This window comes from Halobaculum sp. XH14 (assembly GCF_032116555.1).
Taxonomy (GTDB): Archaea; Halobacteriota; Halobacteria; order Halobacteriales; family Haloferacaceae; genus Halorarum; species Halorarum halobium.
Map to the genome: position 1 here is coordinate 615,850 of NZ_CP134949.1, position 54,942 is coordinate 670,791.

Here is a 54,942-nt window from a genome sequence, read left to right on the forward strand (position 1 = left end):
TCTCCTGTGGCGTCTGTGAGTTCTGCCGCGACGGCGAGGAGTCGCTGTGTGTCCGCTACAGCATCATCGGCGAGCACCAGCGCGGCGTCCACTCCGAGCGGACCGTCGTGCCCGAGGACAACCTCGTCCCCGTTCCCGACCACGTCGACTGGGAAATCGCCGGCTCCGCGTCGCTCGTGTTCCAGACCGCCTGGCGGATGCTGCTCCACCGCGGCGGGCTCGAACCAGGCGAGAAGGTCCTGGTGCTCGGCGCCTCGGGCGGCGTCGGCCACGCTGCCGTCCAGATCGCCGACCACGCCGGGGCCGAGGTGTACGCGACCGCCTCCACCGACGAGAAACTCGCCTACGCCGAGGACTGCGGCGCGGAGCACGTCATCAACTACGAGGCCGAGGACTTCGCCGCGGAGATCCGCGAGCACACCGGCCGCCGCGGCGTCGACATGGTCGTCGACCACGTCGGGGCGGCGACGTGGCGCGACTCGCTGAAGTCGCTGGCGAAGGGCGGCCGCGTCGTCACCTGCGGGGCGACCACCGGCGGCAATCCGGAGACGGACATCAACCGCATCTTCTGGAACCAGCTGTCGGTCATCGGCTCGACGATGGCGACGCCGGGCGAGGTCGACGACGTGCTCGAACTCGTCTGGGACGGCACGTTCGAACCACGCATCCGCGAGGTGCTGCCGATGTCCGAGGCCGCACGGGCCCACGAGCTGCTCGAAAACCGTGAGGGCTTTGGCAAGGTGGTCGTAAGACCGGACAGTGAGCTCTGAGCGCGCGAGGACCGGACGCGCCGTCGGCGACGGCGCGGGAGCCGGGAACGGCGAGGAGGGGACCGGGGACGACGAGTTCGCGGTCGACGCCGACGGCGGCTACGTCCACCGCCCGGACGGCCCCCCGGAGTCCCCCGACGGGGTCGGCTGGACGCTCGTCGCCGTCGTCGTCCTCGCGTTCCTCGTGATCCCGGGCGTGATCTACCTCCGGCCCGCGACGCCGGGCGAGTTCGGTTTCGGCTTCCTCGTCTCCATGCTCGTCCTGCCGATGGTGCCGGCGGCCCTGCTCGGCGCGACCGCGGTCTGGAGCGCCGTTCGGGACCGCGGGGACTGATCGACGGGCGTCCCGGCGGTACGTTTTCGCCCCCGGCGAGGCCCGGTACGTCGAGGCGAACGACCGCCGGTTCCACGTCGTCGAGGCGGGCCCCGCCGACGGCGACCTGCTCCTCCTGCTCCACGGGTTCCCCGAGTTCTGGTACGGCTGGCGCGACCAGATCCGGCCGCTGGCGAACGCGGGCTACCGCGTCGTCGTCCCCGACCAGCGTGGCTACAACCGCAGCGAGAAGCCCGACGGGGTGCGCGAGTACGACCTTGGAGCGCTCGCGGCCGACGTCACCGGATTCATCGACGCCTACGGCCGCGAGACCGCCGCACTCGTCGGCCACGACTCGGGCGGCGTCGTCGGCTGGTGGGTCGCCATCCACCACCCCGAGCGGCTCTCGGCGTTCGTCGCCGCCAACGCCCCGCACCCGACGGTGATCCGGGACACCCTGCGTAGTGATCCGGAACAGCTGCTGAAGAGCTCCTACGCGGCGTTCTTCCCGCTCCCGGCGCTCCCCGAGGTCGTCAGTCGCGCGCTGAACTGGCGGCTCCCGACCCGCATGATGCGCGCGTCGGCGATGCCGGGCACGTTCTCGACGGCCGACTTCGACCGCTACCGTGCGGCCTGGTCGCGGCCGGGCGCGTTCACGGCGATGCTGAACTGGTACCGGGCCGCCGCCCGGGAGCGTCCGAAGCCGAACTCGCCCCGCGTGAGCGTGCCGACGCGGATCATCTGGGGGACCGGCGACGGGTTCCTCAAGACGCGCATGGCCCACGACAGCCTCGCGTACTGTGCCGACGGCCGGTTCTCGCACGTCGACGAGGCGACCCACCGGGTCCAGCACGAGCAGCCGGTCGCGGTGGCGGACCTCATCCTGGACGAACTGGCGTGATCGCCGAGGGGTCGCGGCGGGCCGCGGCGCGGGGAGGAACCCGAGCGCCCGGGTTCAGAGCTCGAACTGCAGCACGTCGCCCGCCTCGACCCCGCGCTCGGTCGTCCAGTCGTAGTTGACCTCCAGCACGTACTGCCCGCGACCGGGGTACCGCTGGTCGTTGCCGTCCTCGTTCGGCCCGGGCGCCTCTGCGTGGTGAATCTTCGTGATCGTCCCGTCGGCGTCCGCGTAGACGATGTCGATGCCGAAGTCCATCCGCCGCATGACGAAATTCCGGTCCCCCACCCCCCCGAAGACGAACAACATCCCGCGGTCCTCGGGGAGCGACTCCGTGTCGCTGAGTCCGAGACGCCGGAGTTCGGACGTGTCCGCGATCGCAGCGGCGACCGCCCCCAGCGTCTCGCCGTCCGCGGTCACCCGGACCTCCGTGGTCTCGTATCCGGGGTGGACCGGCGTGGACTCGGTTCCCGCGGCGTCGGTTCCGGTCGAGTCCGTCCCGGTCGGGTCGTCGGTCCCGGACGAACCGTCGGTCGCGTCCGGCGATCCGGTTCCCGTGGGATCGGCCGACCGTGTCGGTTCCCGCGTCGCCGTCGCTCGCTCGTCGGCCGAACAGCCGGCGAGCCCGGCGGCGAGGGCAGCGCCCAGCCCTCGCAGGTACCGCCGTCGGCTCCGGGCGGAACGTCGTCGATCACTCATTCGGTAGCCGGGTACGGCTCCGGCCGTGAAAAACTCGCGCCCGGAGCCGGGGAGTCACTCGCCCCGCACGTCGCTTCCCTCGCCGGCCTCGCCGACCTCCGCGCGGTTCGAGGCCCCCGGGAGCATCGTGCCGTCGCCGCCGTTTCCGCCCGGCCCGTCTCCGCCGTACCCATCACCGCCGTACCCGTTTCCGTCCCCGACATCGTCGGCGGGCGGCCCCCGTTCGCGCATGCTCTGTCGGGTGAACTGCGGCCGGGCCTGGATGCCGCGGCGCTTCGTCCGGAACGAGCGGTAGAGGAAGAACGCCATCGGGAGCGTGAGGAGGACGATGCCGACGGCGAGGTACGTCTCGAGCGTCGTGTCGCCGAAGGAGTAGATGATGGAGGCGGACAGCAGGCCGACCGCGGTGAGGATGGAGTAGGCGAGTCGCTTGGCCAACTTGTCGATGATGCTGCTCTCGTCGGTCAGCGTGACGTTCACCGTCAGGTCCTCGCGCTGAACCGAGTCGAGCACGGAGTCGAGCTTCGGCGGAACGGTGACGGCGGCCTCCGCGCTCTCTCGGATCCGGTTCACCGCGTCGCGCACGAGCCGCTCTGCGGTCTCCTCCAGATAGCCCTGCTTCTGGAGGAAGTCAGTCGCCACCTCGATGAAGTCGAAGTTCGAGTCGAGCGTGACACAGACCCCCTCGACGACGGTGGCGACCCGGAGGACGAGCGCCATGTTCTGGGGGAGCCGCAGCGGGAAGTCGTAGATGGTCGACTCGACCTGTTCGATCACCTGCTGGACGCGGTACTGCTCGATTTCCTCCCCGCGCACGTCGGCGATGGCCAGTTCCATCACGTCGGCCATGACGGCGCGGTCCGCCTCCGGCGAGAGCGTCCCCATCGCCACCAGCGCGTCGAGGATGCCGTCGATGTCCTGGTTGGCGATGGCGACGTAGAAGTCGACGATGCGGTCCTGGACGAACGGGTCGACGTGGCCCGACATGCCGAAGTCGTAGAAGATGATGCGCCCGTCGTCGGTGACCGAGAGGTTCCCCGGGTGCGGGTCGGCGTGGAAGGTGCCGTCCTCGATGATCATCTGGAGGTACACCTCCTGGAGCGTCCGCGCGAGGTCGGTGCGGTCGATGCCGGCCCGGTCGAGCGCCTCGACGTCGCTGATCTTGATGCCCGGCCGGTACTCCATCGTGAGCACGCGCGGGCCCGAGGCCTCGCCGACCGTCCGCGGGATGACGATGCGGTCGTCCTCGGCGAAGTTGGCGCGGATGGTTTCGAGCATCGCCCGCTCGCGCTCGTAGTCCATCTCCTGGTTGATCGTCCGGTCGAACTCCTCGGCGAGGTTCTCCAGCGAGAACGACTGGCCCTGTCCGACGAACCGCGAGATGACCGGCAGGGACCACTTGATCACCCGCAGGTCGGCGTTCACGAGCGCTTCGATGCCGGGCCGTCGGACCTTCACCGCGACCTCCCGGCCCTCGTAGGTGCCGACGTACACCTGGCCGAGGCTCGCCCCGGAGATTGGGTCGGCGTCGAACTCGTCGAACGTCTCCTCGACTGGACCGAGTTCCGATTCGAGCACCGTCCGCGTCTCGTCCCACGGCGCGGGCGGCACCTCGTCCTGGAGCGTCGACAGCACGTCGATGTACTCGGGCGGGAGCACGTCCGGCCGGGTCGAGAGGATCTGGCCGAGCTTGATGAACGTCGGTCCGAGCGTCAACAGCGTGTCGAGCAGCACCCGGGCGCGCTCGCGGCGCATCCCGGGCGAGACGTCGCGGGACCCCCCGAACAGGAGGAAGCGGCGGCGGTCGCGTGCGTAGGCGACGATGAGGGGGAGAAAGCGATACACCACCAGCGGGAACCGCCAGTAGGCGCGGGGAGAGACCAGCGTGACCACCCCGCCTTACGCGTCCGAGATCGGGATGGTTCGTTCCGTGGCGGCGGCCCGCTTGCGGAGTCGGACCTCCAGCACCCCCCTGTCCATCGACGCGTTCGCGTCCTCGTCGGTCGCGTCCGGCGGGAGCGGGAGGTCGGCGTCGAGAAACAGCGTCCGGTCCTCGTCGACGTACTCGAACTCGGCCGGGACGTCCTTCTCGCGGCGCGCTTCGACGTGCAGGCGACCGCCCTCGAAGGTCACCTCGGTCGTCCCGGCGGTCGCGCCGGGCAGGTCGACCACGAGGAGGTACTCGTCGTCGCTCTCCAGCACGTCCGCGAACACGGCCGCGGGAAGTTCCTTCAGCGCCTCGCGCAGTGTCGACATGGATGGGAGTAGGGGTGGACGGTCGAAAAAGGCCGCGGTCACTTCCGGGCGGGATCGCTCGTGAAATCTCCGAACGCGATCGTCGCCGACGACGCCGTCCGTGTCGGGACAGGGGCTCGAAACCGGACGGTCGAGAGCAACCGGGGATTTCGAGGCGTCCGGCACGACGGCCGGACACGTTTCCGATCACGACCGCCGAACGGGCCAGCGGTCACCGCACGTCCCGACACTCGACTCGAATCCAGATCACCGGGACCCCCATCGTTTAGCGTTCCTCGGACACACTCTCGTCCATGGAGATCGCACCGTTCGAACTCGAACGATGGTTCGCCGAGTACGAGCACGAGGCGGATATCATGCTCGCCGAATCCGGCATCAGATCGCTGCACGCCGACCGGTTCGACCTCGACGTGGGCGAACTGGGGTACGTCATCCCGACGAACGGCGACCCGGACCTGCGGGCCGACCTCGGGGCGCGCTACGACCGGAGCGCGGACGAGGTGCTGTTCACCTGTGGCACCCAGGAGGCGAACTTCCTGACGTTCATGGCGCTGCTGGGCTCCGAACACGGCGACGAGGCGGTCGTCGTCACGCCGACGTACCAGGCGCTCGACGGCCTCCCCGAGGCGTTCGGCGAGGTGACCCGCGTCGGTCTCGAACCGCCCGAATGGGAACTCGACGTCGACGCCGTCGCCGAGGCCGTCACCGACGACACCGCGGTCGTGGTGCTGGCGAACCCGAACAACCCGACCGGGCGCTACCATCCCGAGGCGACCGTGAGAGAGCTCTACGACGTGGCGGCCGCCCACGACGCCTACCTGCTCTGTGACGAGGTGTACCGACTGCTCACGGAGGACCCGCTCCCGCCGGTCGCGTCGTTCGGCGAGCGGGGGCTCTCGACCGCGAGCCTCACGAAGGCGTACGGGCTCGCGGGCACCCGGTTCGGCTGGCTCGTCGGCGACGGGTCGGTCGTCGATGCGGCCTGGGAGTGGAAGGACTACACGACCATCTCGCCCTCGGCGTTCGGCCAGCACCTCGCGCGGCAGGCGCTGGGCGAGCAGGAGGACGAAATCTTGCGTGAGAACCGCCACCTGGCCCGGAAACACCACGACATGGTCGCGGCGTGGCTCGACGAGCACGGCCTCGACTGGCACGACCCGGTCGGCGTCAACGGGTTCGTCACGGTGCCGGACGGGTTCGACGGGTCCCGCGAGTTCTGCCGGACGGTGGTCGAGGACGCGTCGGTCGTGCTCGCGCCGGGGGACGTGTTCGGGCACGACGACTACTTCCGCATCGGGTTCGGGCTCCCGACCGACGAACTCGAGGACGGACTGGCCCGCGTCGGGCGCGTGCTCGCCGAGTAGCCCCGACGGGAGAGAGCCCGGTGGGAGAACTCGGGTGTGTCCGGGGAACGTGAACCCGGGGAGTCGGGGGGCGAGGGAGGATCGAGGGACGGTATCGCGGGGAGAGAGCGCTTGCGAGCCGGATTCGCCGGCTTCGCCGACTCGCTATCAAACCGTTTATACCGCCCGCGAGGGTAGTCCGGGGCATGCCGAGAGAGCAGAAGCAGGTCCGGGAACTCCAGGAAGGGAGCTACGTCATGATGGACGACTCCCCCTGTACGATCAACCACTACAGCACGGCGAAGCCGGGCAAGCACGGCAGCGCCAAGGCCCGCGTGGAGGGCAAGGGCGTCTTCGACGAGAAGAAGCGCAGCCTGAGCCAGCCCGTCGACGCGAAGGTCTGGGTCCCCATCATCGAGCGGAAGGGCGGCCAGGTCGTCTCCATCTCGGGCGACGACGCACAGATCATGGACCTGGACACCTACGAGACGTTCACGATGCGCATCCCGGAGGGCGAAAGCTTCGAGCCGGACCAGAACATCGAGTACCTCGAGTACGAGGGCCAGCGGAAGGTCGTCGGATAACACCATGACTGCCCCGTTCCCGGGCGCGCGGGCGGCCGGCGACGGGGGCGACTCGGCGACCTACCACCTCGTCGGCGCGCCGCTCGACGCGACGACCACCTTCCGGCCGGGGACGCGGTTCGGCCCCGACCGCGTCCGCCGGTTCGCGGAACCGTTCGACGACTACGACCGCCGTACCGACTCGTTCTTCTCCGATGCGGGGGTCCGCGACGCCGGCGACGTCCGCGCCTGGGACGACGTGCCGGCCTACCTCGATCACCTGACCGGCGAACTCCGCGGCGCGGTCATCGACGACGCGCTCCCGCTCACGCTGGGCGGCGAGCACACGGTCACCTGGGCGGGCGTCCGCGCGACGGAACCCGACGTGCTCGTCGTCCTCGACGCCCACCTCGACCTCCGCGACGAGTACGACGGCAACCCCCTGAACCACGCCTGCGTCCTGCGGCGGTGTCTCGACGGGTTCGACGACGGCGACCCTCCGACCGTCGAGGAACTGGTCGTGGTCGGCGCGCGGACCGGCGCGCGAGAGGAGTGGGAGCGCGCCGACCGGGACGACGTCACGGTCGTCGCCCCCGAGGACGCCGCCGAGTGGCGCGAGCACGCGCCGGACCTGGCGGGTCGGGACGTCTACCTCTCGGTCGACGTCGACGCGGCGGACCCGGGGTTCGCCCCCGGGACCGGCACCATGGAGCCGTTCGGGCTGGGGCCCCGCGAACTGCGCGAGGTGGTTCGGGGCGTGGCCGGCCGCTGTGTCGGGTTCGACGTCGTCGAGGTGAACGACCGCGACGACGGCCAGACGGCCGCGCTGGCCGGGAAACTGGTGCGCGAGTTCGTCCACTCTCACCGGGCCGATTCCGACTCGTGAAGTCGGGTGGTCGTCCCGGGGAGACCTTGGTGACGACCGCCTTCGCTACCGCACCTCCCATAGTGGCGACCGCCGTGTCACGAGAACGGACCCGAACTACCCATCGATAGAACAGCAAGAACTGTCCGTGGGCGACGGTTTATGCGACTCGGTCCCAACCACGCTACATGAGCAACCAGCAGGCCCGGGACCCCGCTCCCGCCGAAGGCGACGACGGGGAGCGGTTCGCGGGCGACAAATCCGAGGACCTCCCGAGCCACGAGGTCACCGCCGGCCCGGAGCGCGCCCCCCACCGCGCGATGTTCCGCGCGATGGGCTATGACGACCGCGACCTCTCCTCGCCGATGGTCGGTATCCCGAACCCCGCCGCGGACATCACGCCCTGCAACGTCCACCTCGACGACGTCGCCGACGCCGCGCGCAAGGGCGTCGAGAACGCCGGCGGGATGCCCATCGAGTTCGGCACCGTCACCATCTCGGACGCCATCTCGATGGGGACCGAGGGGATGAAAGCCAGCCTCATCAGCCGCGAGGTCATCGCCGACTCCGTCGAACTCGTCTCCTTCGGCGAGCGCATGGACGCGCTCGTGACGGTCGCCGGCTGTGACAAGAACCTCCCCGGGATGATGATGGCCGCCATCCGGACCGACCTGCCCTCCGTCTTCCTCTACGGCGGGTCGATCATGCCCGGCGAGCACGACGGGCGTGACATCACGGTCCAGAACGTCTTCGAGGGCGTCGGCACGTACGCCGAGGGCGAGATGTCCGCCGACGAACTCGACGAGATGGAGCGACACGCCTGCCCCGGCGCCGGCTCCTGTGGCGGGATGTTCACCGCGAACACGATGGCGTCGATCTCCGAGGCGCTGGGGCTCGCGCCACTGGGCGCCGCCTCCCCGCCGGCCGAGTCCGACGAACGGCTCGACGTGGCCCGCCGGGCGGGCGAACTCGCCCTGGAGTGTGTCGAGCAGGACCGCCGGCCCTCCGACGTCGTCAGCAGGAAGTCGTTCGAGAACGCCATCGCCGTCCAGGTGGCGATGGGCGGCTCGACGAACGCGGTGCTTCACCTGCTCGCGCTCGCCGCGGAGGCGGACGTCGACCTCTCGATCGAGGAGTTCGACGAGATCTCCCGGCGGACGCCCAAGATCGCGAACCTCCAGCCCGGCGGCACGCGCGTCATGCTCGACCTCCACGAGGTCGGCGGCGTCCCGGTCGTTATGCGCCGCCTGCTCGCGGGCGGCTACCTCCACGGCAACGCGATGACCGTCACCGGCCGCACCGTCGCCGAGGAACTCGCCCACCTCGAGGAGCGCGGCGCGCTCCCCGAGGACGACGCCATCGAGGCGGACTTCCTCTACACGACCGACGAGCCTTACTCCGAGGAGGGCGCCATCAAGGTGCTCACCGGCAACCTCGCGCCCGACGGAGCGGTGCTGAAAGTCACCGGCGACGACGCGTTCCACCACGAGGGACCGGCCCGCGTGTTCGAGGACGAGGAGTCCGCGATGGCGTACGTCCAGTCGGGCGACATCGAGTCGGGCGACGTGCTCGTCATCCGGAATGAGGGGCCACGCGGCGGCCCGGGGATGCGCGAGATGCTCGGCGTCACCGCCGCGGTCGTCGGCGCGGGCCACGAGGACGACGTCGCGCTGCTGACCGACGGACGCTTCTCGGGCGCGACCCGCGGCCCGATGGTCGGCCACGTCGCCCCCGAGGCGGCGGACGGCGGCCCGATCGGCCTGGTCGAGGACGGCGACACGGTGACCGTGGACATCCCGAGCCGCGAGCTTTCGGTGGATCTGGACGACGACGAACTGGAGCGGCGTGCTGACGACTGGGAGCCGCGGGAGCCGGCGTACGTCGGCGGCGTGCTGGCGAAATACGCGCGCGACTTCGGGAGTGCTGCTAACGGTGCGGTGACGAATCCGAAGGCGAAACGGGAGTAGGTGGAGACGGACTCGGGTTTCGTTTTGGTTTCTCGATTGATCGGCTCGAAAGTCATCGCTATCGTCCTTTCGGGGAAGTTCGGTCGACGCTCCGACTGCCTCGAAAGCCCTCGGTGTATCGTATTCAGACCTGTCTCGGGTATCAGTGACGCACGCCTCGAAAGCCCCCTCGGCTGTCGACTCGGTGCGACTGCTGTGCTCCTCGGCTCGCTACGCTCGCCTGCGGTGCTTGACAGTCGCGCCATCGCCGACAGCCGAGGCCCCTTTCAGTCCCACCCGACCGCACCGCCACCGCACCTCACCCTCCCCAGCCTCCTGTGCTCCTCGATTCACTCGCTGCGCTCGTTCACCTGCGGTGCTCGTCCCTCGCGCGCGTCGACTCACCCCACGAGGGGGTTCGCGTCACGCGCGCCAGCCGGCTGATTCACGTCACGAGGTCTCCGAACTCCCGTTTAACGTCTCGTGAATCCCGAGCACCAGCGCCGGCACGACGACCATGAAGACGTGCTCCTCCAGGGGAATCCCGAGCAGTTCGACCCCCGTCCGCATCGGGATCGAGAACACGCCGACCTCCAGCGTGTACCAGTCCCAGACGTACGCGACGGGGTAGAGCACGGCGATCGTCCTCGCGGCGCGCCACAGCGCGTCCCGCCCCTCCCGAGCCAGCAGCGCGAGCGCGGCGGTCCCGAACGCGACCTCCGTGGCGAGGTAGGTGTACGGGCCGAGGGCGGTGACGTTCGGGAGTCCGACGTCCGCGAGCGGTCGGAAGAACGTCGCCACCAGCAGGCCGGCGAGGAACAGGTACGCGCCCCGGATCAGGAGCATCGTCGCCGTCTCGGCGTCCGCGGGGTAGGCGAGCGCGACGACGGCGGCGTAGACGAGGCTCGCGGCGGGGGCGCTCGGCGGGACGACGCCCACGACCGCGAGCGGGACCACCGAGAACAGCCCCGCGCCGATGATGCCGTAGGCGAGCGTCCGGGCGCGCGAGCGGCCGAGCGCGACGGCGACCGTGCGCTTCCCGATGGAGGTGTCGTAGGCGTAGTCCTGCGAGTCGTCGACCACCTTCACCCCGGCGAGCGTGACGAGGAACACGCAGGCGAGCGCCAGCGGCTCCGGGGCGACGAGGCCGGTCTGGGCGACGTAGCCGCCCAGGACGCACAGCGCGATGCCGGTCGGGTAGCCCAGCGTCGTCGTCACCGGGTTCGTGTCGAGCTGTGGCGCGTGGAGGAAGCCGACGAACCAGGTCGGGAGCGTGACGAGCGCCGCGAGCGGGCCGGCCGCGGCGAGGAGCCAGAGGAGGCAGGCCAGAAAGCCGACCCCCGCGCCGACGAGGCCGAGCCGACAGCCCCGCTCGGTCATCGGGTGGTCATCGTCCTCGCCGCGGCCGTAGAAGTCGACGTAGCCGTCCTTCACGTGGGCGGTGTAGACGGCGAAGAACATCGCGGCGGCGTGGACGAGCGCCACCCGGACGTCGAACCCGCCCCCGAGCGACTCGCCCGCGAGTGACGCGCCGAACAGCGAGGCCGCGAGCGGCGGGAGCATGAACACGGGGTGGACCTGGGAGGCGAACGCTCGGAGGGTCGCCGTCGGCCCGCTCCCGTGGCGGGCGACTGCCATACGACTCGTTCGGCCGCAGTTCGGTTAAAACGATTGGCGGGGTGGGCTCGGGAACGGACGCGACGGAGGCATGCGGGACCGGGAGCGGATCAGCCGGTCGGATCCAGCGCGTCCCGGAGCGCGTCGGCCGCGAGTTTGAACGCCAGCGTCGTCCCCGCGAGCGCGACGACGCCGCTCGTCGCCACCCACCACTGGCTGGTGACGCCGAACTGGATGCCGGTGGCGATGAGTTCGCCCCACGAGGGCTGGTCGACGTCGTTCAGTTGCAGGTACGCGATGGCCGCCTCGGTGACGAGCAGCAGCGGGACCTGCTGGCCGAACGCCGTCACGATGCCGTGGGAGACGTTCGGGAGCACGTGCCGCCGGAGCCGATACCCCGGCGCGCCGCCGAGCGCCTGTGCGGCCCGGACGTACTCCTCGTCGCGGCGCTGTCTCGTTTCGGCGCGGACGACGCGCGCGACGCCGCCCCACGAGAACAGCCCGAACACGAGCACGAGCATGAAGAGGCTCTTCTCGACGACGAGCACCAGCACGACGTACGCGACGATCGCGGGGATGGTCTGCTGGACGTCGACGTACCGGCTGAGGACGGCGTCGATCCGGCCGCCGTAGAAGCCGGCCGTCGCGCCGACGATCGCCCCCAGCGGGACGACGATGGCCGCGCTGATCACCGCCACGTACAGCGCGAGGCGGGTCCCCGCGACGAGCAGCGTCAGCACGTCGAAGCCCAGGCCGTCGGTGCCGAGCGGGTGCGCGAGCGAGCCCTGACAGCGGTCCCCGGTCACCTGCCCGGCACACGAGGCGATGCCGTCGGTGTCGACGCTCAGCCCGACCGGCGGCTGGCCGCCCAGAAGCGGGTCCGCGGACGGGCTGCCGACCAGCGGCGGGCCGACGACGCCGACGAGGAAGAACGCGGCGAGCGCGGCGAGCGCGAGCGTCGCGCCCGTGTCCTCGGAGAGCCGGTGCCAGTACCGCGCCGCGAGCTCCCGGTTCGGAACGAGCCGGCTGGCGAGCGTCCCCAGCAGCCACAGCGACGCGAGGAACAGCCAGTCCGACCGCGTCGGGTCCCACTCCCAGGCGGGCACGAGGTAGACGTGCACGACGAACGCGTCATAGCAGAACAGCGCCGCAAGCGCGAGCAGCGCGACCGCGGAGACGACGGTGCGTGCCGGGAGGCCGGCGAGTCGCTTGCCCACGCCCCCCGGCTCCTCGGGACCCGTGGCGAGCTGGCCGAGCGAGCGCTCGTCCCGCTCGCGGAACTCGGGGGACGCCTCGGCGTCGAACCCGTGGACGAACGTCCTGTTGCCCCTGCGGGCACCGTCCGAGGACGCTCCCGCGCCGCCGCTCCCGTCGCGGTCGCCCCCGTCGGTCACGGCGGGGCGAGTCGAGCGCCGGTCGTTGGGGTCCCGAGCCACGTCGGCCCCGAGTCGGCCGCCGCTCGACCTAAAAGCGCCGATGGCTGAACTGCTCGTTTGAGCAAACCATTAGTAGCGACGGCGACCACTCCGGCCAGACGTGCTCGAACCGACTGACGGCCCGGAACGGAGCGGCTCGCCGTGAGGGGACGCCGGCTCCTCGTCCGCCTCGCCGAGGCGTGTCTCACGGTGTTCGTCGGGCTCACGGCCACGTTCGCCATCGTGACCGTCGCGCCGAACACGGCGGTCGAGGGCGCGGTCGCGAGCGCCTCGTTCGCCTCCGGCGGCGAGTTGAACGAGAGCGAACTGGCGGCGCTCCGGGAGACGTACCGCGCGGCACGCGGACTCGACCGCCCGCTCTCGGCCCGCTACGTCGGGTACATGCTCCACATGGTCACGCTCCAGTGGGGCGTCTCCTTCAGCCTCGACGCGCCCGTGACCGCGCTGGTGGCCGACCGGATGGCGCGGACGCTCCGCTACGCGATTCCGGGGTTCCTCCTCGCGGTCGTGTTCGGCGTCACGGGCGGGCTCTACAGCACCGCGCGGGAGGGCACCCTCCGGGCCGCCGCGATCCGGGTGGGCGGGTATCTCGCGTTCGGGATCCCGAACTTCTGGATCGCCGGGGTGCTGCTGTGGGTGCTCGCGCTCCCGCCGGTCGCGGCCGCGCTCGGGCCTGCTTGGTGGCTCACGCGCTGGGCGTTCCCGGCGCTGCTGCTCGCGACGACGCTGTTCGCCAGCCAGCTCGCCTACACGCGCTCGGAGACCCGCGAGGTCGTCGGCGCGGACTTCGTCCGCTACCTCCACGCGAAGGGGCTCTCGGGACGAACGGTCGCGTTGCGGGTGCTCCGGAACGTCGTCGGCCCCATCGCGGCGCTGTTCGTCACGGACCTGCTCGCGGTGCTGGTCGTCGCCATCTACGTCATCGAGTTCGCGTTCGGCATCCCGGGGTTCGGCCGGCTCTCCTACGACGCGGCCATCGAGCGCGACATGCCGCTGCTGCTCGGGACGGCGGTCGTGGTGATCGTGATCGGCGTCCTCGGCAACCTCCTCAGCGACGTGATCGCCAGCGCTGCTGACCCGCGAACCAGGGAGGGGGGTGAGTCGTGACGAACCCGTCGCCCGCGACCGAGTCGACTGCCACGGACGGACCACCGACGTCCCGACGCCGGTTCCTGTCCGCTGTCGCGGCGGCGGGCACCGCCGGCGTCGCGGGGCTGTCTGGCTGTCTCTCCGGCGCTCCCGAGGAGCCCGAGCGACCGTGGGTCGAGCGAACGGCGGGCGACCCGCCCGGAACCGTGGTCGAGGGTCGCGTCAGGCTCTCGCGGGGCCAGTACGCGACGATACCCCTCCGCTGGCCCGAAAGCGAGGGTCCGGCGAGCGTCTCGGGGACGATGACCGAGCGACTCTCGCTCCCGTTCGACGTGTTCACGTTCGGGCCCGACGCGCTCGCGGCGTACACGGAGGGGAGCGAGGCCGACGGGCTGTCGTCGCTCTCCGAGTCCGGGACGACGCGGGCCATGTTCCGGGACGTGCGACTCGCCCACGGCGAGTACGCGATGGTCGTGGACAACACGCGCTTTGGCGGCGAGCCGGGGTACGACGAGATCTCGGTGTCGGTGTCCGTGGAACTGGAGTACTGAGTGCCGTCGTGCGTGGACCGGTCGGAACGGACCCGGGAACGACGACCACGTCCGGACCGATCGGATCACCCGCGCGGGACGAGGCTCAGAACGACTCGTTCTCGCTCTCGCCGACGCCCTCCCGCGTGTCGTTGGAGACGCCCCGATCCGAGTAGCGCTGTCGACCGACCGACTCGCTGGGCATGTGGTTGAGCGCCATCTGGCGGACCTCCCGGGTCGACTCGAAGGTGTCCTCGCCCATCGGGCCGAACAGCTCGGCGACCGTGATGGGGCCGGCGTTCGTCCGGCGGAACTCCCTGTCGCCGTGCTCGTCGATGAGTTCGTCGGCGGAGACCGGATACGAGAGTTCCTCGAGCGCGGCGTTGACGTCGACGAAGTCGACTCCCTCCTCCCGGTCGGTGTCCTCCCTGGCCATACGCCACGTTCGGCCGCCGAGGTGTAACCGGTTGTCACCAGTCCGTGCCCAGTCGGTGCCGCCTTTGATTGGTCACTGGCGGTGGACGTGTGTTCCTCGTCGGGCCGGTTGGGAGTGGTTCGGAGTTGGGTCAGTGGGTCTCGGGACCCGGACTCTCGGTAGCGGATGACGCTTGACGGCCCACACTCCACGATTCATCAGAAGGTACGAGCGGTAGCTCGGGATTCGGGACCGACGACCGGCGGGACGTTCGCGGCGTTCAAGGGGGGTAATGGAATAAATCATGAAACTCCACGAGGCGCTAATCGAATACGTGAGCGCCGATCCCGAGGACAAAGAACTCGGGACAATGATTGTTTCGAACGGCGATGGGAGCTAACGGAGTTGATTCGGCAGTAGTTATATTTCGGCAATCCGTTCCAGCGAAAACCTGACTACTGAGCCCATTGCAATGAGCTTCTGAAAATCAAGACCGATGTGCGAAGTTAGTTAACTTCGTATTCGGTCAGAACGCTGGAACTGCTGCCGTCGTCAGATTCCCAGATTACGTCGATCGAGTCGCCAGACTCAAATGCGTCGTCGTTACCATCAGTTTGTCCACTGTGGAAGGTTACCGATGATCCTGCCGTGATCTCCCCGTCAGTGTTTGACCAGTCACTAGCAGTTTGGGACGGGCTATTTGACGCCGTAACACTGAACTCGACGTTTGAGTCCTGGAAGGTGTCTCCACCAGTGTGTTGGAGAGTAACTGTAATGTCACCAGCACTAGAACCAGATTGGGTCCATTCGTACGTAGCCTGCGGGCTCGTTTGATTGAGTCCCTGACCGAGGCCAAGGACGAACGTGCCGATGACGGCCGCGAGGATTACCGTGATAGCGACCATCAATATCACCCCAATCACTGGGCTCACCGCGCGTTCGTCTGCGAGTAGCTTTGTGAGTTTCATTGTTTTATCCTCCAACCAGGCTGTCAGCTGCTCTGAATGTTGCTGGTTGGTTAGTTACGAAGGCTGAACCGACCATAATATATTGCTCGGTTAAATTATCACAATTTGTATTTAGCGTCTCCCGTGGACTGAAACCGCCGATCAAAATAGACGAGTTCGATTGTTTCTCCTCCGACATTTACCCGAGCGTATTCCGGAAGTGCTTCTCCGGTGCTTGGAGGAAGATGGTCAGGTATGGAAGCGACTTGGATAGACGGGCTAGCAAATTCTCCTATTCCCGTCCCCGCGCGGGATGTCCGAGAAGCTGCTGATCCGGGCGAGCCATATGCGGATTCATCCAAATTCAGCCCTGTTTGTTTACCAAACTGGTGGCGGATAAACCGAGTCAAGAATCCCCCAGTTCCAACATACCGGATTCGACCCCTCGGCACCGAGATGGGCCACCATGCCCACCACCTCCGTGCCGCCTGGTGGCAGTTACACTGCCACGGTTGATCTCTTTCAGAATCGAAGTGGGACCGCTGAGACTCGAACTCAGGTCCTACCGACCCCATCGGCAGAGGATACCACTACCCTACGGTCCCGCGTTTCAACAAAATCGAGGCCCGCGGTTAAGCGCTTCGTTTCGGCCGACCCGCCGTCGGCCGACTTGACGGGGACGACCACCGGACCACAGGGGGACTCGCCGCCTCACTCCCCGTCCTCCTCGCGCGGCACCACGAGGTCGCCGTCGTCCCGCACGGCCATGCTCGCCACCGGCCCTCCCTCGTAGACGGCTATCCCCTCGCGTCGCCCGATGACGTAACCGTCGTACGCCGACTCGACGGTGTCCAGCACCTCGCCGTGGGGCGAGCACACGTCGGCGACGACTTCCCCCTCCGACACTGCGTCGCCCGCTTCGACGCGATGTCGAACCAGCCCCGCCGTCTCCGATCGCGGGCCGACGAAGCGCCGGACCGGGAACTCGACCGGGGCGTCCGGGACGCCGACGCCCGGCCGCGCGACGCCGTCCGGAACCGAATCGAGCAGACCGAACTCGACCGCGACCGCGAACGTCCCCGCGACGCCCGCGGCGCGTGCGTCCTCCTCGACGACGCTGTGGCCGCCCAGTTCCGCCGTGAACGCCGGAATCCCGGCGGTGTTGAGCGCCGCGCCGGCCGTCGAGCGCTGGAGCGACTGGTCGAGGTACTCCCCCGCGGGATACTCGGTGAGCACCGGGAGGCCGAACGCCTCGACCATCCGGTCGAGATCCGTCGCGAGCGACTCGGCCTCCTCAGCCGTCCGGTTCCGGCCGTACAGCACCCGGTCGCGGATGGCGAACGGCACCGACCCGATCTGTGCGGTGTGGCAGTCGACGAGCAGGTCCGCCGAGTCGCTGACGGCCTCGAACAGCCGGGCGTCGATCCGCTCCTGCGTCTCGGGCGGGCGCGAGGAGTCGCGTTCGAGGTCCGGGAAGTAGCGGTTCGGGTCCTCGTCGCCGTAGTAGGTGGTGCGCTCGTTCCGCCGGAGACCGGCCGGGCTGACGACGTGGACCACGACGAGTGCCCCGACGAATTCGTCCGCGTGTTCCCGGGCCGTCCGTGCAACGTCCTGTGCGACCGCGACGCCCGTGGCCTCGTCGCCGGTGACCCACAGCGTCGGCCCCGCGGCCGCGCCGTTGACGACCGTGATCGGCAGTCGCTCCTCCCCGCCGGTCGGGAGCCCCGTCACCGGGAGCCAGCCGTCCGCGACCGCGCCGGACGCCGCGCTCGCGGTGCCGACGTCGATGGATTCGGTCATGGCGGGGAGTCGCAGGTGTCGGAGAAAAAGTCCCGTCAGCCGGAAACCGCGGTTCGGCGACGCACCGCAGGTGCCGGACCTCGGCGCTCGGTCAGACGAGTACGCGCTCCAGGGAGACGACCTCCCCCGACTCCGCGTCCGGGTCGTCGACGAGCGTGCCGAGACAGATCGCCGAGCCGTTCGGCGCGTAGCAGGCGACGAGGTCGCCGTCGGTCGGCACCGCGTCGGACGAGTCACCCTCGGACGCGGCGTCGGGCGGGCGTTCGGGCCCGGCGACGTCGATGACGCCCGGCGCGTACACCGGCGCGCCGTCGGCGACCTGGGCGGCCGCGCTCTCGGCGATCGTCACCCGCGGAAGGTGGGTGAGCGCCCGTTCGGCAGGGACGACGACCTCGCGGAGCAAGGACTCGTCCCCGTCCTCGCGCTGGAACGCCAGGCCGTCAGCGAGGTCCTGCAGCGTCCGGAGGTCGCGGTCGTCGAACGGGTCGGTCGCGGTTCGTCGGAGGTGGCCCATGTGCCCGCCGGTGCCGATAGCGAGCCCCAGGTCGTGACAGAGCTTCCGGACGTAGGTCCCCGACTCACAGCGGATTCCGAGCAGCACCTGCCGCTCGGTGCGGTCGAGCACGTCGAGGTCGTACACCTCGCGGGTCCGGAGGCGGCGCGAGACGGCGGACTTGCGCGGCGGCTTCTGGTAGAGTTCGCCCTCGAACTCCGCGACGACCGTTTCGAGGTCGGCGGGCGCGCGGCCGTGGAGTTCCAGCACGGCGACGTACTCCTTGGCACCCTCGAGGAACACCTGCGCGAGTCGCGTCGCGTCCCCGAGCAGGACGGGCAGACAGCCCGTCACCTTCGGGTCGAGCGTTCCGGCGTGGGCCGCCCGCTCGACGTCGGCCATGTCCCGAACCCACGCGCTCACCTGGTGGGCCGACGGGCCGGCGGGCTTGTCGAGGTTCACGACGCCGAACGAGAGGAGTTCGTCGACGGACCGGTGCTCGGGGGCGGCGCGCATGGGTCAGAAGTCGTAGTGGACGCCCTCGACGGGGGCCTTCCCTTCGTCGGTGTTCGGGTCGTAGGAGTCGATGGCGGTCGTCAACATCCCCAGCACGCCCTCGGGCGACCAGCGCGCGGTGTTGTAGGAGATGTCGTAGATGGTGAGGTCGTCGATGCGGATGTCGTAGTACTCCTCGTAGCGCTTCGCCTCGCTGGACTCGCGTCGTTTCGTCTCCTCGCGCACCCGGTCGATGGGCTTGTCCTCGCGGTCGGAGATGCGCTCACAGCGGATCTCCAGGGGCGCGTCGAGCCAGATGCGGATGTCGGCGTGCTCGGCGGCGAGCCACCCGGCGAGCCGGGATTCGAGCAGGACGTCGTCACGCTCGACGGCGACGTCGCGGAGCCGTCGGTCGAGGTCGCGGTCGATCTCCTCGTCCTCCTCGGCGAGTTCGTTGAACTCGACGGGGGACATGTCGTTCTCGGCGGCGAGTTCGCGGAAGATGTCGCCGCCGGAGACGTGCTCCAGCCGGAAGGCCTCCGCGAGCGCCGCGGCCGTCGTGCTCTTCCCGCTGCCCGGCGGGCCGGAGACGGTGATCAACATATCACGTCTCGGCCCGTGGGGCGCTTGAAGGTGTCCATGTTTCCGGCGGTGTGCGGGCGCCTGACGGGGGCGGGTCGGCTGGTTCGGTGGCGGCGATCTGGTAGTTCGGTGACGGTGGTCGGGTGGTTCGCTGACGGTGACCGAAGGGAGTCGGTGCCAGTTACGCCCCGCCCCTACTCGTCGGTCTCGTCGTCCCGACTCGCCAGCCCCGCCAGGTGGCCCGCCTGCTCGGTGATGATCTCCTCGCTTCCCAGCCTCGCGGCGTTCTCGCTGCCGGGGAGACAGAACACCGGGACGTCGCCGGCGATGCCGGCGGTCGCGCGGGTCGCCACGACCGTCGTTCCGATCTCCTCGCGCGACATCGCCCGGAACAGTTCCCCGAAGCCCGGAAGGGCCTTGTCCAGCAGCGGCTCGACGGCCTCGACGGTCACGTCGTCGGGCGTGACGCCCGTCCCGCCCGTGGTGACGACGCAGTCGACGTCCTCGCGGTCCACGAGGTTGTTGACCGCCCCCTGCACGCCGTCGTACTCGTCCCGGACGAGTTCCCTGGTCGCGACCGTCCCGTTCGCGTCCTCGACGGCCGCCACGATGGCGTCGCCGGCCGGATCGTCCTCGAGGCTCCGCGAGGAGGAGACGGTCACGACGGCGTAGCCGACCGATTCGACGTCGTGTGCGTGGTGGTGTTCGTGGTCGTTCGTCGATCCGTGGCCGTGTTCGGTTTCGTGGTCCCCCTCGTGGTCGGCGTGCTCGCTCATGGCCGGCGGTTCGGCGGGGGTGCACTAAAGGGGCGGCGTCGAGTCGGCCTTTCGGGCTCTGTCCCCGGTTCAGCGACCACCTCGAAATCCCCCTGCCGTCGGGTTCTCGGTGTGCTGTCTTCCGATTCGAATAACAAAACTGACGGAACTAACTGAGCCCGATCCAGACGGAAGCGACAGACGCGGTTCCCAAACCGGAGGCGGTTTCACGCGGCGACGCGCCACCCCGGTATGGACACGCGACTCGTCGAGCTTCGGTCGGGCGTCCGCGACACGCTCCCGCTGCTGCTCGGCATCGTCCCCTTCGCGCTGGTCGCCGGCGTCGCCGGCGTCGAAGCCGGCCTCACGCCGCTGCAGACGCTCGGGATGTCGGTGGTGGTGTTCGCGGGCGCGTCCCAGCTGGCCGCGCTCGACCTGCTCGGCAGCGACGCCGCGCTCGGCGTGGTCGTGCTCACGGCCGTCGTCATCAACCTCAGGATGATGATGTACTCGGCCTCCATCGCCCCCCACTTCCGCGCGCTCCCGGCCAGGGTCCGGGCCGGCTGTGCCTACCTGCTCACCGACCAGGCGTACGCGGTCACCGTCGCACGCTACAGGCGTGCCGACGAGGAGCGCGGTGCGGACGAGGAGCACGGTGCCGACGAGAACGACGTCGGTGCCGTCGATGGTGGCCCCGACGACGCCGACGACGGCGGCCTCCGCCAGCCGTACTACTACCTCGGCGTCGGCGGAACGCTGTGGATCGTCTGGCAGGTCGGCACCGTCGTCGGCATCGTGTTCGGTGCGGGCGTTCCCGACGCCTGGCGGCTCGACTTCGCCGTCCCGCTCGTCTTCCTCGCGCTGCTGGTGCCGGTGCTCTCGGACCGTCCGAGCGTCGCCGCCGGCCTCGTCGCCGCCGCGGTCGCGGTGTTCGCTGCCGGCCTGCCGTTCAACGCGGGGCTGATCGCGGGCGCGCTGGTCGGCGTCGTGGCGGGGGTCGGCGCGGAACGGCTCGGCCTCGCCGCCGGGGGGTCGGCGTGACGACGACGTACGGACCGGTCGCCATCTGGGGCGTCATCCTCGCGGCCGGGCTGGCGACCTACGCCATCCGACTCTCGTTCATCCACCTGTTCGGCCGGGTCGAGGGCGTCCCGCCGGCGCTCGAACGCCTGCTCGCCTACGTCCCGCCAGCGGTGCTCGCGGCGCTGGTCGCGCCGGACTTCGTGCCCGAGTCCGCGACGCTCGTCGCGCTCGCGGACCCGACGCTCGTCGGCGGCGCGGTCGCGGTCGTGGCCGCCTGGTACACCGAGGACGTGCTGTGGACCGTCGGCGCGGGGATGGCCGGGCTCCACCTCGCGCGGTTCCTGCTGTAGTCGGACGGGGGTCGGTCAGTCGGCCGACTCGTCGGAGTCGCTCGCGGCCACATCCGACGTCGGTGCCGCCGCATCGTCCGCGTCGTCCGTGCCGTCGACCTCGTCCGGCTCGTCGGCGTCGTCCGCGCCGCGGGACCACCCGCCACCCGCACCCTCAGCCCCTGCCTCGACCGCTCGCGCGCGCCGCTCCTGTGCGTCCGCGATGCGCTCGACGGCCACAACCAGCCGGTAGAGCACCCAGACGAGGCCGACGAGCAACGCCGGCAGGAACGAGAGCAGCACGTTCCCGACGACGAGGATGCCGTAGGCGAACCCGAGCAGGAGGACGAGGCCGACGAGAACCTTGACGAAATCCAGCGTGCCGTCGCGCGGGGACTCGCTCATGGGGTCCGGTGTGAAAGCGAGCCTGATAAGCGTGGGGCCCCGCCGCGTCCGGCTCACGGCGGTTCTCGGAACCCGGAACTTTACGCCCGATGCCGACTCACCGACGGCCGTGACGCCGACGCGTCGACGCCGGGCGGTGTTCGCCGCGGTCACGGCTACCGTCGTCCTCGCCTCGCTCGTCCCCCTCCCGGGCGGCGGCCCGGATCGGTTCCTCCTCGGCGTCGGGCTCGACAAGTGGGTCCACGGGGTCGGCTACGCGGCCGTCTCTGCGACGTTCGCGCGGGCCCGGACTTCGGGAGGAACGGGTGCGGCGCGGCCGAAGGCGACGGATTCGACGGTGCCGACGGGATCGGGTCCGAGGTGGCGGGTGGCGCTGGCGGCGGTGCTCGTCGGCACCGCCGTCGGCGGGGGCGTCGAACTGCTCCAGACCGCGCTGGCGACGCGGACGGCCTCGTTCGCCGACGCCGCGGCGAACGGGGTCGGCGCCGCCTGCGGCGCGCTCGTGTGGCTCCGGTCGAGCACCCGACCGCGCCGGTGACTCCGACCGGAGTCACCGCTGGTCCCGCCACGTCTCGTAACCCAGCAGCGCCACCGCGGCACCGAAGAGCGGAAAGCCGAGCGGCAGTGACCCGCTGACGAGGAGGACGACCCCGACCAGGTAGAGCAGGTAGTGAACCACCGGGACGAGCGCGCTCGCGACGAGGAGCCACCCCGCGACGCGTCGCACGCCGGACGACCGCGTCAGGCTCGTCCCGAGGAGGAGCGACCCCGCCCCGATCACCAGGAGCCCGACGACGTGGAGGCTCCACCAGGCCGGCCTGATCTCCTGCAGGGGGGTGAGCGCGTACCACACCAGTTCCCAGACGTTCAGTCGGCCCTCGCTCCACAGGGTCACCGCCGGATAGAGCCACTGGGACATCGTCGTGACCGCGAGCTCCACGAGGAGCCCGTAGCCGACGACCGCGGTCAGACTCGCCTTCGTCCCGGTGACCAGCAGCGGCCGCCACTCGACGAACCCGGGCGGGCGGTCGACGCCGACCGACCGACCCGCGAGGACGCGGGCGAAGTAGCCCATCAGGAACGCGACCGGGAACAGCAGGTAGCTGAAGTTCAGGAGGACCGTCCCCACGACGACGGTCGTCACGAGCCTGTCGCTCGCGGCGACGTACTCGAAGCCGCCCCGGAGGTCGTCGCGGAACCCGCTCATGGTTCGGTGGCCCGGGAGAACGTCGGGAACGGGTTCGACGGCCGCGGTGAAAAGCTGACCGGCGGGGAGACGACGCACATTTAGCCGTCGCCGGCGAACGCCCGCCAATGAGCAAGCCGAGCCCCGAACCGTCCGAGCGGGGGCGGGGGATGGACGCGCACAACGAGGTGATGCGCGACATCCGGTCCGAGAAGGACGCCAGCTACGACCCCCACGAGCCGACGCGGGTGTGGCTCGACGAGGACAACACGCCCGGCGGCGTCAAGCGGTCGCTGACGATCATCCTCAACACGGGCGGCTGCCGGTGGGCCCGGGCCGGCGGCTGTACGATGTGTGGCTACGTCGCCGAATCCGTCGAGGGCGGCAGCGTCACCCACGAAGCGCTGATGGACCAGATTCAGGTCTGTCTCGACCACGAGGCCGAACACGCCGACGAGGGCGAGGGTCCCGCGCCGCTGGTCAAGATTTACACCTCGGGCTCGTTCCTCGACGAGCGCGAGGTGTCCGCGGAGTCGCGCGCGGCCATCGCCGGGACGTTCGCCGACCGCGAGCGGATCGTCGTCGAGTCGCTCCCGGACTTCGTCGCCGCCGAGAAGCTCCGCGACTTCACGGGTCGCGGCCTCGACACGGACGTCGCCGTGGGGCTGGAAACCGCGACCGACCGCGTGCGCCACGACTGCGTGAACAAGTACTTCGACTTCGCGGACTTCGAGGACGCCTGCGCGGAGGTCCGCAGGGCCGACGCGGGGGACGGCTCGCCGGCGGATTCCGGGGCGGACGGAGCGGACGACGGCGAGGGGGCCACCGCCGGCGTCAAGGCGTACCTGCTGATGAAGCCGCCGTTCCTCACCGAGTCGGAGGCCCTCGAGGACATGGTCTCCTCGATCGAGCGCTGTGCGGCCGTCGAGGGCTGTCACACCGTCTCGATGAACCCCTGCAACGTCCAGCGCTACACGATGGTCGACGAACTCCACTTCCGGGGCGGCTACCGCCCGCCGTGGCTCTGGTCGGTCGCCGAGGTGCTGGAGCGGACCGCCGACGTCGACGCCATCGTCGTCTCGGACCCGGTCGGCCACGGCTCCGATCGGGGCGCCCACAACTGCGGGGAGTGTGACGACCGCGTCCAGACCGCGATCAAGGACTTCGACCTCCGGCAGGACCCGTCGGTGTTCGAGCAGGTGTCCTGCGACTGTGAACGGACCTGGGAACTGGTGCTGGCCGAGGAAACCGGGTTCGCGCAGCCACTGACGCGGTGAACGGGCGGCCTGACCCCCGGAATCTCCGCCGGCGTGTGAGTGACCGGCCGTTATCGGGCGAGTAACCAAGCAGTCGGTGGTCGTTCCTCCGCGCGGGACCGATCATGGAACCAGTCGAGTGCGTCCTCTGCCCGTCGGGGTGGGTGGAACTGCGGGACGCCTCCCAGCCCGGACAGTGGCTCGCAACGGACACGCCGGTCGAGTGTCGGCAGTAAGGGGCACCGGCCGGGAAGTCGCCCGCGCTCCCGCGATCGAGCGATCAGGCGAACGCGCGGAGCACGCCCTGCCCGTCGGTGCCGCCGACGTCCGGCAGCGTCGCGCGCTCGGGGTGGGGCATCATCATCGCGACCGTCTCCCGTTCGCCGAGCACGCCGGCGACGTTCCCGGTCGACCCGTTCGGGTTCGCCGCGTCGGTGACGCTCCCGTCGGCCTCGCAGTAGCGGAACAGCACCCGGTCCTCGTCGTTGAGCGTCGCCAGCCGCTCGTCGCTGATCTCGAACCGGCCCTCGCCGTGCGCGATGGGCACCTCGATGACCTCGCCCTCGTCGTACGCCGCGGTCCAGGGCGTGTCCGCGCGCTCGACCCGGAGGTGAACGTGCTCGCACTGGAAGCGCGCCGACCGGTTCGTCGTGAACGCGCCCTCGGTCAGGCCCGCCTCGCAGCCGATCTGCGCGCCGTTGCAGACGCCCAGCACCGGGACGCCGTCCTCGGCCAGCGACCGCACCTCCTCCATCACGGGGGTCCGCGCGGCCATCGCGCCGGCCCGGAGGTAGTCGCCGTAGGAGAAGCCGCCGGGGACCACGACGCCGTCGGTGTCGGCCGGGAGGCCATCCGCGTGCCAGACGCGCTCGGCGTCGATGCCGAGGTGCGAGAGCGCGCGCACGGCGTCGCGGTCGCAGTTCGACCCGCCGAACTGCAGTACCGAAATCATCGCTCGGTCACGTCCACGTCGTAGTCGTGGATGGTCGGGTTCGCGAGCAGGCGTTCGGCCATCTCGTCGGCCCGCTCGCGGGCCGCGTCGGCGTCCGCGGCGTCGAGGTCGACCTCGAAGCGGTCGGCCGACCGGAGCGCCTCGAGTTCGAACCCGAGGCGTTCGAGCGCCCCCTTCGTCGTCTCGGCCTCCGGGTCGAGCACCCCGCGTTTCAGCCGGACCGTCACCGTGGCCGTGTAGCCGGTCATACCCGTACTGCGCGGTCGTGATTAAAATCGGTTTTGGGTCGTCCCCGGTGTACACGTTCGTGGTCGAAACCGTGGACCAGCGCGCTCCGGGGACGCACGGCGGACGCCTCACCGGGATGGACCCGCACGGACGGTAACGGTCGCGCCAAGCGACAGAGGCTTGAGTCACAACGTAGTGAACACCTGTATGTCCCGTTCGGACGCCCCGGAGGTGAGCGGCCGATGAGCGAGCTGACCGAGATCGTGGTCGTCGGAGACGACGACACCGGACTGGTCGCCCGCGTCACCTCGCTGCTGTTCGAGCGGGGGTGCAACATCGAGGACCTCGACCAGGCGGTCCGGGACGACGTGTTCCGGATGCGCCTGCACGCCGACACCGCGGGGATGGTCTGCAAGGCCGAGACGCTCCGGGAGGACCTGGAGGACCTGGGCGAGGACCTGGGCGTGGACGTGCGGGTCCGCTTCCCGGACGAGCGCGAGGCCCGCCGCATCGGCCTGCTCGTCACCAAGGAGGCGCACGCACCACGCGCCGTGCTCGAAGCCTGTGCCGACGGCACGCTCGACGCCGAGGTGGCGATGATGGCCGGCAACCGGAGCGCGCTCGAATCGCTGGCCGCGGAGTTCGACGTCCCGTTCTTCGACGTCGGTGACGAGAGCGGCTCCCACGACGAGGCGGAGCTGCTCGACCTGCTGGCCGAACACGACGTCGACTGCATCGCACTCGCCCGGTTCATGCGCATCCTCTCGCCGGAGGTCGTGTTCCGCTACGAGGGCCGCATCGTCAACGTCCACCCCTCGTTGCTGCCGGCGTTCCCGGGCGCGGAGGCGTACCGGCAGGCAGTCGAGGGCGGCGCGCGCGTCGCGGGCGTCACGGCCCACTACGTCACGACCGACCTCGATCAGGGGCCGGTCATCGCCCAGCGCGGGTTCGCCGTCCCGCCCCACGCCGACGCCGACGACCTCAAGGAGCGCGGGCAGCCGCTCGAATCGGAGGCGCTCGTCGAGGCGCTTCGCGCCCACCTCGCGGACGCGCTCGTGGTCCGTCGCGGCCGGACGCAGCTCCGCGAGGAAGTCGACCCCGAGGAGTACGACCTCGGCGGCGTCACAGCGCCGGAGGCCCCCGCGCCGATGCCGTCCGCGGAGTAGCCGAACTCCCTCGGCGGGCGGCGCGAGGAGGGCGTCGTCAGTGATTCTCGTGCGCGACCGAGGACCAGCTCGACGCGACCGGTCGTGAACTCGCCACCCCCGCCCGATTACAGCTCCCGAACGCGCTCGACCGCCGCGCCGACGTCCGGCGCGTCGAACCAGTCGCCGTCGGTGTACGCGTTCGCGCCGGCGACGTACATGTCGGCGGCGGCTTCCACCACTCCCCCGGGGAGCGCCGGCGGTTCGACCCCGCAGAGCGGCCGCCAGTCGGCGACGTCCTCGCGGTCCGCACGCGCCTTCGCCTCGCCCACCGCCTCGACCCAATCCGGGTGCTCGCGCTTGTAGTACTGCCGGACGACCTCCTTGGACACCTCCTGGCCGTCGTAGGCGAAGCGGTTCTCGTCGAACGTCCCCACGACGTCGGCGACGCGGACCTCGCCGTCGACGTAACAGCACTCGATCTTCCCGTCCTCGTGGACGAACCCCGTCTCGGCCGCGCGCTCGGTGAGCAGGTCGTTCACGCGCCGGGCGACCGACTCGAGGTCGTCGGCGTCGGCCTCGCCGGCGACGTCCCCGGCCTCGTCGGCGTCGAGGTAGCGGTCCTGCTCCTCGAACTTCGTCGAGAACTCGACGACCGGAACCGGGAGCGGGACGGCCTCGTCGGGCCACTCGTCGCGGTCGAGGCCGAGGTCGCGGGGGTCGGCGCGCGAGCGGAGGCTGGAGCCGACGGGGACCGCGTTCCGGAACACGATCTCGAGGGGGACGACGTAGTTCGATCCGGTTTCGGCGTGGAACGCGTCGTAGTCGTACTCGCCGTCCGAGAACGGGAGGTCGGGGACGTTCACGAGGTCGATGGCGAGTTCGCCCGGGGCGTCCTCGGCCTCGGCGAGCGGGGTCGCGTCCGCCCCCACGCCGCGGTAGTGTGTCGGGACGCCCGCGCGTTCGAGCAGTTCGAAGTTGAACGCGCCCATCGTGCAGAGCGACGCGCCCTTCCCCGGGATCTCGTCGGGCATCTTCCCCCAGTCGAAGACGGAGTAGTCGTCGGTGAAGACGAAGCTCCCCGCGCCGGGTGCCGCGTCGGTGGGCGCGCGCTCGACGCGGAACTCCTTCACGCTCGTCATGGCCGAGGTGCCGGGCGCGGGCCGTATGAATCTTTCAGTTCCGTGCGTACCTCGACCCCCGACCGGGAATTGATATACACGTTCGTGTGTCTTCGGGGCGGGCGGCGGGGGGAGATGCCGCCGGCGGGGAGAACCGGTCCGGTGCTCACGGCGACCCCACGTCGCCGGAGGAACCCCCGGACCCTCCGGCGTGTTCGGCCAGGAACTCCCGGATGGCGGCCGTGACGACCGCGGGGTCGTCGAGGTTCGAGGCGTGGCCGGCGTCGAGCACCACCCGCACGGTCGCGTCCGGGAGTTCGGCCCCCAGTTTCGCGGCCTGGCGGCGGGCGAGGCCGACGTCGTTCTCCCCGTACAGCACCAGCGTCGGGGCGGTGATGGCCGAGAGGTCGAGCGGCGTTCCCGGGTACGCCGTCAGCGCGCGGACGACCTTCACGAACTCCGCCGTCGCCATCGTCGGGGCGTCCTCCCTGAGTTCCTCGACGGTGTCGTAGTCGCCGGCAGACCCCGGGTTGACCAGTTCGTTCAGCCACGTCAGCACGCGCTCGACCCGCTCGTAGCCGATCAGGCGCGCGGGCGGAATCGTCGCCCGCAGCGTCGCGAACTGGACCCGGTCCCGCCAGGTCGTGAACTCGGGGGTGAACGTGTCCGCGAGCACGAGGCCGGCCACGCCTTCGGGGTACCGGGCGGCGTACACCTGTGCAATGGCCCCGCCCATCGAGAGGCCACAGAGCACCGGTCGGTCCAGGTCGAGCGCCCGCAGAAACGCGTCCAGATCCTCGGCGAACAGGTCGATGGAGTACGACTCAATCTCCGACCCGCCCGTCCGGCCGTGCCCCCGGACGTCGTAGGCAATCGTCGTGTACTCGTCGGCCAGCGCCTCGGCCTGCGGGAGCCACTGGCTCGACTCCAGCATGGCACCGTGGAGGAACACGACCGGGGGCCCGCTCCCCCGGCGCAGGTAGTGGGTCTCGACGTCGTCGGTCCGGACGGTGGGCATGAAGGTGGTGTAGGCAACCGAACTGGGTGAAGCTACTCCTCCGGGAACGTCGTCCCCGGGTTCAGCGTCCCGTTCGGGTCGAGCGCGTCCTTCACCGCCCGCATCGCGTCGACGGCGTCGCCGTGCTCGCGCCGGAGGAACTCGCGTTTCCCCTTGCCGATGCCGTGTTCGCCGGTGACGGTGCCGTCGAGTTCCAGGGCGCGCCCGATCAGGTCCTCGTAGGCCCGCTCGGCGCGGGTCGACTCGTCGGGGTCGTCGTGGTCGTAGACGGCGAAGTAGTGGAGGTTGCCGTCGCCCGCGTGGCCGAACGCCGGCACGAACAGGTCGTACTCGGCGGCGACGTCCTTCACCGCGCGGATCATCTCGGGGTAGGCGCCGATGGGCACCGTGACGTCGCCGGGGTGACCCATCGACGCCCCCTCGCGCCACTCGTCGGCGGCGTAGGTGATGTCCCGGCGGGCCGTCCAGAGGTCGTCCATCCCGTCGCCCTCGTCCACCTCGAACGACTCCACGTCGTGTGCGGCAAACACCGCCCTGCAGAACGCGACCTCCTCCTCGACGCCGTGGTCGGCGTGGAACTCCACGAACGCCATCGGGCGCTCGGGCATCTCCGTCCCGGAGTAGTCGTTGGCGACCGCCGCGGCGTCGGCGTCCATCAGTTCGATCTTCGCCACGTCGACCCCGGACGTGACGGCGTCCCGGACCGCCGCTGTCGCGTCATCGAGCGTCGGGAACACTGCCCGGCCGCCGCGGACCTGCTCGGGGATGCCCGCGAGTTCGAGCGTCGCGCGCGTCACGACGCCCAGGGTTCCCTCCGAGCCGACCAGCAGGTCGGTGAGGTTGTAGCCGCTGGAGGTCTTGGCGGCCATGGTGCCGGTTTCGATCACGGTGCCGTCCGCGAGCACGACCTCCAGCGCGCGGACCCAGTCGCCGACCTCGCCGTACTTCACCGTCCCCATGCCGGAGGCGTCGGTGGCGATCATGCCCCCGACCGTCGAGATGGCTCCCGAGGAGGGGAGCGGCGGGAAGGTGAGGCCGTGGCGGGCGACCCGTTCGTTCAGGTCGTCGCCGACGACGCCCGGTTCGACGTCGACGGTGAGGTCGTCGGGGCGCACGTCGACGACGCGGTCCATGCGCGTGAGATCGAGGCTGATTCCGCCCTCGACGGGCGTTACGTGTGACTCCAGGCTCGTCCCCGCGGCGTAGGGCGTGACGGCGACGCCGCGGTCGTCGGCCGCCGCCAGCACCGCGGACACGTCGGCGGTCGACTCGGGGAACACGACCGCGTCGGGGAGCACCTCGTCGTCGGGGGCCGTGTCGTAGCTCCCGGCGTGCGTGCCGCGGTCCGAGGTGCCCCGCGACACCTCGCCGTCGAGCGCGAGGTCGTCGAGGAACCCCGGGTCCCGTCCGTCCGCACCCTGACTCATGGGTACACGGGGCACGCCGACGACCAAGAGGGCTCCGGTGACGCGGGAGCGGTTCGCGGGTCCGCCCCCACCGGAGGGAGCCGGGACCGGCGAGGGGGACCGGCACCGTCCCGCTTTTCCCCCCGGGTCGTGACCGTTCGACCGATGACGCGCCCGTCGGCGGCCGACCTCGACCCGGACGACCTCGGCTTCGCACACGTCCCCGAGACCGACCAGTCGTTCGAGAACGCCCTGGCGAAGGCCCGCGACGGCCAGCGCCTGACCGTCGACGACGCGGTGGAACTGCTGACGACCGGCACCGACGGCGCGACGAGCATCGACCAGGAGCGCAAGGAGGCGGTGCTGGAGGCCGCGGACCGCCGGCGCGCCGAGGTCGTCGGCGACGACGTCACGTTCGTCGCGAACCTGAACAACAACGTCACGACGGCGTGCAACACGGGCTGTCTGTTCTGCAACTTCAAGGACACCGCCCACCGGTTCGAGGTCGACCGCGACGGCGACGGAGGGCCGTCGCGGCGCACCGACCACGACGGCGACGGAGAGCCGTCGCGGCGCACCGACCACGGCGGGTTCACCAAGACCCCCGCCGAATCCAGGGCGGCCGTCGAAGCCGGACTCGATCGGGGCATCTACGAAGTCACCTCGGTCTCCGGGCTGCACCCCGCGTTCGCGCTGAACGACGACCACCACGAGATCCTCCGCGGGTTCGAGAACCCGGCCCGCGAGGTGAACTACAAGCCGCCCGAGCGCTACGTGGTCGACCCCGGCACGTACGTCGAGCAGATGGCGGCCATGTCCGTGGGCGGCATCCACCTCCACTCGATGACGCCCGAGGAGGCGTACCACGCCCGGCGGGGAACCGACTGGAGTTACAGGGAAGTGTACGAGAGACTCCGGGAGGCGGGCCTCGATTCGGCGCCCGGCACCGCCGCGGAGATCCTCGTGGACGAGGTCCGCGAGGTCATCTGCCCCGGGAAGATCGACACGCAGGGGTGGCTCGACGCGATGGAGGGCGCGGTCGCGGCCGGCCTCGACGTCACCTCGACGATGATGTACGGCCACGTCGAGAACGAGATGCACCGGGCGATGCACCTCGAACGGATCCGGGACCTCCAGGACCGGACCGGCGGCATCACCGAGTTCGTCCCGCTCTCGTTCGTCCACGAGCGCACCCCGCTCTACGAGCACGGCGTCGTCTCGGGCGGCGCGAGCGACGACGAGGACGAACTGCTCATCGCGGTCGCGCGCCTGTTCCTCGACAACGTCGAGAACGTCCAGACGTCGTGGGTGAAGTACGGCGACGAGAAGGCGCTGAAGACGCTCTCGTGCGGGGCGAACGACTTCATGGGCACCATCCTCTCGGAGGAGATCACCAAGCGCGCGGGCGGACAGTTCGGCGAGTTCCGGAGCTTCGACGACTACGTCGAGATGGTGACCTCAATCGGTCGCACCCCGGTCGAGCGGTCGACGGACTACCGGACGACCCGCGAACTCGACCCGACCGAGGCCGGCCCGTTCGGCCCGACGCTCGGCCCGCGGGCCGACGGAACGCCGCTGTTGACCCCCGAGGAACGCGAGGCGAGGGCCGCCGGCGACCCCGGCGCCATCGCCGACGACTGAGCCGATCCACGGGGAGGACCCACCTTCTGGGGCAACGTTCCCGACCATCCCGCGACGACGACCGCCCGACTGACCACAGCGGTACGGGCGTCAGTCGGCGGACGCGCTCGGCCCGATCGACCATCGGGTTGGACTGAACGGGGCCGCGTCGCTCGGGGAACCCCGACCCCTCAAGCACCGCAGGGAGCGAACGAAGTGAGCGACTGAGGAGCGCAGAGCGGGTCGCGGGAGGTCACGCGAGCGTAAGCGAGGGTGACTTCGGAAGTCGCAGCCCGCGCAGCGAGCGTAGCGAGCGAGCAGGAACGTCTTCCGTAACCGAGCGACGCGGGGGCTTTCCAGGTGTGTCGGTCGGTCGGAAAGGCAGTCAGAAGCGTTCACGATACCGATCACGGAGCGTCCCGAACCGCCGCCTCCAGCTCCGCCACCTCAGGATAGACGCCCGACTCCTGGATCGCCCACGTCCACGTGACCTGCCGGTCGTCGTCGACGACGAACGCCGCGCGATCGGAGATTCCCGAGAGCAGGCCGCCCCCGCGCTCGACCCCGAACTCGCGGACGATCGAGTTGTTGAACCCCGAGACGAGCGGGTAGCCCAGGTCGTACTCGTCGACGAACGCGAGCAGCGACCACGGGGTGTCGACGCTCACGCCGTAGACGTCGACCGACGACTCGGCGAGGTCGTCGCGCCAGTCGCGGTAGGCACACAGTTCCGCGGTGCAGGTCCGCGAGTAGACGCCGGGGTAGAACGCGAGGACGACCGGCCCGTCGGCGGCGGCGCGGTCGAGGTCGAACTCCGCGACGTGCTCGCCGGTGTACGCGCCGCGTTCGGCGGTCTCGGCGGCTTCCGGCGTCGCCATCGGCGCGGTCACGTCGGGCGCGGTGTCTCCCGTTTCGAGCATCGTGAATCGGTTGCGGGGGCCGCTGATAAGGGTTGGTGGCTACTGGGAGTCGATGTCCGTCCCGTGGTCGGCGACCGGCACTGTCGATGACCGCGAACGCCCCCGTTGCCCCGTTCGGTCCCACCCGTCGGTCAGTCCTCGTCGCCCTCGGGGTCGTAGCCGTACGCCTCGCGGGCGAGGGCGGGCGACAGCTTTCCGAGCCGGAGGTCGCGCGCGACCGCCTCCGGGTCCCGGTCCGCGGGGTCGCCGTACCCGCCGCCGCCGGGCGTCCGGACGCTGACGACCGAGCCTGCGGGCAGGTCGCGGGTGTGCTTGGCGGGGAGTTTCTCGCGTTCGTCGCCGTCGTCGTCGACCAGGTAGGCCGCGCCGTTCGCGCCGGGGTCGCCGCCGGCGAGGCCGTACGGGCGGGACTCGTGGCGCTCGGCGAGCAGGCTGAACCGCGCCTCGTGGTCCCGGACGCGGATGTCGCGCCGGAGGCCGAGGCCGCCGCGGAACTCGCCCGCGCCGCCCGAATCGGGGCGGAGGGCGTACCGCTCGACGCGGAGCGGATAGGCGGTTTCGAGCACCTCCGCTGGCGTGTTCAACGTGTTGCTCATGTGGACGTGGACGCCGTCCATTCCGTCGCCGATCGCCCGGCCGCCGAACCCGCCGCCCTGGGTCTCGTAGAAGGCGTACGGGGCGTCGTCCCTCGGGTCGGTGCCGCCGAACGTGACGTTGTTCATCGTCCCCTGGCACGCCGCGACGACGGCCTCCGGGTCGGCCCCGGCGAGCGCGCCCAGCACCGCGTCCGTGACCCGCTGGGACGTCTCGAGGTTGCCGCCCACCACCGCGGCCGGCGGGTCGGGGTTGACGATGGTCCCCTCCGGCGCGCGGATCTCGATCGGCCGGTAGCAGCCGTGGTTCGGGGGGATGTCCGGGTCCGTCACGCAGCGCACGGCGTAGTACGTCGCCGACGCGGTGACGGCGAAGACGGCGTTGACGGGGCCGTCCGTCTGTGCGGCAGTGCCCTCGAAGTCGACCGCGACCGAGTCGCCCTCGATCTCGACTGCCGCTTCGACGGGCAGGTCCTCGTTCCCGCGCCCGTCGTCGTCCAGCACGTCGGCGAACTCGTAGGTCCCGTCCGGAAGGTTCCTGATCTCCGCGCACATTCGGCGCTCGGAGTAGTCCTTGATCTCCGCCAGCGCGGGTTCGAGCAGGTCGCCGTGCTCGGCCGCGACCTCCCGGAACCGCCGTCTCCCGGTGGCGTTCGCGGCGGTCTGTGCCCGGAGGTCGCCGCGTCGCTCCTCGGGGGTCCGGACGTTGGCGAGGATCATCGAGAGGACGTCCTCGCGAACGTCGCCGCCCGATTCGAACTTCACCGGCGGGATCCGCAGGCCCTCCTGGTAGATCTCGGTCGAGTCGGCGGCGACGCTGCCCGCGGTGGAACCGCCGACGTCGGCGTGGTGGGCGCGGTTCGCGGCGAACGCGAGCAGTTCCTCGCCCGACTCGTCGAACACCGGCGTCACCAGCGTCAGGTCGGGCAGGTGTGCGCCGCCGCGGAACGGATCGTTCAACAGCACCGAGTCACCCGGCGAGAGCGTCTCGGGTGGGAACGCCTCCACGGCGGCCGCGACCGAGAACGGCATCGCACCCAGGTGGACCGGCATCGTCTCGGCCTGGGCGATCATCTCTCCGTCCGCGTCGAACAGCGCGGTCGAGCAGTCGCGCCGCTCCTTGACGTTCGGCGAGTAGCCCGTCCGGACGAGGTTCGCGTTCATCTCCTCGGCGACCGCCTCGCAGGCGTTGCGGACGACCTCCAGAGTAACGGAGTCGACCTCGGGCGCGTCGCCCGCGTCCCGGTCGGTCATCGCTCGCCCCCCGTCGAGACCACGAGGTTCGCGTCGCCGTCGACCCGCGCCCGCTGGCCGGGGTGGACGACGACGGTGCTCTCGGCGCCCTCGACGACCGCCGGCCCGTCGAAGGCGGCGTCGGTCGGCAGGCGCTCGCGGTCGTAGACGGGTGTATCGTGCGGGTCGCCGTGGAACAGCACATCTCGGGTCTCGGCCACCGCGTCTGCCGGGTCGCCCGCGCGGTCCTCGACCGAGAGTTCGGGCGGCTCGACGACGCCCCGGGCACGAAGCCGAACCGTCACGAGCTCCACCGGCTCCTCGCGGTAGGCGTGGCCGTACCGGCGCTCGTGGGCCTCGTGGAAGCGCTCGGCGACCGCGTCGAGGTCCCCGGGACCCACGTCGTCGCCGACCGGCACCGAGAGGTCGAACGACTGGCCGGCGTAGCGCAGGTCCACGGCGCGCTCGAACCGACGGGCCGCCTCGTCGTGGCCCGCGGCGGCCAGTTCCTCGCGCCCCTCCCGCTCGAATCCGGCGAACGTCGACTCCAGGGTCGCGGGAGACACCTCCCCCCACCGGCGGACCATCGAACTCGAGTAGTCGTACGTGACGTCGCTGATGAGCAGCCCCAGCGCGGAGAGGACCCCCGCGGCGCGGGGGACGACGACCTCGGGGACCTCCAGCGCATCGGCCAGCGCGGCCGCGTGCAACGGCCCCGCCCCGCCGAACGCGACGAGCGCGAACTCACGCGGGTCGTAGCCCCGCTCGACGGAGACGACCCGGAGCGCGCGCTCCATGTTCGCGTTTGCGACGTCGAGCACCCCGGCCGCGGCGTCCTCGACGCTCCCGCCGACCGCGTCGGCGAGCGGTTCGAACGCCCTTCTGACCGCCGGCGCGTCGCGGTCGAGCGCCTCCGGGAGGAACCCGGTCGGGTCGATGCGGCCGAGCAGGAGGTGGGCGTCGGTGATGGTCGGCTCGGTGCCGCCGCGGCCGTAACAGATCGGTCCCGGCTCGGCACCCGCCGACTGCGGGCCGACCCGAAGCGCGCCGCCCGCGTCGACGGCGGCGATGGAGCCGCCGCCCGCGCCGACGGTGTGAACGTCCACCGTCGGCACCGAGACCGGGTAGTCGCCGACCTCGGTGTCGGTCGTCACCAGCGGCTCGCCGTCGCGTACGAGCGAGACGTCACACGAGGTCCCGCCCATGTCCATCGTGATGAGGTCAGAAATCCCCCTGCGGCCGGCGACGTGGGTCGCGCCCCGGACGCCCGCCGCCGGGCCCGAGAGGAGGGTGTTGACCGGGCGTTCCCGGGCCGCCTCGGCTGCCATCAGCCCGCCGTTCGAGCCCATCACGCGCAGCGGCGTGTCGAGCCCCATCCCGGCCGCGCCCTCCGAGAGCGCGCCGAGGTACTCGTCCATGACCGGCTTGAGCGCCGCGTTCAGGCTCGTCGCGAGCGTTCGTTCGTACTCCCGAATCTCCGGGAGCACGTCCGCGGAGAGCGAGACGGAGACGTCGAGCCCTTCGTCCCGCAGCAGGTCCCGGACCCGGCGCTCGTGGTCAGGACGCTCGAAGGAGAACAGCAGCGAGACGGCGACGCTCTCGACGCCGGCCTCCCGGAGGTCGGCCGCGACCGCGCGGACGGCGTCCTCGTCGAGCGGTTCGAGCACCTCGCCGCGCTCGTCGACCCGTTCGGGCACGCCGTACCGGCGGTCGCGCTCGACCACGGGCGTCGGCTTCTCGGCGGCGAAGTCGTAGATGTCCGGGCGGTGCTGTCTGCCGATCTCGGGGGCGTCCGAAAAGCCCGCGGTGGTGACGAGCGCGGTGTCGGCCCACTCGCCCTCCAGCACGGCGTTGGTCGCGACGGTCGTGCCGTGGCCGAGGAAGCCGACTTCCCCGAACGGTGCGTCGAGTCCGTCGAGCCCGGTCAGCACCCCTTCCTCGGGTGCCGAGGGGGTCGAGGGCGTCTTGTCGACGCTCACGCGGCCGTCCCGGACCGTGACCAGGTCCGTGAACGTGCCGCCGACGTCGACGCCGGCGCGCGTCCCGGTGTCGTCCATGTCCGGGAGTGAGTCGGGAGGACTGTAGGTATTCGCTTCGCGGTCAGCGGCTCCCGCGGTCGGCACCGAGCGCGACGCCGGCGACCGCCGCGACCGCCGCGAGCGCGGGCGCCTCCACGAGCGCGAGCGAGAACTGCACCGCTCGGAGGGGCAGTCCGGCGGTCGAGGAGACCGACTCGGGCCGGAGGAGGACGGCGACGCCGAGCGCGAGCGCCGACGCCACGACGCCGATCGCGAACCCGACGAGGCCGACCCGTGGTAGGTCGGGGTCAGGGTCGCCCGACGCGGCTCGGCCGCCGGCGTAGCCGACGGCCAGCGCCGCGACAGGAACGAGCAGGAACGCGAGCCATCGGGTGGCCGAGTAGTACGTCGCCAGCGCCGTCGCGGTCGGGTCCGTCCAGGCGAACACGAAGCCGATGAGTCGATCGCGGAGCGTCACGAGGCCGGCCAGCAGGCCGGCGGAGGCGGGGTATCTGGTGGGGACCACGGCGGTCCAAGCCACGCGGTCCCGTTATTCGTTTCGGCCGGCGGACGAGGTGGAATCGCCGGCGCTACTCCCGGGACCGTTCCCGTACCCGTTCGCGGGCCGTCTCGGGGCCGACGTCCTCGGTGTCGAGCAGGAGGTCGAGCCGGCGCTCGAACTCGTCCTCGTCGATCTCGCCGTCGGCGTAGCGTTCCCGGAGCCGGTCGAGCGGGTCGGACTCTTCGACCTCGCGCGTCTCGACGGTCCCCCACCACGGGTTCCGACGTTCGACGACGGCGTCGTCGTCACCCTCGGTCCGGTTCCAGCCCGTCCCTTCGTCGGCCAGCACCTCCTCCTGGATGACCGCCGACAGCGGCGTGAGGAGGAACCAGCCGAGGATGGCGACGATCGCGGCCGCCTGGCCGCCGAGCAGGATGGCCGAGAGCGCGACGAACGGCAGCGTCCCCACGGCGAAGATGGCGGGGGCCGCGCCGACGAGCCGACGGTGGAGGCTGGTCACTGGTGGGGAGTCCGGTCACGGGGCACAAAACCGTTACTCACCGCGCGGTTACGTCTCCTCGGCGTGGCGCACCTGGACGGCCTCGCCGCGCGTCGAGGAGCGCATCTCCGGGCCGGACATGCTTGCCCGCCCGACCGCGAACGCCTTCGGCCCCTCGACGACCACCTCGTCGCCGACACGGATGTCGTCGTCGGCGTCGAGGATCCCCGGCGCGAGGACGCTCCCGCGCGGGACGAACCCGTCGATCTCGACGCGTTTCGTCGGGGCGTCGCTCTCGACCCAGCGCCGCGCGCCGGCGAGCGTGAACGCGAGTACGCCGTAGTTGGGCACCATCGTCGCCAGCTGCTCGCCGTCGTCGTCGCGGACCTGGAGCTTCGGGTAGCGGCTGGTCGTGTTCAGTTTCTCGAACAGGTCGTCGCCCGCGCCCTCGCCCAGCATGTAGTCGGCCAGCGCGCGGACCGTGTTGTGCTGGCGCTCGCGCTTCGAGTACTTCAGTTCGCCGTCGAGCGTCGACATCAGGTTCGCGATGGAGTCGGTCGTCGTGGGGTGGTTCGCGACGGTGTACTCGAACGGCACGTCGACCTCCTCCTCGACGCGCTCGCAGATGTGCCGGTAGCCCTCGTCGGGGACGTGCGCGACGACCCGGGGGTACTCGTTGCGTTCGAGGTAGCGCCGGAGGACGGCGGCGACGAACGACTTCTCGTCCTCGCTCCAGCGCCCGGTCACGACGGTGTCGTAGTGCTGTGCGGGGTAGGTGAGTTCGAGCTCCTGGGGGACGACGCCGATGGGCGAGGTCATCGACGCGAGGTGGGCGCGGTACTGGATCGCGTCGTGGAACTGCGCGTGGCTCTGGCTCTCCGAGTACGGCTTCGTCGCCGAACAGGGCACCAGCACGAGCGGGTTCCGGAAGCGATTGACGTACCGCCCGGTGACGCGGTCGGCGAAGCGCTGGATCTCGACCCGCCGGAGTGTGTCCTCGCTGGCCGCGGTCAGTTCGGAATCGCGGACGAGGGGCGTCCGCTCCTCCAGATAGCCGTACTGGGCGTCCAGTTCCCTGAACGTCGCGGTGAGCCACTGCTCGTGGCGCGCCTGCCCCTCGACGTAGTCCCGCAGTCGGCCCTCGCGGATCCGTCGGCGGACCCGCCGGAGTTCGCCCGCGAGCGCGTTGACGTTGTGCGCCTCGCAGTCGGCGCGGTCGAACTCGGCGCGGGGAACCTGGCAGGCGGGGCAGGCACAGGGCAACTCGTCGAGGTCCGCCAGGAAGCGCTCGCCGTCGGTGGTGAGGTACTTCCCCTGCGAGCCCTTGATCCGCGCGCGCTTGGCGTCCAGCAGGTCGACGCCGGCGTAGACGAGCGTGGCCGCGTTCGCGGGCGTCGCGGCCCCGGGGAGATACAGCGCGGTGTCGGCCGGGACCGACTCGCGCACCTCGATGACCGCGTCCACGAACGCCGACGCGTGACCGAGGAACCCGCCGGCGTCGCTGAGGGCGTACGCGTCGACGGGTGCGGAGGCCGCGCCGGCGGCTCCGGTCGCGTCGCTCTTGACGACCGCCGCGGTCGGCGCGTCGACGTCCGGGTACTCGACGGCGAACGACTCCACGACCGGGTCGCGGGTGCCCGCGGGGAACGCCCGGTGAGGGAGCACGGTCAGGGCGTCCGCGTCGCCCTCGGGCACGTCGCGGTCCTCGCCCCAGAGCGAGGCGGCGTCGGCGAGAAGATCGTCAGCTAGAGCCGGCGTCGTCACCGGGGAGGAGAGCCGAAGCTCCGCGAGGCGGGCGGCGCCGTCCCGCTCGTGGACCTCGAAGTAGTCGGTCATGGGCGAGCGTGCGGGGGGAACGGGTTAGGCGCTTTCGTTCCCGTCGGGGGACATCACCCGCCGTTATCAGAGCCGATAGCGGGGAACCAGCCCTTAACGAGCCCGTCGTCGGACCCTCTCCGTAGTGGCAACCGACGAACCAGGAACGACGTGGCGGCCGAAGGGTGGACTGCTCGGCGATCGCCTGCGGCAGTTCGGAGTGTTTCCGACGATCGAACCGCCGAACCCGGAGCGAGGGAAGCTCCGCGCGCTCGCGTGCGGGACGATCTCGCTGAGCGGCGTTGCGCTGCTGACGCCGACGGCCAGCCAGCTGTTCGCGGGCGGAGCGACGGTCGGCACCGGACTGGCGGTCCTCGGGACGGTCGTGGCGATCGCGCTGGTCGCCGTCGGTGGGTTCCTCTACCGGAGCACGATGTCGACGCGCAACACGATCCGAATCGCCGCCTGGAACTTCCTCGGCATCGCGGTGCTCGGGGCGGTGATGCTCGCGCTGTTCGCGTATCAACGGGCGGACGGCGGCGTGGTGCAGTCGCCGACGTTCGTCCTCGGCACGTTGCTCGCGATCGGTGCCGGCGCACACATCATCATCGGCGTCTACGACGCCCGGCGGGTTCGCGCCGAACAGCTCGCTCGGGAGCGCCGCCGCACGGCCGTGCTGAACCGGGCGCTCCGGCACAACATCCGCAACGGGACGAACGTCATTCTCGGGCACGCCGAGCTCCTGGTCGACGCCGTCGATGACGGGACCGCCGCGGCCGACTCCGCCGAAACGCTCCGAACGCGTGCCGATTCCATCAACGACCTCGCCGACAAGGCGAGAGAGATGGCGCTGTACACGGAACGGCCGACTGACGCGGTGGCGACCGAGGCCGCGGAGATCGTCGCTGGCGCGGAGACTGCTGCCGGCGAGGCGAACGACGAGGCGACGGTCGCCGACGGCACCGTCGACGACGTTCTGGTCGAGGACGACGGCCGGATCGCGCTCGCGGTCAAGGAGCTCGTGGAGAACGCGGCGCTCCACGGCGGGGCGGCGCCGACCGTCGAGGTTCGGGGACGAGCGACCGACGGCTGGTCGGAGTTCACCGTCGTCGACGACGGACCGGGTGTTCCCCCGAGCGAACGGGAGGTCGTGCTCGGTGACCGCGACCTCACGGCGGTCGAACACGGGAGCGGACTCGGCCTCTGGATCGCGCGCGCCGTCGCGGAAACGATCGACGGGGAGTTCACGCTCGGCGACGGACCGGACGGTGGAACGGTTGCGACGCTGCGCGTCCCTGCAGCCTGAGTACCGATCCCCTAGCACTACGACCCGCTTCGACTACCGATCGCCCAGCGCCGAGAGGTCCTCCAGCGTCACCGAGTCGGGGACCCGGGAAAGGGCGGCGTCGTGCCAGCCGTCGTGGGCGAGCGTGACCGCCGAGTCCGGGTCGGCGGCCACGAGCGCGGCCACGCCGTCGGCTGCCGCCCGCTCGGCGGACTCGTCGGTCCGGTCAGGCGTCTCCGCGGTCAGCGGGTACGTCTCCGAGAGCGCGCGCGGGAACGGGCCGAGCGGCGGCACGACGCGCCACACCTCGTCGTACTTGTGCTCCGAGGGCCTGCCGTACTCGGAGAGCAGCAGGCGGTCGGGGACCGAGAGGCGATCCAGGCGCTCGTGGTGGCGAAGCACCTCGGGGCGGCGGGCGGACTCGTGGGAGACCGCGAAGAACGCCCCCTTGCTGGCGTGGTCGGCCCGCTCCAGCTGCTCGGCGTGGTCCAGCAGCGCGCGGTAGCCGTCGAGCATCGCCGGGTGCGAGCGGGCCCGCTGGTCGACGAGTTCGAGCAGGTCGCCGTCGCGGACGGCCCCTTTCACCCGCCGCAGCTCCTCGAACGTGACGTGGAGGTTGTGCTCGGCGAGGAGCCGTTCCCGCTCGTCCGCGGCAGCGGCGCGGAGGCCAGCCGCGGAGTGCTCGTGACAGATCGGACACGAGCACGGGAGGTACTCCAGGTCCTCGAGGTGTTCGGTGCCCGACACGGTGAGGTAGCGGCCGTCGCGGGCGTAGAGCGCGTAAGCCGCCGAGTCGAACAGGTCACAGCCGAGCGCGACCGCCAGCGCGAACATCATCGGGTGGCCGGCCCCGAACAGGTGGACCGGACAGTCCTCGTCGAGGCCGCGCTTGGCGGCGGCGACGGCGTCGACCATGTCGCCATAGCGGTACGCGTTCAGCATCGGCACGATGGCGCCGACGGGGAACACGTCGAGGTCGGTCGCGGCGGCCTCGCGGCCCGCCCGTTCCCGGAGGTTCGCGAAGGTGGCCCCCTGGACGGGCGCGTTCACGAGCATGTCGCCGACGTCGACCGCCGCGGCGTCCGCGAGCGCCTCGGCGGTGGTGTCGAGGTCGGCCGCCGCCCGCTCGCGCGAGGCGTCCGGCGGCGTCGGGATGTCGACCGGCGTCCCGACGTCGCTGCCGATGTCCCGCTGAAACGCGAGGATCTCGCGGGTCGTCGTGTCGATCTCGCCGTACTCGGCGAGCTGGAAGCTGCCCGAATCGGTCATGATCGCGCCGTCGAACCCGAGCATCCCGTGGAGCCCCTCGCGCTCGGCCCGCTCGCGGAGGTCCTCGTCGTTGCGAATGATGTAGGAGTTGGTGATGAGGATCTCGGCGCCGAACTCCGCCTCGAGTCGGGCGGGCTCGACGGTGAGGAGGTTCGGGTTGATGACCGGGAGGAGCGCGGGCGTCTCGACGGTGACCCCCGCGCGGGGAACGGTCAGCTCCCCGATGCGGCCCGCGGCGTCCTGGGCCCGGACCTCGAAGTGATCGCGCATGCCCCCGAGTTCCCGCGGCGCTTCGGTAAGGGTTGCGTTCGCACGTGCGGAGGGATACTGTCAAGTGCGACGGGTGAGTGTCGCCTCCGATGGCCGACCCTGACGACTACCGGCTCGCGCAGTACCGGGAGTTACGCGAGGAGATCAGGGCGGTCAACGAGAAGTCGACGACGACGATGACCCGCGGCATCGGTGCCTGCGGGCTCATCGCGGCCTACGGCCTCTACCAGCCGTCGAGCCGCGTCGTGATCGCGGTCATCCCCGTCGTGGTCGGCGTCCTGTTCGTCGTTCACGCGCTCAACATGTGCTGGGTCGCGCGGCTCGCCACCCACATCGTCGAACTGCAGAACAGCATCGACGTCGACGGGTTCGACTGGGAACGCGAGTACGGGATGTTCCGCTCGGACGAGACCATCTGGGAACGCGTGCCGCGGGCGGCCTTCTACGCGCTGCTGTGTCTCGTGTACGGCGGGACCGTCGTCGCCGGCGTCAGCGTCGTCGACGCGGCGGAACTCGCCACCGTGTTCGGCACGTCGATCGGACTGCTCGCGCGACTCTGTTACCTGCTCATCAGCTGCATGATGCTCGTCGCCGCCTACTCGTATCTCGCGGTCGCGGCCTACTACGAACCGGCGCGGCCGTTCGCCGGGCGGCGGGACGGCGAGGTCGGTGAACTCGGCGAGGACGGCGATTCCCTCACGTGAGCGTTCGCCATCGACGGGACAGCGCGTCCGCCGTCGGAGCGGACGGCGTCCGCTATCGAAAGGGCTGACAGGCGACACGGTTCTCCCACGCGGCGCCGTGTCGCACGACCGCGGGACGCCGCGTGACGTCGGTCACGCCACGCGACGGTGTGGTTCCGGCTTCATATTTGAACCCTCGTAGCGGGGAGGCCGTCGGGGTCGAGAACCGTCGGGTCGGGAGCGGCCCGGGCTGGAACCGGCGAGATTGGAGAACGGCAAGGGTCGGAAACGATCGGACCCGATCCGGACCGTTTCAGCCGAGCCGGGGGGCGAGGACGGCCGCGGAGCCGCTCTCGGGTGCGATGACGAGGGTGACGTAGAGGCTGGTGAAGATGAACGCGTTCCAGATGCCGTGGACGAGCGCGGGCACGACCAGGTTCTCCGTGTACTCGTACACCGTGCCGAACACGAAACTGGGGACGAGCAGGATGCCGATCGTGACCGCGCGGGCCTGCAGGCCGCCGGTCAGGGCGGTCACGTGGACCACGGCGAACAGGACTGCCGCGAGCGTGATGGCGACCGGGGCCGAGAACGACTCCCGGAGCCGGTTCTGCACCGCGCCGCGGAACAGCGTCTCCTCACAGGGGCCGATGACGACGAGCGACGCGACGATGAACAGCGGGATGATCCGTGGGAGCTGCTGGGCGAGTTCGCCGGCGGTGTTCTCGGCGGGCGTCGCGCCGACGATCTCGGTGACGACGTAGATGGTGCCGAGCGCGAGCACGAGCACCGCGAAAAAGCCCACGACGACGACGCCGAGCTCGCGGAGCGACGGGACGCGAACCCCGAGGTACTCGCGGATCTCCGCCCAGTCCATCCCCCTGACGTACCGGAAGTAGGCCAGCGGGAACGCCATGAACGGGAGGTACTGCCCGAAGACGAAGCTGACCGTGAGGAGGACGACGACCGACGAGACGCCCGCCAGCGTGAGCACGAACACCGGCGGGAGCGTCAGCAGGAACGCCAGCACCGGCCCGGAGATGCCGAGCCCGTAGCCCACGGCGAGCGACCGCGATTGCGGGGAGAGCGTGACCATACCGCCACGTCGGCCGGCCGGCCCAAGACGCTTGTGACCGGTCCGAGGTGACGAGCGACCGGCGCACCTGCCGCGCGGCGGGTCGTGGCTGTGACGTATCGGCTCGCTCCTGGGACGCGACCGTTCGCCCGCGCTCTCGAAAACGCGGACTCAGCACAGACAGAACGTCGACCCGTCGAGCCCCTCGTAGAGGCCCTCGGAGAGGTACTTGAGCCCGGTATCACACGCGACCGTCACGACCGACCGGTCCGGATCGCGTTCGGCCGCGACCCGTCTGGCGGCGGCGACGTTCATCCCGGTGCTCGTGCCGACGAGCAGCCCGTCGTTCCGGGCGATTTCGCGGACGCAGTCGATCCCGGCCTCGCTCGGGAGCGTCACCACGTCGTCGTACAGTTCCGGTTCGACGAGCGGCGGCGATCCGACGATGGCGGTTCCCTGGACGCTGTGGCTCCCCGCGGTCCCGCCGGAGACGACGAGCGCCTCCTCGGGCTCGACGAGCGTCACCCGCACGTCGTCGGTTCGGTCCCGGAGCGACGCCGCGGTCCCCATCGCACAGCCGCCGGTCCCGACCGTCATGACGAAGTCGTCGACGTCCGGCCGCTGGTCGAGGATCTCCCGGCCGAGCGCGCGGTAGCCGTCGAGCTGGTCGGGGTTGGCGAACTGGTCGGTGAAGTACGCGCCGGTCTCGGCCTCGACCTCGAGCGCCAGTTCGCGGAGGTCCTCGAACAGCCCGTCGTAGGACGTCCCGTCGGGCGTCTCGAACACCTCGAGTTCGGCACCCAGCGCCCGCATCGACGCGATCTTCTCGTCGGCGACGCAGTCGGCCGTGACGACGTGGAACGGATGATCCAGCACCGCACAGACGAACGCCAGGCTCGATCCGGTGCTGCCGCCGGTGAACTCGACGACGGGCTCGCCGGGCCGGAGTTCGCCGTCCGCACGCGCGTTCTCGATCATGGCGAGCGCCATCCGGTCCTTCAGGCTCCCGGTCGGGTTCGCTCCCTCCCACTTCACGTGGATCGACGCGCCGCCGTCGGGCCGCATCGACGGGAGTTCGACGAGTGGCGTGTCACCGATCGCGGAGAGCGTGCCGTCGCCGGCAGGACCAGGATCTTGCATCGAGTGGGTGTGAGGACTCCGCCGTGGATAAAGCTAGATGACCGGACACTCGCCGCCGGCCGCCGTCCGCACCTCGAAGCCTCACTCGCCCGCTTCGTACCGCGAGACGGCCAGCACCGCGCGCCCGTCGCGCACGTCCCCCGCGAACACGCTCGCCCGGAACTCGTCGTAGTCGGCGACGACGGGACGGATGCTCTCGTCGGCGTCGAGTTCCTGTTCGGCGCTCGGCCGACAGCCGCGCGCGAGGAAGTAGTGGTGGACCGAGTTGGCGATACCGTTGGCCGGCTCGACGGTCGTCAGGTGGCTCGTCGTCCCCGCCTCGTGGCCGGTCTCCTCGCGGAGCTCCCGCCGGGCGGCGGCCGCGAGGTCGTCGCCGTCCGTCGCTTCGACCGTCCCGGCCGGCAGCCCGCGGTTCACGCGCCCGACGGCCTGTCGCCACTCCTCGACGAGCACGACGTCGCCGTCGGGGGTGAAGGGCAGGACGACGACGGTTCCCGGCTCGTCCACGGAGTGGAACTCCGTCTCGCGCCCGCCCGGGAGGCGGACCTCGTCGCGGCGGACGTCGAAGCCGGGACACGAGTAGTCGACCGCCGAGTCGAGCGTCTCCCAGGCGAGGTCCTCGTCCGGCCCGCCGGACCGTGACGACTCGCCGCTCCGGTCGAACCCGTCCGTAGTCATGGCGGGGAATCGCCGCCGCCGGCCAAAAATCGGGGTGGTTCGTGGCCGCCGCGCACGGCCCGTCCCGGCGGCCGTTAGTCGCCGGGCTCGTCGTCGCCGCGATCGCCGTCGCGTACGCTGACGACGACGCCGGCGATCGCCAGCGCGAGCGAGACGAGCGTCAGTCCGATCTGGGTCTCGGCGAACCAGACCGGAGCCCAGGGCGCGACGGCCCGGACGCCGACGACGAGCGTCGACAGCACCGGGACGCCGCCGGACCGGTGGACGACGAGTTCGTCGCCCTCGTACCGCGGGAGGTCCGCCGAGCGGCCGCCGGTCAGTTCGCGGGGCACGCGGTCGGCCTCGTACGGGATGCGCTCGGTCTCGACGCTCCAGACGACCGTGCCGTTGCCGTCGACCTCGAAGATGCGCTTGTTGAGCGTGTCCGTCACGAGCGTGTGGCCGTTCGGCAGGCGGTCGGCGTCGCGGGGCCAGCGCAGGTCGAGCCCCTGCGCGCGGTCGAGCACCCACACCGGCTCCCAGGAGCCGTCCTCGGTGCGGTGGAGTTCGACCACGCGGTCGTTGTCCGAGTCGGCGACGAGCACCGCGCCGTCGCCGAGCCACTGCGGGTTGTGCTGGTGGTTCAGCACGCTCGGGTCGCCACAGCGCACGTCGTCGTCGCCGTCTGTGTCACGGAGCTGCGTGTTGCTCCGGCAGGAGGCGTCCTCGCCGTCGTCGTCCTCGTTGATGATCTCGACGACCTCGCTCCCGCCGTCGTCGGTCCGTTCGACGATCACCAGCTGGTTCGCGTTGCGCACCGAGACCAGGAACCGGTCCTCGCCCACACGGTCGATGTCGTTGACGTGGAGCCAGTCGGTCCGGGTGGGGTCGGCGGGCGCGTCGTACAGCGTCGAGGCGTTCCACTGCCAGACCACCTCGCCGTTCTCGACGACGATGACCCGCTCGTGGTCCATGTCGGTCATGGCGTAGCCGCCGCCCGGGAGCGGCTCGGCGTCGTGGATCTCGCTGTTCGACTGGGAGCGGACGGGGAAACTGTACTCCTCGACCACGGTCGGCCCGTCGGCCGCGGCGGGGTCGATGATGCGGATCCCCGTGTGGGTGCAGGGCGACTCGTACTCGCCACACTGCTCGTAGCCCGAGTCCATGAACCCGGCGAGGACGGTGCCGTCCTCGAGCCGTTGCACGTCGAAGTAGCTGTCGGCGCTGGCCTCGCGCCAGGCCACGTCGCTCCCGTTCAGCAGGTAGACGCTGCCGTACTGGTGCCATCCCGTGCCGCCGCCCTGGGAACCGACGAGCGTCTCGTGGCTCGTGTTCTCACCGACGCCGGGCTCGGCCGGCGTTCCGGCCCGGTCGGTGGCGAGGGTGCCGCTGACGCCGACCGTGAGCCCGAAGAGGAGGACGCCGGCGAGGACCAGCCACGTCCCGCGGTCTGGGGTCATTGTCTGGACCAGCGGCGGTTTCGGCAAAAGCTTTCGGCATCGCCGTCGCGCCCCGTCGCCCTCGGCCGCGGTGGCGTCGGTTCCGACCGGTGCCCGTCACGGCTCTCTCGCCCTCCGGCCGTGATCCATCCCCGACGGGGTCGGGCGGACGTCAGGACTGCTCGTTCGGGTCGAAGGCGAAGAACAGGAGCGCCAGCGTGAGCCCCATCGTGACGGCCTCAAGGATCACGGATCCGCCGAGCAGCGTGCCGACGAGCAGGTACGACGACGCGGAGACGAGGCCGACGAACGCGGCGTATCCGAGACGGGAGCGGTTCCGCGCCCACTCGTCGAACCGGCGGTACAGTCGTTTCGTGGCGCTCATGCGTCGGGCTCCGGTTGGTGGTCCATCGGCGTTCTTCCGGCCGGGGCGCGCCCCCTTCAGGTCGGCGTTTTCGGCCCCGTTCGGAACGGGGACGTCGGGGCGTCAACTACCGTGGCGAGTCGGTCCCGGAGTCCGGGTCGACCTCGGGCAGTTCCTCGACCGAGCCCGCCAGCCCGGCGGCGTCGGCGGCGAGCGTCTCGTAGTCGACGCCGGCCTCCTCGGCGACCGCCCTGAGGTGCGTCGCAAGCAGCGTCAGCGCCCGGAGCCCCTCCTCCTCGGGCGTGTCGGCGGTCTGTGCGAACGTCGTGTCCACCTCGCCGCCGCGGACGACGCCGACGTGGATCGCGGTGACGTCGTCGGCCTCAAGCAGGGCCCGCGCGTTCGCCAGCTCCCGGTCGAACGTCGTCCCGCCCGCGGCGTCGCCGGTCCCGTCCCGGTCGTCGGACTCGTCCTCGCTCATGGCTCGACCGTCGGTCGACCGGGAGAAAAGCGCGTCGTCGCGGAATCGGTTCGTCGTCGGAACGGTTCAGTCCGGGCGGGGCCGGGAGGTGAACACCGTGGAGACGATCTGGAACGGCACGTAGACCGACTGGTGGCACGGGCAGTAGACGCCGTTTTCGGCGTCGTACCGCGCCGACCCCTCGTTCTCCTTGAACCCCGGGACACAGCAGAAGTGGGTACACTTGTTCAGCCACGCGATGAACCCCTGGGAGGTGGACGCCTGGAGCCACTCCTGGGTGTCCCCGTCGGCCTCGTACGTCTCGCCGTTGGGGGCCCGGACCGACCCGCTGTTCGCGAGCTCCTCGATGAGCGGACTCCGGAGCAGCTGGATGGTGATGACGTCCTCGGTTCCCTGTGAGCGCCAGGTCCCGGTCGCGGGCTTACCCATGCCCTCGACGCCGATGCCGTTGCCCCAGGTCTCGTAGTCCGAGAACAGGTCGACCGTGAACCGGTCGCCGCCGCTCATCGCGTCCGCCTGCCACTGGTAGGCCGGATCGGCGCCGGAGTGGAAGTAGTTCCCGCCCTCGGGCTCGAACCCCGGCTGGATGCCGGTGTACGTCTCGACGCCGCAGTACTGGAACCACTCCGAGGAGTACGTCTGTCCGCCCATGTCCATTTCGGCCACCTGGACCTGGACGCCCTGCTCGGTCGTGGAGGTGACCTCGGGCCACACCCCGCGGATCGCGCCGTCGCCGTCGATCTCGATGGGGATCTGGGGCATGCCGCGGGGCGCCGGCCCCGCGGTGTTCTCGATGGCCATCGCCTGGGTGGTCCCGCCACCCGACCCGCCGGATGCGGTGACGCTGTTGACCGTCGCCGAGCCGACGGCACCGACGCCGGCCAGCGACGCACCCCCCACGACGCCCTTGACGAACCGGCGACGTCCGGAGTCGCCCGGGTACTTGTCGTCGTCTACGCTCATAGCGGGGAGTCGGCGGGGACGATGCAAAAGCCTGACGAAAGGCCGAACACGCCCGCAGTCGCGGAGTATTCCGGCTTCCGTCGGGCCCCTGCCGCTCCGGGGATTCTCCGGTCGTCCCGCTCGCCACGACGGACCGGACGATACGTCCCCCGCACCGGCGCGAGCCGACCTTCACGATTATTTCAGTTCGGAGGCAATTTTTCGACGAACCGGGAAAGGCTCTACCCCACGGAGGGGTATGACATGATATGGCAAGCGACGAGCGCGACGTCCGGCGGGACGTGCGCGAACTGGGCGCGCTCCTCGGCGAGGTCGTGGAGCAACAGACCTCCCTCTCCGCCTTCGAGGCGGTCGAGGACGCACGGACCGGGGCGATCGACTACCGACGCGGGTCGGCCGACAGCCGGGAGTCACTTCGAGACCGGCTCTCGGGACTGGACCCCGAGACGACGCGGACGGTCGCACGGGCGTTCGCGACGTACTTCGAACTGGTCAACGTCGCGGAGGAGCGCGAACGGGTGCGCGCGGTCCGGCGCGGCGAGGACGACGGGACGCTCCCCGACGGGCTGAGCGCGACCGTCGACGCGCTCGACGAGGTGGACGACGACCTCGCCCAGCGCGCGCTCGAGGACGTCCGCGTCGTCCCGACGTTCACCGCCCACCCGACCGAGGCGCGCCGAAAGACGGTGAAGGCGAAGCTCAGGGAGGTCTCGAACGTGCTCGCGGAGCTCGACGAGCGCCGGCTCACCGACCGCGAGACGGCCTCGTTCGGCCGGGACCTCGAGTCCGAGGTGGAGTCGCTGTGGGCGACCCGGCAGGTTCGCCCCCGTCGCCCGACGCCGACCGACGAGGCGCGCGACGTGCGCTGGTACCTGGAGGGGACGCTGTTCGACGTCGTCGGCGACGCGTACGACTCGCTGGCGGACGCGGTGAAGGACGCTCATCCCGGCGTCGACGTCCCCGAAGTGCTCTCGTTCCGCTCGTGGGCGGGCAGCGACCGCGACGGCAACCCGCACGTCACGCCCGAGGTCACGAGCGAGACGCTCGCCGCCCAGCGCGACGCGGTGCTCGCCCGGTACGACGAGGAACTGGCCGCGCTCGCGGGTGCGGTGAGCCACGAGGGGAGTCGGCTCTCCCACACCGAGGCGTTCGACGCCGAGGTGGCGACCCAGCGCGACGCGGCCCCGCGCCCGGCCGACGAGGCCGACGAGCGCTACCCGGAGGAGCCGTACCGCCGGCTCGTCTCCCTGCTCCGGTCGCGGCTGGACCGGGTGGACGACCTGCGCCCGGGCGGGTTCGACGACGCCGAGGAACTGACCGTGGCGCTCTCCGCGCTCGCGTCCGACCTCAGGGCGAACGGCCACGACTCGGTCGCGGCCGAACACGTCGACCCGCTCGTCCGCCGCGTGGAGACGTTCGGCTTCTCGCTCGCCTCGCTCGACCTGCGCGACCACCAGGAGAACCACACCGAGACCGTCGCGGCGGTCCTCGACCGCGAGGGGGTCGACTACGCCGGGATGGACGAGGACGACCGGGTCGAGGTGCTCACCGAATCGGTGCTCGGGGAGTCGGTCGGCAGCCTCGAGACGGCCGACCTCGACGACACGCCGGCCCGCGTCTGCGAGCGCTTCGACGCGCTGGCCGGCTGGCACGCCGAGTACGGCGCCGACGCCATCGACGCCTACTGCATCTCGATGACCGAGGAGCCGTCCCACGTCCTCGAGGTGCTCTACCTCGCGGACCTGGCCGGGGTCGTCTCCCTGCCCGAACACTGCGGGCTCGACGTGGTGCCGCTGCTGGAGACCGCGTCAGCGCTGGCGAACGCCCGCGACATCCTCGGCACGCTCGTGGACAACGACGCCTACGGCGCGGCGCTCACGGCCCGCGGCGGCGTGCAGGAGGTGATGCTCGGCTACTCGGACTCGAACAAGGAGAACGGCCCGCTCGCGGCGTCATGGGACCTCCACCGGAACGCGCGTCGGCTCGCTGAGGTGGCCGAGGACGTGGGCGTTGACCTCCGACTGTTCCACGGGCGCGGCGGCTCCATCTCGCGGGGCGGCGGCCCGATGAACGAGGCGCTGCTCGCGCTCCCGCCCGAGACGGCGACGGGGGAGGTGAAGTTCACCGAGCAGGGCGAGGCCATCGCCGAGAAGTACGCGAACCCGCGCGTCGCCGGGCGTGAACTCGAACAGATGCTCGACGCGCAGGTTCGGGCCCGGCTCCGACAGCTCACGGGCGAGGCGACCGAGCCGAAACCCGAGTGGGAGGACGCGATGGACGTCGCCGCCGAGGGTGCCCGGTCGGCCTACCGCGACCTGCTGGACACCGACGGCTTCGTCCGGTACTTCGAGACGGCGACGCCGCTCACGGTCATCGAGGACCTGAACATGGGCTCGCGGCCCGCCTCCCGCAGCGGCGAGCGCAGCGTCGAGGACCTCCGCGCCATCCCCTGGGTGTTCTCGTGGACCCAGTCCCGCGCCATCCTGCCGGGCTGGTACTCGGTCGCCGCGGGGCTCGACGCGTATCTCGACGGCGACGGGGGGAGCGAGGGCGGCGACCTCGGCACGCTCCGCGAGATGTACGAGGAGTGGCCGTTCTTCCGGACGACGGTGGACCACATCGGCCTCTCGCTGGCCCGCACGGAACTCGAGATCGCCGCCGAGTACGCCGAACTCGCGCCGTCGGAGCTCCGGGAGCGCTTCTTCCCGGAGATCAGGCGGGAGTACGAGCGCGCGGTCGAACTGGTCCGGGCCATCACGGGCCGCGAGACGCTCCCGCGCCGGGAGTGGCTCGTCGAGAACCTCGAACGCCGGAACCCGTACGTCGACCCGCTGAACCTCCTGCAGGTCCAGTTGCTCGGCCGGACCCACCGGACCGAGGCCGAGGAGCGCGCCCTGCGGCTCACGGTGAAGGGCATCGCGGCCGGGATGAAGAACACGGGCTAGGGCCGGAGCAGTTTCGCCGCGAGCCTGACCGTTCCAGCGCCGAAGACGGCGACGGTGGCGGTCACGGCGAGCAGCGCGAGCGCGGCGGTGAGTGCGCCGTCGATGCTCTCGGCGCCCGCGACCCGCGTCAACAGCGCGCCCAGCAGCGCGAACAGGACGGCGACGCCGAGGACGAGACGGACGGCCGGACGAGGGGGCCCCCCGTCGGGTGCGTCCGTGGTGGAGGTGTCTGGCATGGCGTCCCGACGGACGGGCCCGTGGGGGATAAGACTCGGCCAGGCGTTCGGTGAAAGTAAATGTGGTCGGTCGACTGCCACGCTCGGCGGTTCGCTACGGGCTCACCGCCTCCGTTTCCGACCGCCGTCCGCCGCGACCTACGGTCGCGCGTTCCACGGCGCTTCCTCGAAATCCACGATCCGGCGGCGCTCGTCGAGCGCGTCGATCGTGGCGACGTCCTCATCGTCGAGTTCGAGGTCGGTCGCGGCCAGGTTCTCGCGGATGTGGGCTCCGCCAGTCGCCTTCGGGATGGCGGCGATCTCGTCCTTCGAGAGCAGCCACGCGAGGCTCACCTGCGCGGGCGAGGCGTCGTGCGTGTCCGCGATGGACACGAGTTCGGGCACGTCCGCGACCTGGTTGCGCGCGATGGGGCAGTAGGCGACGAGCCAGTGGTCGTCCTCGCGCGCGATCTCCCGGAGTTCCTCCTGCTGGAGCAACGGGTGACACTCGACCTGGTGGGCGAAGACGGGCGCGTCGAGCAGGTCGCGTGCCTCCCGTAGTTGATCCGGTCGGAAGTTCGAGAGGCCGACGTTGCGGACCAGCCCCTCGTCGACGAGGTCGTCGAGCGCGCGGCACGTCTCGGGCGCGTCGTAGGTGTTGATCGGCCAGTGGACGTACAGCAGGTCGATCGCGTCGACGCCGAGCGCCTCGGCGCTCCCGCGGGCCGACTCGACCGCGTCGTCGTACGCGAGGTTCCCCGTCGCCAGCTTCGTCGCCACGAAGACGTCCTCGCGGTCCACGTCGGCGGCCGCGAGCGCGTCGCCGACGGCCGCCTCGTTCTCGTAGCTCTGGGCCGTGTCGACGTGGCGGTAGCCGGCCGCGAGGCCGATCTCGACGCTCTCGGTACACTGGTCGCCGTCGAGCTGGTAGGTGCCCTGACCGAACCGGCGGAACCGTGGCATGGTGAACGGGTGAACGTTCGTCGCCGCGGGCGTGAATCCGTCGGTGCCGGCGGCGGTGGCCGGGTCGAGGCTTCGGGTGCCAGTTCGGGCGTGGCCGCGGTCGTTCAGACGGGACTCCCTCGGGAAATCGGCGACAAGAGGTAACCCCGTCGAGGTACAAGCCACCGCATGGCCGACGACGACACCGAGCGCGAGGGAGGCGTCGACTTCTCGGCGATCAACCCGCTACTGGCGGAGCTCTCGTATCCGGTGACCGCGGAGGAACTCGTCGAACGGCACGGCGACAGGGAGTTGAAGCCGACCAACGCCGAGCCAATCTCGATCGCGGAGCTGTTCGAGCCGATGGGCGACGCGACGTTCGAGTCGGCCGAGGAGGTGCGCCGGATGGCGCTCGGCCAGATGCCCAGCGAGTCGGTCGGCAGGGAGGGGTACTCGGACCGCGGCACCGACGTCGACACGGGGGACGAGGACGAGGCGGCCGGGGACGAGTCGTTCTGATCCGGTCGCGGGCGAGTTCGACCCGGCCAGCGACGGAGAAATCGCCGACGGCAGTAGGGTGATTGCACGCCGATATAATGCTTATCGGTAACACTTAACAAGGGCTCGGCGGCTACCATCAGTTGCACGGCATGTTCGAACGCTTCTCAAGCGGCTACTACCTCGGTCGGCTGTACGTCCAGCCCCGGGGAGAGAGCGAGGCGGCGATCAGGCGCGACGACCACGAGCGGGTCAACGAACAGCTCTACGCCACAGGAGCGGGCGTGGAGCGACTCGACAACCCGCTCGTGATGAAAGTCGGCACGCGCCACTATCCGGTCGTCGGCGACGACGACGTGCCGCGGGGCACGCTGACGCTGCCACGGGACGCGGTGCCGGGCGATCTGGAGGGGAGGCTCCCGGCACGCCACGAGGTGCTGCTCGCCAACGCCGAGCGCGCCGAGGACATGCTCCAGTACACCGGCTGGGAGGGAGAATCGAGCGCGTAACACCCCGGACGGACGGTCGGTCCGGACCAGCCGCCCGATTTCACCTCCGCCGCGGATGGTGGACAGCCAAGTACCCGCCGGCGGAGGTTCCGCCATGGAGACGACCCGACACCTGACCGCGACCGTCTACGTCGTCAACGACGGCGCGACCGCCCTCCACGAACACGAGCGCATGGGGATCACCATCCCGCCCGGCGGCCACGTGGACCGCGGGGAACTCCCCCACGAGGCCGGCCTCCGCGAGGTCCGCGAGGAGACCGGCCTCGACGCGACGCTCGTCGACGACGCGCCGAGCGTGGACGCGCCGGCCGGCCGCGCGCTCCCCCGACCGCGCCACCAGATGCTCTACGACGTCAACGTCCACGAGGACGGGACGGTCGGCCACCAGCACGTCGACCAGCTCTTCTTCGCGTCCGCGGCGGACCGGGCCTTCGACCCGGCCGACGGCGAGGAAGGGGCCGACTCCTGGGACTGGTACACGCCCGGGGAGCTCCGCGACGACGACGCCGTGGCCGCCGACGTGGCCGAACTCGGCACGGAGGCCATCGAGACGGTCGAAGCCGCCGAAGCGGCGAACGCGACCCGCTGAACGTCGCCACCTTCGGGCACCTTTTTCCGGCCCCGTGTCGCGCACTCGGGTATGCTCGACCGACTCCTCGGGCGCGCCGGCCTGAAGGCGCGCATCGAGGACCTCGAGGACGAACGCGACTCGCTCCGGGGGAAACTCGACGGCGAGGCCGAACGCCGCCGCGAGGCGGTCCACCGACGCCAGGAGGCCGAGGAGCGCGTCAACGACCTCGAACACCGCATCGAGGAGCTGGAGGACCGCGTCGACCGCGCGGAGGGTGAGGAGGCCGGCCCGTCCCCGCGCGGCACGGAGACGCTCGGCCGGGGGCGACTCGATTCGGTTCTCTCGCGCCTCCGGAGCGTCGAGGCCGGTGCGGAGGGCGCGCTCTCGGCGATGGTGACCGACGAGGTTCCCGACGCGCTCGCGGATCAACTCGGCGACCGAGCGCCGCTCGTCCGCCGCGCGGCCCCGACGCTCGTCTACCACGACGACGCCGGCCTCGTCTCGTGCGCGCTCGACCCGCCGCTCGCGCCCGAGCCGTTCTGCGAGTGGGCCGAG

At 70.8% G+C, this 54,942-nt stretch carries 56 protein-coding genes and 1 tRNA gene (2 of these 57 cut by a window edge); 22 read left to right on the plus strand and 35 right to left on the minus strand.

The features are described from left to right. From RJT50_RS03010 to RJT50_RS03020, 3 genes are all read left to right on the plus strand, one after another. Positions 1-770, plus strand: partial view of a zinc-binding dehydrogenase gene (locus tag RJT50_RS03010; protein ID WP_313693958.1) — the 3' portion only. The gene continues 271 nt to the left of window position 1, outside the view; the window shows 770 of its 1,041 coding nt (coding positions 272-1,041); its start codon lies off the left edge, out of view; its stop codon occupies positions 768-770. Further along, positions 760-1,104: a DUF7977 family protein gene (locus RJT50_RS03015; protein WP_313693960.1), complete on the plus strand. Its 345-nt coding sequence runs from the start codon at positions 760-762 to the stop codon at positions 1,102-1,104. Before RJT50_RS03010 ends, RJT50_RS03015 begins: the two co-directional genes overlap by 11 nt. Before the next feature lie 115 nt (positions 1,105-1,219). After that, positions 1,220-1,984, plus strand: a complete 765-nt coding sequence (locus RJT50_RS03020) for an alpha/beta fold hydrolase (protein ID WP_313695908.1) — start codon at positions 1,220-1,222, stop codon at positions 1,982-1,984. 54 nt (positions 1,985-2,038) lie between these two features. Here RJT50_RS03020 and RJT50_RS03025 read toward each other — a convergent pair whose 3' ends face one another. Genes RJT50_RS03025 through RJT50_RS03035 form a run of 3 tightly spaced genes read right to left on the minus strand, consistent with a single transcriptional unit; the run spans position 2,039 to position 4,936 of the window. Further along, on the minus strand, positions 2,039-2,680 hold the full coding sequence (locus RJT50_RS03025; protein WP_313693962.1) for a DUF192 domain-containing protein: 642 nt from the start codon (positions 2,678-2,680) through the stop codon (positions 2,039-2,041). Between the two features lie 54 nt (positions 2,681-2,734). Further along, positions 2,735-4,573 carry an ABC1 kinase family protein gene (locus RJT50_RS03030; protein WP_425499701.1) on the minus strand — a complete coding sequence of 613 codons (1,839 nt, stop codon included), beginning with the start codon at positions 4,571-4,573 and terminating at the stop codon, positions 2,735-2,737. 6 nt (positions 4,574-4,579) lie between these two features. Further along, a complete protein-coding gene (locus RJT50_RS03035) occupies positions 4,580-4,936 on the minus strand; it encodes an Hsp20/alpha crystallin family protein (protein WP_313693963.1) in 357 nt (118 codons plus the stop codon). 293 nt (positions 4,937-5,229) lie between these two features. On the opposite strand from RJT50_RS03035, the gene RJT50_RS03040 reads away from it, so the two are divergent. From RJT50_RS03040 to ilvD, 4 genes are all read left to right on the plus strand, one after another. Next, positions 5,230-6,300, plus strand: coding sequence for an aminotransferase class I/II-fold pyridoxal phosphate-dependent enzyme (locus RJT50_RS03040; RefSeq protein WP_313693966.1), 1,071 nt, complete (start codon positions 5,230-5,232; stop codon positions 6,298-6,300). Between the two features lie 185 nt (positions 6,301-6,485). Continuing rightward, entirely contained in the window at positions 6,486-6,863 is a 378-nt protein-coding gene (locus RJT50_RS03045; RefSeq protein WP_313693968.1) for a translation initiation factor IF-5A, read from the plus strand. Positions 6,864-6,867: 4 nt separating this feature from the next. Continuing rightward, positions 6,868-7,728, plus strand: coding sequence for an agmatinase (speB, locus tag RJT50_RS03050; protein ID WP_313693969.1), 861 nt, complete (start codon positions 6,868-6,870; stop codon positions 7,726-7,728). Positions 7,729-7,895: 167 nt separating this feature from the next. Then, positions 7,896-9,674, plus strand: coding sequence for a dihydroxy-acid dehydratase (gene ilvD / locus RJT50_RS03055; protein ID WP_313693972.1), 1,779 nt, complete (start codon positions 7,896-7,898; stop codon positions 9,672-9,674). Positions 9,675-10,103: 429 nt separating this feature from the next. Here the strand turns inward: ilvD and RJT50_RS03060 are convergent, their stop codons facing one another. Both RJT50_RS03060 and RJT50_RS03065 read right to left on the minus strand, forming a co-directional pair. Next, the gene (locus tag RJT50_RS03060) at positions 10,104-11,291 is read right to left on the minus strand and encodes a lycopene cyclase domain-containing protein (RefSeq protein ID WP_313693974.1); all 1,188 of its coding nucleotides are present in this window, start codon (positions 11,289-11,291) and stop codon (positions 10,104-10,106) included. Between the two features lie 89 nt (positions 11,292-11,380). Continuing rightward, positions 11,381-12,706 (minus strand): ABC transporter permease, encoded by a 1,326-nt coding sequence (locus tag RJT50_RS03065; RefSeq protein WP_313693976.1) that lies wholly within the window; start codon positions 12,704-12,706, stop codon positions 11,381-11,383. A gap of 141 nt (positions 12,707-12,847) precedes the next feature. Between RJT50_RS03065 and RJT50_RS03070 the strand changes: the two genes are divergently transcribed. Both RJT50_RS03070 and RJT50_RS03075 read left to right on the plus strand, forming a co-directional pair. Next, on the plus strand, positions 12,848-13,813 hold the full coding sequence (locus tag RJT50_RS03070; RefSeq protein WP_313693978.1) for an ABC transporter permease: 966 nt from the start codon (positions 12,848-12,850) through the stop codon (positions 13,811-13,813). Then, positions 13,810-14,346 carry a twin-arginine translocation signal domain-containing protein gene (locus tag RJT50_RS03075; protein ID WP_313693979.1) on the plus strand — a complete coding sequence of 179 codons (537 nt, stop codon included), beginning with the start codon at positions 13,810-13,812 and terminating at the stop codon, positions 14,344-14,346. The genes RJT50_RS03070 and RJT50_RS03075 overlap by 4 nt, the downstream gene beginning before the upstream one ends. Positions 14,347-14,431: 85 nt before the next feature. Here the strand turns inward: RJT50_RS03075 and RJT50_RS03080 are convergent, their stop codons facing one another. The 7 genes from RJT50_RS03080 to RJT50_RS03110 all read right to left on the minus strand — a co-directional run bounded on the left by RJT50_RS03080 (position 14,432) and on the right by RJT50_RS03110 (position 19,833). Then, positions 14,432-14,761 (minus strand): DUF5789 family protein, encoded by a 330-nt coding sequence (locus tag RJT50_RS03080; protein ID WP_313693980.1) that lies wholly within the window; start codon positions 14,759-14,761, stop codon positions 14,432-14,434. Between the two features lie 485 nt (positions 14,762-15,246). Next, entirely contained in the window at positions 15,247-15,708 is a 462-nt protein-coding gene (locus RJT50_RS03085; protein WP_313693981.1) for a type IV pilin N-terminal domain-containing protein, read from the minus strand. A 513-nt stretch (positions 15,709-16,221) separates the two neighbouring features. Continuing rightward, positions 16,222-16,292: transfer RNA gene (locus tag RJT50_RS03090), tRNA-Pro, on the minus strand. Positions 16,293-16,398: 106 nt separating this feature from the next. After that, the gene (locus RJT50_RS03095) at positions 16,399-17,487 is read right to left on the minus strand and encodes a succinylglutamate desuccinylase/aspartoacylase family protein (protein WP_313693983.1); all 1,089 of its coding nucleotides are present in this window, start codon (positions 17,485-17,487) and stop codon (positions 16,399-16,401) included. 91 nt (positions 17,488-17,578) lie between these two features. Next, entirely contained in the window at positions 17,579-18,496 is a 918-nt protein-coding gene (locus tag RJT50_RS03100; protein ID WP_313693986.1) for an RNA-guided pseudouridylation complex pseudouridine synthase subunit Cbf5, read from the minus strand. 3 nt (positions 18,497-18,499) lie between these two features. Beyond that, a complete protein-coding gene (cmk, locus tag RJT50_RS03105; protein WP_313693987.1) occupies positions 18,500-19,078 on the minus strand; it encodes a (d)CMP kinase in 579 nt (192 codons plus the stop codon). Between the two features lie 173 nt (positions 19,079-19,251). Continuing rightward, on the minus strand, positions 19,252-19,833 hold the full coding sequence (locus RJT50_RS03110) for a MogA/MoaB family molybdenum cofactor biosynthesis protein (RefSeq protein ID WP_313693990.1): 582 nt from the start codon (positions 19,831-19,833) through the stop codon (positions 19,252-19,254). Positions 19,834-20,064: 231 nt separating this feature from the next. Here RJT50_RS03110 and RJT50_RS03115 point away from each other — a divergent pair, with 231 nt between their 5' ends. Beyond that, positions 20,065-20,853, plus strand: a complete 789-nt coding sequence (locus RJT50_RS03115; protein ID WP_313693991.1) for an AzlC family ABC transporter permease — start codon at positions 20,065-20,067, stop codon at positions 20,851-20,853. Continuing rightward, positions 20,850-21,185, plus strand: coding sequence for an AzlD domain-containing protein (locus tag RJT50_RS03120; protein ID WP_313693993.1), 336 nt, complete (start codon positions 20,850-20,852; stop codon positions 21,183-21,185). The genes RJT50_RS03115 and RJT50_RS03120 overlap by 4 nt, the downstream gene beginning before the upstream one ends. A gap of 15 nt (positions 21,186-21,200) precedes the next feature. Here RJT50_RS03120 and RJT50_RS03125 read toward each other — a convergent pair whose 3' ends face one another. Continuing rightward, positions 21,201-21,569 carry a DUF8066 domain-containing protein gene (locus RJT50_RS03125; RefSeq protein WP_313693994.1) on the minus strand — a complete coding sequence of 123 codons (369 nt, stop codon included), beginning with the start codon at positions 21,567-21,569 and terminating at the stop codon, positions 21,201-21,203. A gap of 109 nt (positions 21,570-21,678) precedes the next feature. Here RJT50_RS03125 and RJT50_RS03130 point away from each other — a divergent pair, with 109 nt between their 5' ends. Continuing rightward, complete coding sequence (locus tag RJT50_RS03130; RefSeq protein ID WP_313693996.1) at positions 21,679-22,107, plus strand: VanZ family protein; 429 nt, start codon at positions 21,679-21,681, stop codon at positions 22,105-22,107. A 12-nt stretch (positions 22,108-22,119) separates the two neighbouring features. Here the strand turns inward: RJT50_RS03130 and RJT50_RS03135 are convergent, their stop codons facing one another. After that, complete coding sequence (locus RJT50_RS03135) at positions 22,120-22,776, minus strand: hypothetical protein (protein ID WP_313693997.1); 657 nt, start codon at positions 22,774-22,776, stop codon at positions 22,120-22,122. 107 nt (positions 22,777-22,883) lie between these two features. Here RJT50_RS03135 and RJT50_RS03140 point away from each other — a divergent pair, with 107 nt between their 5' ends. Next, positions 22,884-24,032 (plus strand): archaeosine biosynthesis radical SAM protein RaSEA, encoded by a 1,149-nt coding sequence (locus RJT50_RS03140; protein WP_313694000.1) that lies wholly within the window; start codon positions 22,884-22,886, stop codon positions 24,030-24,032. Positions 24,033-24,291: 259 nt separating this feature from the next. Here RJT50_RS03140 and purQ read toward each other — a convergent pair whose 3' ends face one another. Beyond that, positions 24,292-24,963: a phosphoribosylformylglycinamidine synthase I gene (gene purQ / locus RJT50_RS03145; RefSeq protein ID WP_313694002.1), complete on the minus strand. Its 672-nt coding sequence runs from the start codon at positions 24,961-24,963 to the stop codon at positions 24,292-24,294. Beyond that, on the minus strand, positions 24,960-25,211 hold the full coding sequence (gene purS / locus RJT50_RS03150; RefSeq protein ID WP_313694004.1) for a phosphoribosylformylglycinamidine synthase subunit PurS: 252 nt from the start codon (positions 25,209-25,211) through the stop codon (positions 24,960-24,962). The genes purQ and purS overlap by 4 nt, the downstream gene beginning before the upstream one ends. A gap of 222 nt (positions 25,212-25,433) precedes the next feature. On the opposite strand from purS, the gene RJT50_RS03155 reads away from it, so the two are divergent. Continuing rightward, a complete protein-coding gene (locus RJT50_RS03155) occupies positions 25,434-26,357 on the plus strand; it encodes a formyltetrahydrofolate deformylase (RefSeq protein ID WP_313694006.1) in 924 nt (307 codons plus the stop codon). Positions 26,358-26,464: 107 nt separating this feature from the next. Here the strand turns inward: RJT50_RS03155 and RJT50_RS03160 are convergent, their stop codons facing one another. From RJT50_RS03160 to RJT50_RS03170, 3 genes are all read right to left on the minus strand, one after another. After that, positions 26,465-27,478, minus strand: coding sequence for a phosphoribosylaminoimidazolesuccinocarboxamide synthase (locus RJT50_RS03160; protein ID WP_313694008.1), 1,014 nt, complete (start codon positions 27,476-27,478; stop codon positions 26,465-26,467). A 145-nt stretch (positions 27,479-27,623) separates the two neighbouring features. After that, positions 27,624-28,475 (minus strand): alpha/beta fold hydrolase, encoded by an 852-nt coding sequence (locus RJT50_RS03165; RefSeq protein ID WP_313694011.1) that lies wholly within the window; start codon positions 28,473-28,475, stop codon positions 27,624-27,626. Positions 28,476-28,507: 32 nt separating this feature from the next. Beyond that, positions 28,508-29,902 carry an FAD-binding oxidoreductase gene (locus tag RJT50_RS03170; RefSeq protein ID WP_313694012.1) on the minus strand — a complete coding sequence of 465 codons (1,395 nt, stop codon included), beginning with the start codon at positions 29,900-29,902 and terminating at the stop codon, positions 28,508-28,510. Between the two features lie 144 nt (positions 29,903-30,046). Between RJT50_RS03170 and cofH the strand changes: the two genes are divergently transcribed. Then, entirely contained in the window at positions 30,047-31,522 is a 1,476-nt protein-coding gene (gene cofH, locus RJT50_RS03175; RefSeq protein WP_313694014.1) for a 7,8-didemethyl-8-hydroxy-5-deazariboflavin synthase subunit CofH, read from the plus strand. Between the two features lie 386 nt (positions 31,523-31,908). Here cofH and RJT50_RS03180 read toward each other — a convergent pair whose 3' ends face one another. The 6 genes from RJT50_RS03180 to arcS all read right to left on the minus strand — a co-directional run bounded on the left by RJT50_RS03180 (position 31,909) and on the right by arcS (position 39,102). Then, a complete protein-coding gene (locus tag RJT50_RS03180; protein WP_313694016.1) occupies positions 31,909-32,421 on the minus strand; it encodes a redoxin domain-containing protein in 513 nt (170 codons plus the stop codon). Positions 32,422-32,552: 131 nt separating this feature from the next. Further along, positions 32,553-34,268: a hydantoinase B/oxoprolinase family protein gene (locus tag RJT50_RS03185; RefSeq protein ID WP_313694019.1), complete on the minus strand. Its 1,716-nt coding sequence runs from the start codon at positions 34,266-34,268 to the stop codon at positions 32,553-32,555. After that, positions 34,265-36,304 (minus strand): hydantoinase/oxoprolinase family protein, encoded by a 2,040-nt coding sequence (locus RJT50_RS03190; RefSeq protein ID WP_313694022.1) that lies wholly within the window; start codon positions 36,302-36,304, stop codon positions 34,265-34,267. Before RJT50_RS03190 ends, RJT50_RS03185 begins: the two co-directional genes overlap by 4 nt. Positions 36,305-36,347: 43 nt before the next feature. Then, positions 36,348-36,791, minus strand: coding sequence for a hypothetical protein (locus RJT50_RS03195; protein WP_313694025.1), 444 nt, complete (start codon positions 36,789-36,791; stop codon positions 36,348-36,350). Between the two features lie 64 nt (positions 36,792-36,855). Beyond that, the gene (locus tag RJT50_RS03200) at positions 36,856-37,287 is read right to left on the minus strand and encodes an SHOCT domain-containing protein (RefSeq protein ID WP_313694026.1); all 432 of its coding nucleotides are present in this window, start codon (positions 37,285-37,287) and stop codon (positions 36,856-36,858) included. Positions 37,288-37,335: 48 nt separating this feature from the next. Further along, on the minus strand, positions 37,336-39,102 hold the full coding sequence (gene arcS / locus RJT50_RS03205; RefSeq protein ID WP_313694029.1) for an archaeosine synthase subunit alpha: 1,767 nt from the start codon (positions 39,100-39,102) through the stop codon (positions 37,336-37,338). A 124-nt stretch (positions 39,103-39,226) separates the two neighbouring features. Between arcS and RJT50_RS03210 the strand changes: the two genes are divergently transcribed. After that, entirely contained in the window at positions 39,227-40,387 is a 1,161-nt protein-coding gene (locus tag RJT50_RS03210; protein ID WP_313694031.1) for an ATP-binding protein, read from the plus strand. A 33-nt stretch (positions 40,388-40,420) separates the two neighbouring features. Here the strand turns inward: RJT50_RS03210 and tgtA are convergent, their stop codons facing one another. Next, positions 40,421-41,905, minus strand: a complete 1,485-nt coding sequence (gene tgtA / locus RJT50_RS03215) for a tRNA guanosine(15) transglycosylase TgtA (protein ID WP_313694034.1) — start codon at positions 41,903-41,905, stop codon at positions 40,421-40,423. Positions 41,906-41,994: 89 nt separating this feature from the next. On the opposite strand from tgtA, the gene RJT50_RS03220 reads away from it, so the two are divergent. Next, entirely contained in the window at positions 41,995-42,609 is a 615-nt protein-coding gene (locus RJT50_RS03220) for a hypothetical protein (protein ID WP_313694036.1), read from the plus strand. Between the two features lie 292 nt (positions 42,610-42,901). Here RJT50_RS03220 and RJT50_RS03225 read toward each other — a convergent pair whose 3' ends face one another. From RJT50_RS03225 to RJT50_RS03255, 7 genes are all read right to left on the minus strand, one after another. Beyond that, entirely contained in the window at positions 42,902-43,684 is a 783-nt protein-coding gene (locus tag RJT50_RS03225) for a CPBP family intramembrane glutamic endopeptidase (RefSeq protein ID WP_313694037.1), read from the minus strand. 150 nt (positions 43,685-43,834) lie between these two features. Beyond that, complete coding sequence (locus RJT50_RS03230) at positions 43,835-44,803, minus strand: PLP-dependent cysteine synthase family protein (protein ID WP_313694040.1); 969 nt, start codon at positions 44,801-44,803, stop codon at positions 43,835-43,837. A gap of 81 nt (positions 44,804-44,884) precedes the next feature. Continuing rightward, positions 44,885-45,481 carry an NUDIX hydrolase gene (locus RJT50_RS03235; RefSeq protein ID WP_313694041.1) on the minus strand — a complete coding sequence of 199 codons (597 nt, stop codon included), beginning with the start codon at positions 45,479-45,481 and terminating at the stop codon, positions 44,885-44,887. A gap of 74 nt (positions 45,482-45,555) precedes the next feature. Next, a complete protein-coding gene (locus RJT50_RS03240) occupies positions 45,556-46,920 on the minus strand; it encodes an aryl-sulfate sulfotransferase (protein WP_313694043.1) in 1,365 nt (454 codons plus the stop codon). A 151-nt stretch (positions 46,921-47,071) separates the two neighbouring features. Then, a complete protein-coding gene (locus RJT50_RS03245) occupies positions 47,072-47,284 on the minus strand; it encodes a hypothetical protein (RefSeq protein ID WP_313694044.1) in 213 nt (70 codons plus the stop codon). A 106-nt stretch (positions 47,285-47,390) separates the two neighbouring features. After that, the gene (locus RJT50_RS03250) at positions 47,391-47,744 is read right to left on the minus strand and encodes a DUF8113 family protein (protein ID WP_313694046.1); all 354 of its coding nucleotides are present in this window, start codon (positions 47,742-47,744) and stop codon (positions 47,391-47,393) included. A gap of 66 nt (positions 47,745-47,810) precedes the next feature. After that, entirely contained in the window at positions 47,811-48,707 is an 897-nt protein-coding gene (locus tag RJT50_RS03255) for a ubiquinol-cytochrome c reductase iron-sulfur subunit (protein WP_313694049.1), read from the minus strand. A 248-nt stretch (positions 48,708-48,955) separates the two neighbouring features. On the opposite strand from RJT50_RS03255, the gene RJT50_RS03260 reads away from it, so the two are divergent. Then, positions 48,956-51,652, plus strand: a complete 2,697-nt coding sequence (locus RJT50_RS03260) for a phosphoenolpyruvate carboxylase (RefSeq protein ID WP_313694051.1) — start codon at positions 48,956-48,958, stop codon at positions 51,650-51,652. Here RJT50_RS03260 and RJT50_RS03265 read toward each other — a convergent pair. After that, complete coding sequence (locus RJT50_RS03265; protein WP_313694053.1) at positions 51,649-51,888, minus strand: hypothetical protein; 240 nt, start codon at positions 51,886-51,888, stop codon at positions 51,649-51,651. The genes RJT50_RS03260 and RJT50_RS03265 overlap by 4 nt on opposite strands. 138 nt (positions 51,889-52,026) lie before the next feature. Then, on the minus strand, positions 52,027-52,830 hold the full coding sequence (locus RJT50_RS03270) for an aldo/keto reductase (protein WP_313694056.1): 804 nt from the start codon (positions 52,828-52,830) through the stop codon (positions 52,027-52,029). A gap of 168 nt (positions 52,831-52,998) precedes the next feature. On the opposite strand from RJT50_RS03270, the gene RJT50_RS03275 reads away from it, so the two are divergent. The 4 genes from RJT50_RS03275 to RJT50_RS03290 form a co-directional block, all read left to right on the plus strand. Then, entirely contained in the window at positions 52,999-53,328 is a 330-nt protein-coding gene (locus RJT50_RS03275; RefSeq protein WP_313694057.1) for a DUF5789 family protein, read from the plus strand. A gap of 131 nt (positions 53,329-53,459) precedes the next feature. Beyond that, on the plus strand, positions 53,460-53,816 hold the full coding sequence (locus RJT50_RS03280) for a DUF5802 family protein (protein WP_313695909.1): 357 nt from the start codon (positions 53,460-53,462) through the stop codon (positions 53,814-53,816). A 94-nt stretch (positions 53,817-53,910) separates the two neighbouring features. Then, a complete protein-coding gene (locus RJT50_RS03285; RefSeq protein WP_313694058.1) occupies positions 53,911-54,405 on the plus strand; it encodes an NUDIX domain-containing protein in 495 nt (164 codons plus the stop codon). A gap of 51 nt (positions 54,406-54,456) precedes the next feature. Then, a protein-coding gene (locus RJT50_RS03290) for a Vms1/Ankzf1 family peptidyl-tRNA hydrolase (protein ID WP_313694059.1) crosses the window boundary here: on the plus strand, positions 54,457-54,942 show its 5' portion. 402 nt of this gene lie beyond the right edge of the window; only the first 486 of its 888 coding nucleotides appear in the window; its start codon is at positions 54,457-54,459; its stop codon lies beyond the right edge, outside the window.

Excerpts from the sequence above, each read along its gene's own strand:
- RJT50_RS03025 (WP_313693962.1), bottom strand. The coding sequence starts at position 2,680 with ATGAGTGATCGACGACGTTCCGCCCGGAGCCGACGGCGGTACCTGCGA.
- RJT50_RS03035 (WP_313693963.1), bottom strand. The coding sequence starts at position 4,936 with ATGTCGACACTGCGCGAGGCGCTGAAGGAACTTCCCGCGGCCGTGTTC.
- RJT50_RS03040 (WP_313693966.1), top strand. The coding sequence starts at position 5,230 with ATGGAGATCGCACCGTTCGAACTCGAACGATGGTTCGCCGAGTACGAG.
- RJT50_RS03045 (WP_313693968.1), top strand. The coding sequence starts at position 6,486 with ATGCCGAGAGAGCAGAAGCAGGTCCGGGAACTCCAGGAAGGGAGCTAC.
- speB (WP_313693969.1), top strand. The coding sequence starts at position 6,868 with ATGACTGCCCCGTTCCCGGGCGCGCGGGCGGCCGGCGACGGGGGCGAC.
- ilvD (WP_313693972.1), top strand. The coding sequence starts at position 7,896 with ATGAGCAACCAGCAGGCCCGGGACCCCGCTCCCGCCGAAGGCGACGAC.
- RJT50_RS03060 (WP_313693974.1), bottom strand. The coding sequence starts at position 11,291 with ATGGCAGTCGCCCGCCACGGGAGCGGGCCGACGGCGACCCTCCGAGCG.
- RJT50_RS03080 (WP_313693980.1), bottom strand. The coding sequence starts at position 14,761 with ATGGCCAGGGAGGACACCGACCGGGAGGAGGGAGTCGACTTCGTCGAC.
- RJT50_RS03085 (WP_313693981.1), bottom strand. The coding sequence starts at position 15,708 with ATGAAACTCACAAAGCTACTCGCAGACGAACGCGCGGTGAGCCCAGTG.
- RJT50_RS03095 (WP_313693983.1), bottom strand. The coding sequence starts at position 17,487 with ATGACCGAATCCATCGACGTCGGCACCGCGAGCGCGGCGTCCGGCGCG.
- RJT50_RS03100 (WP_313693986.1), bottom strand. The coding sequence starts at position 18,496 with ATGCGCGCCGCCCCCGAGCACCGGTCCGTCGACGAACTCCTCTCGTTC.
- cmk (WP_313693987.1), bottom strand. The coding sequence starts at position 19,078 with ATGTTGATCACCGTCTCCGGCCCGCCGGGCAGCGGGAAGAGCACGACG.
- RJT50_RS03110 (WP_313693990.1), bottom strand. The coding sequence starts at position 19,833 with ATGAGCGAGCACGCCGACCACGAGGGGGACCACGAAACCGAACACGGC.
- RJT50_RS03115 (WP_313693991.1), top strand. The coding sequence starts at position 20,065 with ATGGACACGCGACTCGTCGAGCTTCGGTCGGGCGTCCGCGACACGCTC.
- RJT50_RS03125 (WP_313693994.1), bottom strand. The coding sequence starts at position 21,569 with ATGAGCGAGTCCCCGCGCGACGGCACGCTGGATTTCGTCAAGGTTCTC.
- RJT50_RS03135 (WP_313693997.1), bottom strand. The coding sequence starts at position 22,776 with ATGAGCGGGTTCCGCGACGACCTCCGGGGCGGCTTCGAGTACGTCGCC.
- RJT50_RS03140 (WP_313694000.1), top strand. The coding sequence starts at position 22,884 with ATGAGCAAGCCGAGCCCCGAACCGTCCGAGCGGGGGCGGGGGATGGAC.
- purQ (WP_313694002.1), bottom strand. The coding sequence starts at position 24,963 with ATGATTTCGGTACTGCAGTTCGGCGGGTCGAACTGCGACCGCGACGCC.
- purS (WP_313694004.1), bottom strand. The coding sequence starts at position 25,211 with ATGACCGGCTACACGGCCACGGTGACGGTCCGGCTGAAACGCGGGGTG.
- RJT50_RS03155 (WP_313694006.1), top strand. The coding sequence starts at position 25,434 with ATGAGCGAGCTGACCGAGATCGTGGTCGTCGGAGACGACGACACCGGA.
- RJT50_RS03160 (WP_313694008.1), bottom strand. The coding sequence starts at position 27,478 with ATGACGAGCGTGAAGGAGTTCCGCGTCGAGCGCGCGCCCACCGACGCG.
- RJT50_RS03165 (WP_313694011.1), bottom strand. The coding sequence starts at position 28,475 with ATGCCCACCGTCCGGACCGACGACGTCGAGACCCACTACCTGCGCCGG.
- RJT50_RS03170 (WP_313694012.1), bottom strand. The coding sequence starts at position 29,902 with ATGAGTCAGGGTGCGGACGGACGGGACCCGGGGTTCCTCGACGACCTC.
- cofH (WP_313694014.1), top strand. The coding sequence starts at position 30,047 with ATGACGCGCCCGTCGGCGGCCGACCTCGACCCGGACGACCTCGGCTTC.
- RJT50_RS03180 (WP_313694016.1), bottom strand. The coding sequence starts at position 32,421 with ATGCTCGAAACGGGAGACACCGCGCCCGACGTGACCGCGCCGATGGCG.
- RJT50_RS03185 (WP_313694019.1), bottom strand. The coding sequence starts at position 34,268 with ATGACCGACCGGGACGCGGGCGACGCGCCCGAGGTCGACTCCGTTACT.
- RJT50_RS03190 (WP_313694022.1), bottom strand. The coding sequence starts at position 36,304 with ATGGACGACACCGGGACGCGCGCCGGCGTCGACGTCGGCGGCACGTTC.
- arcS (WP_313694029.1), bottom strand. The coding sequence starts at position 39,102 with ATGACCGACTACTTCGAGGTCCACGAGCGGGACGGCGCCGCCCGCCTC.
- tgtA (WP_313694034.1), bottom strand. The coding sequence starts at position 41,905 with ATGCGCGATCACTTCGAGGTCCGGGCCCAGGACGCCGCGGGCCGCATC.
- RJT50_RS03220 (WP_313694036.1), top strand. The coding sequence starts at position 41,995 with ATGGCCGACCCTGACGACTACCGGCTCGCGCAGTACCGGGAGTTACGC.
- RJT50_RS03225 (WP_313694037.1), bottom strand. The coding sequence starts at position 43,684 with ATGGTCACGCTCTCCCCGCAATCGCGGTCGCTCGCCGTGGGCTACGGG.
- RJT50_RS03230 (WP_313694040.1), bottom strand. The coding sequence starts at position 44,803 with ATGCAAGATCCTGGTCCTGCCGGCGACGGCACGCTCTCCGCGATCGGT.
- RJT50_RS03235 (WP_313694041.1), bottom strand. The coding sequence starts at position 45,481 with ATGACTACGGACGGGTTCGACCGGAGCGGCGAGTCGTCACGGTCCGGC.
- RJT50_RS03240 (WP_313694043.1), bottom strand. The coding sequence starts at position 46,920 with ATGACCCCAGACCGCGGGACGTGGCTGGTCCTCGCCGGCGTCCTCCTC.
- RJT50_RS03245 (WP_313694044.1), bottom strand. The coding sequence starts at position 47,284 with ATGAGCGCCACGAAACGACTGTACCGCCGGTTCGACGAGTGGGCGCGG.
- RJT50_RS03250 (WP_313694046.1), bottom strand. The coding sequence starts at position 47,744 with ATGAGCGAGGACGAGTCCGACGACCGGGACGGGACCGGCGACGCCGCG.
- RJT50_RS03255 (WP_313694049.1), bottom strand. The coding sequence starts at position 48,707 with ATGAGCGTAGACGACGACAAGTACCCGGGCGACTCCGGACGTCGCCGG.
- RJT50_RS03260 (WP_313694051.1), top strand. The coding sequence starts at position 48,956 with ATGGCAAGCGACGAGCGCGACGTCCGGCGGGACGTGCGCGAACTGGGC.
- RJT50_RS03265 (WP_313694053.1), bottom strand. The coding sequence starts at position 51,888 with ATGCCAGACACCTCCACCACGGACGCACCCGACGGGGGGCCCCCTCGT.
- RJT50_RS03270 (WP_313694056.1), bottom strand. The coding sequence starts at position 52,830 with ATGCCACGGTTCCGCCGGTTCGGTCAGGGCACCTACCAGCTCGACGGC.
- RJT50_RS03275 (WP_313694057.1), top strand. The coding sequence starts at position 52,999 with ATGGCCGACGACGACACCGAGCGCGAGGGAGGCGTCGACTTCTCGGCG.
- RJT50_RS03280 (WP_313695909.1), top strand. The coding sequence starts at position 53,460 with ATGTTCGAACGCTTCTCAAGCGGCTACTACCTCGGTCGGCTGTACGTC.
- RJT50_RS03285 (WP_313694058.1), top strand. The coding sequence starts at position 53,911 with ATGGAGACGACCCGACACCTGACCGCGACCGTCTACGTCGTCAACGAC.